General features: G+C 59.6%; 67 protein-coding genes and 1 other RNA gene (1 of these 68 cut by a window edge). 54 read left to right on the top strand and 14 right to left on the bottom strand.

Annotation, left to right across the window (positions count from 1 at the left end):
- Nucleotides 1-1,201, top strand: partial view of a glycosyl hydrolase family 18 protein gene (locus Q0Z71_RS11020; RefSeq protein ID WP_298022383.1) — the 3' portion only. 461 nt of this gene lie to the left of the window's left edge; 1,201 of the gene's 1,662 nt are visible here — the last part of the coding sequence; its start codon lies off the left edge, out of view; the stop codon is at nt 1,199-1,201.
- A 406-nt stretch (nt 1,202-1,607) separates the two neighbouring features.
- Nucleotides 1,608-2,321 carry a DUF554 domain-containing protein gene (locus Q0Z71_RS11015; RefSeq protein WP_298022381.1) on the top strand — a complete coding sequence of 238 codons (714 nt, stop codon included), beginning with the start codon at nt 1,608-1,610 and terminating at the stop codon, nt 2,319-2,321.
- A 356-nt stretch (nt 2,322-2,677) separates the two neighbouring features.
- Here Q0Z71_RS11015 and Q0Z71_RS11010 read toward each other — a convergent pair whose 3' ends face one another.
- Complete coding sequence (locus Q0Z71_RS11010; RefSeq protein ID WP_298022378.1) at nt 2,678-2,806, bottom strand: hypothetical protein; 129 nt, start codon at nt 2,804-2,806, stop codon at nt 2,678-2,680.
- A gap of 201 nt (nt 2,807-3,007) precedes the next feature.
- Here Q0Z71_RS11010 and ruvC point away from each other — a divergent pair, with 201 nt between their 5' ends.
- From ruvC to Q0Z71_RS10940, 14 genes are all read left to right on the top strand, one after another.
- On the top strand, nt 3,008-3,517 hold the full coding sequence (gene ruvC / locus Q0Z71_RS11005) for a crossover junction endodeoxyribonuclease RuvC (protein WP_298022376.1): 510 nt from the start codon (nt 3,008-3,010) through the stop codon (nt 3,515-3,517).
- A gap of 12 nt (nt 3,518-3,529) precedes the next feature.
- Nucleotides 3,530-4,135: a Holliday junction branch migration protein RuvA gene (gene ruvA / locus Q0Z71_RS11000; RefSeq protein WP_298022373.1), complete on the top strand. Its 606-nt coding sequence runs from the start codon at nt 3,530-3,532 to the stop codon at nt 4,133-4,135.
- Nucleotides 4,136-4,150: 15 nt separating this feature from the next.
- On the top strand, nt 4,151-4,801 hold the full coding sequence (locus tag Q0Z71_RS10995; protein WP_298022371.1) for a suppressor of fused domain protein: 651 nt from the start codon (nt 4,151-4,153) through the stop codon (nt 4,799-4,801).
- A 14-nt stretch (nt 4,802-4,815) separates the two neighbouring features.
- On the top strand, nt 4,816-5,121 hold the full coding sequence (locus Q0Z71_RS10990) for a hypothetical protein (RefSeq protein ID WP_298022368.1): 306 nt from the start codon (nt 4,816-4,818) through the stop codon (nt 5,119-5,121).
- 25 nt (nt 5,122-5,146) lie between these two features.
- Nucleotides 5,147-6,208: a Holliday junction branch migration DNA helicase RuvB gene (gene ruvB / locus Q0Z71_RS10985; protein WP_298022364.1), complete on the top strand. Its 1,062-nt coding sequence runs from the start codon at nt 5,147-5,149 to the stop codon at nt 6,206-6,208.
- A 1,005-nt stretch (nt 6,209-7,213) separates the two neighbouring features.
- On the top strand, nt 7,214-8,569 hold the full coding sequence (gene glmM, locus Q0Z71_RS10980; protein WP_298022362.1) for a phosphoglucosamine mutase: 1,356 nt from the start codon (nt 7,214-7,216) through the stop codon (nt 8,567-8,569).
- A 65-nt stretch (nt 8,570-8,634) separates the two neighbouring features.
- Nucleotides 8,635-9,276 (top strand): sigma-70 family RNA polymerase sigma factor, encoded by a 642-nt coding sequence (locus Q0Z71_RS10975; protein WP_298022359.1) that lies wholly within the window; start codon nt 8,635-8,637, stop codon nt 9,274-9,276.
- Between the two features lie 38 nt (nt 9,277-9,314).
- Nucleotides 9,315-9,596: a zinc-ribbon domain containing protein gene (locus tag Q0Z71_RS10970; protein ID WP_213038449.1), complete on the top strand. Its 282-nt coding sequence runs from the start codon at nt 9,315-9,317 to the stop codon at nt 9,594-9,596.
- 284 nt (nt 9,597-9,880) lie between these two features.
- Nucleotides 9,881-10,087, top strand: a complete 207-nt coding sequence (locus Q0Z71_RS10965; protein ID WP_298022353.1) for a DUF1858 domain-containing protein — start codon at nt 9,881-9,883, stop codon at nt 10,085-10,087.
- A 75-nt stretch (nt 10,088-10,162) separates the two neighbouring features.
- Nucleotides 10,163-10,870, top strand: a complete 708-nt coding sequence (locus Q0Z71_RS10960; protein WP_298022348.1) for a class I SAM-dependent methyltransferase — start codon at nt 10,163-10,165, stop codon at nt 10,868-10,870.
- Nucleotides 10,854-11,642: a Nif3-like dinuclear metal center hexameric protein gene (locus Q0Z71_RS10955; protein ID WP_298022345.1), complete on the top strand. Its 789-nt coding sequence runs from the start codon at nt 10,854-10,856 to the stop codon at nt 11,640-11,642. Before Q0Z71_RS10960 ends, Q0Z71_RS10955 begins: the two co-directional genes overlap by 17 nt.
- A 5-nt stretch (nt 11,643-11,647) precedes the next feature.
- A complete protein-coding gene (locus tag Q0Z71_RS10950) occupies nt 11,648-12,385 on the top strand; it encodes a YebC/PmpR family DNA-binding transcriptional regulator (protein ID WP_298022342.1) in 738 nt (245 codons plus the stop codon).
- Between the two features lie 357 nt (nt 12,386-12,742).
- Nucleotides 12,743-13,111: a DUF6291 domain-containing protein gene (locus Q0Z71_RS10945; protein WP_298022339.1), complete on the top strand. Its 369-nt coding sequence runs from the start codon at nt 12,743-12,745 to the stop codon at nt 13,109-13,111.
- 62 nt (nt 13,112-13,173) lie between these two features.
- The gene (locus Q0Z71_RS10940) at nt 13,174-14,220 is read left to right on the top strand and encodes a helix-turn-helix domain-containing protein (RefSeq protein ID WP_298022336.1); all 1,047 of its coding nucleotides are present in this window, start codon (nt 13,174-13,176) and stop codon (nt 14,218-14,220) included.
- A gap of 338 nt (nt 14,221-14,558) precedes the next feature.
- Here Q0Z71_RS10940 and Q0Z71_RS10935 read toward each other — a convergent pair whose 3' ends face one another.
- The 5 genes from Q0Z71_RS10935 to rnpB all read right to left on the bottom strand — a co-directional run bounded on the left by Q0Z71_RS10935 (nt 14,559) and on the right by rnpB (nt 17,383).
- On the bottom strand, nt 14,559-15,317 hold the full coding sequence (locus tag Q0Z71_RS10935) for a Shedu anti-phage system protein SduA domain-containing protein (protein WP_298022332.1): 759 nt from the start codon (nt 15,315-15,317) through the stop codon (nt 14,559-14,561).
- Nucleotides 15,318-15,347: 30 nt separating this feature from the next.
- Complete coding sequence (locus Q0Z71_RS10930) at nt 15,348-15,644, bottom strand: hypothetical protein (protein ID WP_298022329.1); 297 nt, start codon at nt 15,642-15,644, stop codon at nt 15,348-15,350.
- A 20-nt stretch (nt 15,645-15,664) separates the two neighbouring features.
- Nucleotides 15,665-16,183: a hypothetical protein gene (locus Q0Z71_RS10925; RefSeq protein ID WP_298022327.1), complete on the bottom strand. Its 519-nt coding sequence runs from the start codon at nt 16,181-16,183 to the stop codon at nt 15,665-15,667.
- Nucleotide 16,184: 1 nt separating this feature from the next.
- Nucleotides 16,185-16,622 (bottom strand): hypothetical protein, encoded by a 438-nt coding sequence (locus tag Q0Z71_RS10920; RefSeq protein ID WP_298022324.1) that lies wholly within the window; start codon nt 16,620-16,622, stop codon nt 16,185-16,187.
- A 222-nt stretch (nt 16,623-16,844) separates the two neighbouring features.
- An RNA gene (rnpB, locus tag Q0Z71_RS10915) (RNase P RNA component class A) lies at nt 16,845-17,383 on the bottom strand.
- A gap of 109 nt (nt 17,384-17,492) precedes the next feature.
- Here rnpB and Q0Z71_RS10910 point away from each other — a divergent pair.
- The 10 genes from Q0Z71_RS10910 to Q0Z71_RS10865 all read left to right on the top strand — a co-directional run bounded on the left by Q0Z71_RS10910 (nt 17,493) and on the right by Q0Z71_RS10865 (nt 26,305).
- A complete protein-coding gene (locus Q0Z71_RS10910; protein ID WP_298022320.1) occupies nt 17,493-18,383 on the top strand; it encodes a hypothetical protein in 891 nt (296 codons plus the stop codon).
- Nucleotides 18,384-18,561: 178 nt separating this feature from the next.
- Entirely contained in the window at nt 18,562-19,941 is a 1,380-nt protein-coding gene (gene murD, locus Q0Z71_RS10905) for a UDP-N-acetylmuramoyl-L-alanine--D-glutamate ligase (RefSeq protein WP_298022318.1), read from the top strand.
- A gap of 54 nt (nt 19,942-19,995) precedes the next feature.
- Nucleotides 19,996-20,700, top strand: coding sequence for a sporulation protein YunB (yunB, locus tag Q0Z71_RS10900; RefSeq protein WP_298022315.1), 705 nt, complete (start codon nt 19,996-19,998; stop codon nt 20,698-20,700).
- A 93-nt stretch (nt 20,701-20,793) separates the two neighbouring features.
- Nucleotides 20,794-22,770 (top strand): NAD-dependent DNA ligase LigA, encoded by a 1,977-nt coding sequence (gene ligA, locus Q0Z71_RS10895; RefSeq protein WP_298022312.1) that lies wholly within the window; start codon nt 20,794-20,796, stop codon nt 22,768-22,770.
- A 55-nt stretch (nt 22,771-22,825) separates the two neighbouring features.
- On the top strand, nt 22,826-23,398 hold the full coding sequence (locus Q0Z71_RS10890) for a 3'-5' exonuclease (protein ID WP_298022309.1): 573 nt from the start codon (nt 22,826-22,828) through the stop codon (nt 23,396-23,398).
- 188 nt (nt 23,399-23,586) lie between these two features.
- Nucleotides 23,587-24,660: a DUF5655 domain-containing protein gene (locus Q0Z71_RS10885; protein WP_298022306.1), complete on the top strand. Its 1,074-nt coding sequence runs from the start codon at nt 23,587-23,589 to the stop codon at nt 24,658-24,660.
- A gap of 11 nt (nt 24,661-24,671) precedes the next feature.
- Entirely contained in the window at nt 24,672-25,076 is a 405-nt protein-coding gene (locus tag Q0Z71_RS10880; RefSeq protein ID WP_298022303.1) for a (deoxy)nucleoside triphosphate pyrophosphohydrolase, read from the top strand.
- 35 nt (nt 25,077-25,111) lie between these two features.
- Complete coding sequence (locus Q0Z71_RS10875; protein WP_298022300.1) at nt 25,112-25,477, top strand: ACT domain-containing protein; 366 nt, start codon at nt 25,112-25,114, stop codon at nt 25,475-25,477.
- A complete protein-coding gene (locus Q0Z71_RS10870; RefSeq protein ID WP_298022297.1) occupies nt 25,467-25,616 on the top strand; it encodes a hypothetical protein in 150 nt (49 codons plus the stop codon). Before Q0Z71_RS10875 ends, Q0Z71_RS10870 begins: the two co-directional genes overlap by 11 nt.
- Nucleotides 25,613-26,305: a DNA alkylation repair protein gene (locus tag Q0Z71_RS10865; RefSeq protein ID WP_298022295.1), complete on the top strand. Its 693-nt coding sequence runs from the start codon at nt 25,613-25,615 to the stop codon at nt 26,303-26,305. Before Q0Z71_RS10870 ends, Q0Z71_RS10865 begins: the two co-directional genes overlap by 4 nt.
- 43 nt (nt 26,306-26,348) lie before the next feature.
- Here Q0Z71_RS10865 and Q0Z71_RS10860 read toward each other — a convergent pair whose 3' ends face one another.
- The gene (locus Q0Z71_RS10860) at nt 26,349-26,750 is read right to left on the bottom strand and encodes a manganese catalase family protein (protein ID WP_298022395.1); all 402 of its coding nucleotides are present in this window, start codon (nt 26,748-26,750) and stop codon (nt 26,349-26,351) included.
- A 36-nt stretch (nt 26,751-26,786) separates the two neighbouring features.
- Nucleotides 26,787-28,403: a recombinase family protein gene (locus Q0Z71_RS10855; protein WP_298022292.1), complete on the bottom strand. Its 1,617-nt coding sequence runs from the start codon at nt 28,401-28,403 to the stop codon at nt 26,787-26,789.
- Between the two features lie 331 nt (nt 28,404-28,734).
- On the opposite strand from Q0Z71_RS10855, the gene Q0Z71_RS10850 reads away from it, so the two are divergent.
- Entirely contained in the window at nt 28,735-29,229 is a 495-nt protein-coding gene (locus tag Q0Z71_RS10850; RefSeq protein WP_298022289.1) for a type III toxin-antitoxin system ToxN/AbiQ family toxin, read from the top strand.
- Nucleotides 29,230-29,292: 63 nt separating this feature from the next.
- On the opposite strand, the gene Q0Z71_RS10845 is transcribed toward Q0Z71_RS10850, so the two are convergent.
- A complete protein-coding gene (locus Q0Z71_RS10845) occupies nt 29,293-29,706 on the bottom strand; it encodes a helix-turn-helix domain-containing protein (RefSeq protein ID WP_298022286.1) in 414 nt (137 codons plus the stop codon).
- A 150-nt stretch (nt 29,707-29,856) separates the two neighbouring features.
- On the opposite strand from Q0Z71_RS10845, the gene Q0Z71_RS10840 reads away from it, so the two are divergent.
- Nucleotides 29,857-30,069, top strand: a complete 213-nt coding sequence (locus Q0Z71_RS10840; RefSeq protein ID WP_298022283.1) for a helix-turn-helix transcriptional regulator — start codon at nt 29,857-29,859, stop codon at nt 30,067-30,069.
- A gap of 85 nt (nt 30,070-30,154) precedes the next feature.
- On the opposite strand, the gene Q0Z71_RS10835 is transcribed toward Q0Z71_RS10840, so the two are convergent.
- Entirely contained in the window at nt 30,155-30,322 is a 168-nt protein-coding gene (locus tag Q0Z71_RS10835; protein ID WP_298022280.1) for a hypothetical protein, read from the bottom strand.
- A 435-nt stretch (nt 30,323-30,757) separates the two neighbouring features.
- The gene (locus tag Q0Z71_RS10830) at nt 30,758-31,198 is read right to left on the bottom strand and encodes a hypothetical protein (protein ID WP_298022277.1); all 441 of its coding nucleotides are present in this window, start codon (nt 31,196-31,198) and stop codon (nt 30,758-30,760) included.
- 106 nt (nt 31,199-31,304) lie between these two features.
- On the opposite strand from Q0Z71_RS10830, the gene Q0Z71_RS10825 reads away from it, so the two are divergent.
- From Q0Z71_RS10825 to Q0Z71_RS10765, 13 genes are all read left to right on the top strand, one after another.
- On the top strand, nt 31,305-31,502 hold the full coding sequence (locus tag Q0Z71_RS10825; RefSeq protein ID WP_298022275.1) for a helix-turn-helix transcriptional regulator: 198 nt from the start codon (nt 31,305-31,307) through the stop codon (nt 31,500-31,502).
- Between the two features lie 58 nt (nt 31,503-31,560).
- Nucleotides 31,561-31,791 (top strand): hypothetical protein, encoded by a 231-nt coding sequence (locus Q0Z71_RS10820; protein WP_298022272.1) that lies wholly within the window; start codon nt 31,561-31,563, stop codon nt 31,789-31,791.
- Nucleotides 31,760-32,008, top strand: a complete 249-nt coding sequence (locus Q0Z71_RS10815) for a hypothetical protein (RefSeq protein ID WP_298022269.1) — start codon at nt 31,760-31,762, stop codon at nt 32,006-32,008. Before Q0Z71_RS10820 ends, Q0Z71_RS10815 begins: the two co-directional genes overlap by 32 nt.
- Nucleotides 31,995-32,183: a hypothetical protein gene (locus Q0Z71_RS10810; RefSeq protein ID WP_298022266.1), complete on the top strand. Its 189-nt coding sequence runs from the start codon at nt 31,995-31,997 to the stop codon at nt 32,181-32,183. The genes Q0Z71_RS10815 and Q0Z71_RS10810 overlap by 14 nt, the downstream gene beginning before the upstream one ends.
- 18 nt (nt 32,184-32,201) lie before the next feature.
- Nucleotides 32,202-32,516 carry a hypothetical protein gene (locus Q0Z71_RS10805; protein WP_298022264.1) on the top strand — a complete coding sequence of 105 codons (315 nt, stop codon included), beginning with the start codon at nt 32,202-32,204 and terminating at the stop codon, nt 32,514-32,516.
- A gap of 147 nt (nt 32,517-32,663) precedes the next feature.
- Nucleotides 32,664-33,005, top strand: a complete 342-nt coding sequence (locus Q0Z71_RS10800) for a hypothetical protein (RefSeq protein WP_298022261.1) — start codon at nt 32,664-32,666, stop codon at nt 33,003-33,005.
- A gap of 9 nt (nt 33,006-33,014) precedes the next feature.
- Entirely contained in the window at nt 33,015-34,835 is a 1,821-nt protein-coding gene (locus Q0Z71_RS10795; protein WP_298022257.1) for a PcfJ domain-containing protein, read from the top strand.
- A gap of 63 nt (nt 34,836-34,898) precedes the next feature.
- Entirely contained in the window at nt 34,899-35,474 is a 576-nt protein-coding gene (locus Q0Z71_RS10790; protein WP_298022254.1) for a DUF3102 domain-containing protein, read from the top strand.
- Complete coding sequence (locus tag Q0Z71_RS10785; protein WP_298022252.1) at nt 35,471-36,010, top strand: hypothetical protein; 540 nt, start codon at nt 35,471-35,473, stop codon at nt 36,008-36,010. The genes Q0Z71_RS10790 and Q0Z71_RS10785 overlap by 4 nt, the downstream gene beginning before the upstream one ends.
- Nucleotides 36,007-36,471, top strand: coding sequence for a hypothetical protein (locus tag Q0Z71_RS10780; protein ID WP_298022249.1), 465 nt, complete (start codon nt 36,007-36,009; stop codon nt 36,469-36,471). The genes Q0Z71_RS10785 and Q0Z71_RS10780 overlap by 4 nt, the downstream gene beginning before the upstream one ends.
- A gap of 9 nt (nt 36,472-36,480) precedes the next feature.
- Nucleotides 36,481-36,738 carry a hypothetical protein gene (locus Q0Z71_RS10775; protein WP_298022245.1) on the top strand — a complete coding sequence of 86 codons (258 nt, stop codon included), beginning with the start codon at nt 36,481-36,483 and terminating at the stop codon, nt 36,736-36,738.
- Nucleotides 36,719-37,135 (top strand): hypothetical protein, encoded by a 417-nt coding sequence (locus Q0Z71_RS10770; RefSeq protein WP_298022241.1) that lies wholly within the window; start codon nt 36,719-36,721, stop codon nt 37,133-37,135. Before Q0Z71_RS10775 ends, Q0Z71_RS10770 begins: the two co-directional genes overlap by 20 nt.
- The gene (locus Q0Z71_RS10765) at nt 37,132-38,934 is read left to right on the top strand and encodes a hypothetical protein (RefSeq protein WP_298022238.1); all 1,803 of its coding nucleotides are present in this window, start codon (nt 37,132-37,134) and stop codon (nt 38,932-38,934) included. Before Q0Z71_RS10770 ends, Q0Z71_RS10765 begins: the two co-directional genes overlap by 4 nt.
- A gap of 51 nt (nt 38,935-38,985) precedes the next feature.
- Here Q0Z71_RS10765 and Q0Z71_RS10760 read toward each other — a convergent pair whose 3' ends face one another.
- From Q0Z71_RS10760 to Q0Z71_RS10750, 3 genes are all read right to left on the bottom strand, one after another.
- Nucleotides 38,986-39,705 carry a hypothetical protein gene (locus tag Q0Z71_RS10760; protein WP_298022235.1) on the bottom strand — a complete coding sequence of 240 codons (720 nt, stop codon included), beginning with the start codon at nt 39,703-39,705 and terminating at the stop codon, nt 38,986-38,988.
- A gap of 146 nt (nt 39,706-39,851) precedes the next feature.
- Complete coding sequence (locus Q0Z71_RS10755; RefSeq protein ID WP_298022232.1) at nt 39,852-40,205, bottom strand: toxin-antitoxin system HicB family antitoxin; 354 nt, start codon at nt 40,203-40,205, stop codon at nt 39,852-39,854.
- A gap of 28 nt (nt 40,206-40,233) precedes the next feature.
- On the bottom strand, nt 40,234-40,482 hold the full coding sequence (locus tag Q0Z71_RS10750; RefSeq protein ID WP_298022230.1) for a toxin HicA: 249 nt from the start codon (nt 40,480-40,482) through the stop codon (nt 40,234-40,236).
- 656 nt (nt 40,483-41,138) lie between these two features.
- On the opposite strand from Q0Z71_RS10750, the gene Q0Z71_RS10745 reads away from it, so the two are divergent.
- The 13 genes from Q0Z71_RS10745 to Q0Z71_RS10685 form a co-directional block, all read left to right on the top strand.
- Nucleotides 41,139-41,945, top strand: a complete 807-nt coding sequence (locus Q0Z71_RS10745) for a hypothetical protein (protein WP_298022225.1) — start codon at nt 41,139-41,141, stop codon at nt 41,943-41,945.
- Complete coding sequence (locus Q0Z71_RS10740) at nt 41,935-42,198, top strand: hypothetical protein (protein ID WP_298022222.1); 264 nt, start codon at nt 41,935-41,937, stop codon at nt 42,196-42,198. The genes Q0Z71_RS10745 and Q0Z71_RS10740 overlap by 11 nt, the downstream gene beginning before the upstream one ends.
- Nucleotides 42,199-42,376: 178 nt before the next feature.
- Complete coding sequence (locus tag Q0Z71_RS10735; RefSeq protein ID WP_298022219.1) at nt 42,377-42,853, top strand: terminase small subunit; 477 nt, start codon at nt 42,377-42,379, stop codon at nt 42,851-42,853.
- 18 nt (nt 42,854-42,871) lie between these two features.
- Complete coding sequence (locus tag Q0Z71_RS10730) at nt 42,872-45,028, top strand: hypothetical protein (RefSeq protein ID WP_298022216.1); 2,157 nt, start codon at nt 42,872-42,874, stop codon at nt 45,026-45,028.
- A complete protein-coding gene (locus Q0Z71_RS10725; RefSeq protein ID WP_298022213.1) occupies nt 45,025-45,183 on the top strand; it encodes a hypothetical protein in 159 nt (52 codons plus the stop codon). Before Q0Z71_RS10730 ends, Q0Z71_RS10725 begins: the two co-directional genes overlap by 4 nt.
- Nucleotides 45,184-45,394: 211 nt before the next feature.
- Entirely contained in the window at nt 45,395-45,550 is a 156-nt protein-coding gene (locus Q0Z71_RS10720; RefSeq protein ID WP_298022210.1) for a hypothetical protein, read from the top strand.
- A gap of 97 nt (nt 45,551-45,647) precedes the next feature.
- Nucleotides 45,648-46,556, top strand: a complete 909-nt coding sequence (locus tag Q0Z71_RS10715) for a hypothetical protein (RefSeq protein ID WP_298022207.1) — start codon at nt 45,648-45,650, stop codon at nt 46,554-46,556.
- A gap of 16 nt (nt 46,557-46,572) precedes the next feature.
- Nucleotides 46,573-46,950 (top strand): hypothetical protein, encoded by a 378-nt coding sequence (locus Q0Z71_RS10710; RefSeq protein WP_298022204.1) that lies wholly within the window; start codon nt 46,573-46,575, stop codon nt 46,948-46,950.
- Nucleotides 46,951-46,988: 38 nt separating this feature from the next.
- The gene (locus Q0Z71_RS10705) at nt 46,989-47,999 is read left to right on the top strand and encodes a hypothetical protein (RefSeq protein ID WP_298022201.1); all 1,011 of its coding nucleotides are present in this window, start codon (nt 46,989-46,991) and stop codon (nt 47,997-47,999) included.
- A gap of 425 nt (nt 48,000-48,424) precedes the next feature.
- Nucleotides 48,425-49,084, top strand: a complete 660-nt coding sequence (locus Q0Z71_RS10700) for a hypothetical protein (RefSeq protein WP_298022199.1) — start codon at nt 48,425-48,427, stop codon at nt 49,082-49,084.
- Between the two features lie 116 nt (nt 49,085-49,200).
- Nucleotides 49,201-51,069, top strand: a complete 1,869-nt coding sequence (locus tag Q0Z71_RS10695) for a hypothetical protein (protein WP_298022196.1) — start codon at nt 49,201-49,203, stop codon at nt 51,067-51,069.
- Between the two features lie 192 nt (nt 51,070-51,261).
- Nucleotides 51,262-53,205, top strand: coding sequence for a hypothetical protein (locus Q0Z71_RS10690; protein ID WP_298022193.1), 1,944 nt, complete (start codon nt 51,262-51,264; stop codon nt 53,203-53,205).
- 636 nt (nt 53,206-53,841) lie between these two features.
- Nucleotides 53,842-54,043, top strand: a 202-nt coding sequence (locus tag Q0Z71_RS10685; protein WP_298022190.1) for a hypothetical protein, incomplete at its 3' end; no start/stop codon positions are given.

Below are 54,043 nucleotides of genomic sequence, written 5' to 3'. Positions count from 1 at the left end.
CTTGCCATTTACGGACGTGACGTCCGGCAGGGGGTACATCTCCGTGGCCTATGCCATCGGCATGACCAACGGCATCTCCGCCACCGCCTTCGCGCCCGACAACCACGCCACCCGTGCCCAGGCGGCGGCCATGCTGGTGCGGATCTATGAAAAGCTGAAACAGCGGACCGATTGGGTCCACGGCTTTTACGCCATCTCGTCTTACAGCCAACTGTCCCTGACGGACTCCATGGACGCCGTCAGCGCCGGCTGGAGCCGGATGACCTGGGACGGCTCCGCGGCGAAGCTGGCCACCACCTCCGCCAACCAGAACGAGTACTATGTGCCCACCGGCTATCAGGAGGTGGCGGACCGCCTGCAAAGCCAGGGGAAGGCTCTGCATCTGGAGGTGTATATGGATACCTCCGGCGGTCTGCGGGACATGCTGGCCTCCACCGGGGGCCGCGCCCAGGCTGTGGAGGAGATCATGGCGGAGCTGACGGTCTCCTACAACGCCATTGGCCGCAATCCGTACAGCGGCGTTACCATCGACTTTGAGGGCCTGCGGGCCGCCCAGCGGGACGACTTCACCGCGTTTTTGCAGGAGCTGTCCGCCCGGCTCCGCCGGCAGGGCAAGTCCCTGTATGTCTGCGTGGCGCCGGTGCTGACCACAGGCGCCTACTACGACGGCTACGATTACCGGGCCATCGGCGATCTGGCGGACAAGGTCATCCTGATGGCCCACGACTACGACGCCAGAGACCTGTCCGGCTTCGAGGGGTCTGACTATCAAAAGACCACCGCCTCGGCGCCGCTGGGACAGGTGTACATGTCCATGCAGGCCATCACGGACAAAAACACCGGCGTCCGGGACCTCTCCAAGATCGCCCTGGGCTTCAGCTGCAAGAACATCGCCTGGCAGGTGGATGCCAACGGGAAGCTGCTGTCCGGCACGCCGATATATCCCATCAACGAGACAGTGTACCGCCGCCTGACCCAGGCGGACACGGTCCACGGCTGGTCCGGCACCTACCACAACCGCTACGCCATCTACACCACGGAGAACGGGGAGCGCTGGTATGTGCTGTATGAGGACGGCCGCAGCGTCCAGGCCAAGGTGAACGCCGCCAAGCTGCTGGGCATCACAGGCGTCTCCGTCTGGCGTCTGGGCACCATCCCGGCGTACAGCGATTGGAACTGGACGAATATTTTGAAGAAGTGAAAAGAATGAGCGCATGGAAAACCGGGATGCCATAGTGCCCGGCATCTGCGCCGTCTCCTGCGGTGACGCAAAAGCCCTGTTCAACACTTGGTTTTTCCAACGGCAAGGCTTCTCTGCTATGCGTTTTCTGTAAGCTTTTCAACAGATCGGACAGCGAGACCCAATGGCGGGGCCTCATGGTATATACGCTTGTTCATGAAGGATAGAGCCTCCCCTCGTCAGGCGGCTGTGTGGCAACGCAGCCGTAGCCGATGAGGCTCTGTCCTTCATCCTTTTCATTCAGCTGTCCAATATGTATTGTAATCTCACTGCACAGAGGAGCACAGAAATCGGGAATGTATTGTCAAATACGGAAGCGGCTGGTATAATGGTGGCGATTTTGTAAAGAGACAGAGGGGGCTTTTCTTTGACCGGCATCGTCATCAATGTGCTGGCCGTGGCACTGGGCGGCGTCTGCGGCACGCTGTTTGGGAGCAGGCTCTCCCAGGATTTCATCCACAAGCTGAATATCAGCTTCGGCGTGTGCTCCATGGGCATGGGCATCTCGTCCATCATTCTGATGGAGAACATGCCTCCGGTGATCTTGGCCGTGGTGGTGGGCACGGCCCTGGGCCTGGCCCTCCATGTGGGGGACCGGATCGCCAGGGGCGCGGGCCTGATGCAGCGGCCCGCGGCAAAACTCCTGGGCGCGCAGCGCGGCGGCGACCTGTCCCTGCTGGTGACGGCCATCGTGCTGTTCTGCTCCAGCGGCACCGGCATCTACGGATGCCTGGACGCTGGCATGACCGGCAGCGCCACCATCCTGATCTCCAAGTCCATCCTGGACTTTTTCACGGCCATGGTGTTCGCGTGCAGCCTGGGCATCGTGGTGTCCCTGGTGGCCGTGCCTCAGGCGGTGATCTTTTCCTGCCTGTTTCTGGCGGCAAAGGCCGTCTTTCCCCTGACCACCCCCGCCATGATCGGGGACTTCAAGGCCTGCGGCGGCTTTCTGCTGATCGCCACAGGCCTGCGCATCTCCAAAATTCAGGAATTTCCCATCGCGGACATGATCCCGGCCATGGTGCTGGTCATGCCCTTCAGCGCGCTGTGGACCAACTGCGTCGCTCCGCTGCTGGGATAGCATAAAACAGGGTCGGGGAGAGATCTCTCCCCGGCCCTGATATTTGGGGCGGGGATCGGGCAAAACGGCCCCTGCCGTCTGCGGGAGTCCCTGCGGGACCACCGGAGCGCCTGCACCCGCACAGCGCGGACGGGAACATCTGTTTTCTCCCTTTTACCTTTGGTGTCGCTACTGCTCTATTTTCCAAATTTTCTGTCAAAATGACCAAATGGGCAGTTACCCTCAATAGATAACTGCCCTGTAAACTGGAATTTGATATGTTAGTTCTTTTTCTCAAATATTCCCCATATTGCAATAGCAAATCCTATAATCGCAATACCAATAAAAGTGTAGAATACGGGTATAAGTCCATACTGCTACATATTCCAAAATGAAGAAAGTTGCCCGTTTATTGTCCAGTCGTTAGCCATAGTTCCTGCAAGAAGGACAGCAGCAGAGAGTAATCCAGCAAGAATCATTACAGAGCCTAAAATCACTTTTTTCATAAAAGATATTCTCCTTTCAAATTCCGATTTGTCATTCTGATTATATCACGGTCAATTTTGGATTTCAATCCATGGTTGGTGAAACTGCCGGAGTTATATTTCAGCAACACTTAGAGTAAAAGGGAGTCTGTTTTTTATCTGTTGCGCATCTTCCGGAGATTTGCTATACTGAGAGGGAATGCAGACCGGAAGGGGAGCGCCATGCGTATTTTGGGCATCGATCCCGGCTTCGCCACCATCGGCTTTGGATTGGTGGAGGCGGACCGGGGACAAGTGCATATGGAGACCTACGGGGCCATCACCACCCCGGCGGGCCTGCCCCTGTCCAGGCGCCTGTACCAGATCAGCTGCGATATGGAGGAGCTGATCGGCCAGCTGAAGCCGGATGTGATCTCCATCGAGGAGCTGTTCTTCAACACCAACATCACCACCGGCATCGCCGTGGCCCACGGGCGGGGGGTCATCCTCTGCGCCGCGGAGAAGTGCGGCGTGCCCCTGCATGAGTACACCCCCTCCCAGGTGAAGCTGGCGGTGACGGGCTACGGCAAGGCGGAAAAGCGGCAGGTGATGGACATGACGAAGCGGCTCTTGAAGCTGAAAGCCGTCCCCCGGCCGGATGACGCGGCGGACGCGCTGGCGCTGGCGATCTGCCATGCAAGGAGTTTTACTTCACGGCTCCCACAGACAGGGGCCGTGAAAGAGACGGTTTAAGGAGAGAGGTTCATGTTTTACTATTTGGACGGCACGGTGGCGGAGCTGCTGCCATACCTGGCGGTCATCGACTGCGGCGGTGTGGGCTACGCCTGCAAGACCACCAACAACACCCTGTCCGGCCTGAAAAAGGGCCAGCGGGGAAGGGTGTACACCTATTTGAATGTGGGGGAGGACGTGTTCGACCTCTACGGCTTCGCCACCCAGAACGAGCTGAACAGCTTCAAGCTGCTCCTCGGCGTGTCTGGCGTGGGACCCAAGGCGGCGCTTGCCATCCTGTCCTCCGCCACACCGGAAGCCCTGGCCATGGCCATCGTGACCGAGGACGCCAAGACTTTGACCATGGCGCCGGGCATCGGCAAGAAGATCGCCCAGCGGATCATTTTGGAGCTGAAGGACAAGATGGCCAAGGAGTCCGCCACCACCGGACTGGACTTCTCCGGCGGAGCGGCTGTGAATGTCCCTGCCTTTACAAATAAGGCCACAGAGGCCGCCCAGGCGCTGGCGGTGCTGGGCTACACCAGCCAGGAGGTCCAGATGGCCCTCAAGGGCGTGGATGTGGAGAACCTGCCCCTGGAGGAGATCATCCGGCAGAGCCTGAAGAAGATGGTGAAGTGATCAGGAGGAAACCAAATGGACACGCAGGAAAACATGACGGAAAAGAGAGATCACGAGGAGCTTCCGGACCCTGTGGGCTGGGATGCCATTACCGCCGCCTTTGAAAAGCTGTACCCCGGCCAGGAGAATCCCCGGCACTTCGGCTGCCTGATCCCCTGGCGGCTGGGCGGTCCCGACCCGCTCCAGGGCGTCAGCGTCTATGACGGCGGGGACTGCTTCCACTTCGTCACCTACGGCCTGTCCGACCTGTATGAGAAAGAGGGAAAGGACCCGGAGTACAGCGGCTACGGCCTGGAATTCACCCTGAAACTGCGCAAGGAGGGGCTTGGGGACGAGCTGCGGGAGCAGCAGAATATCGTGGGGATCTTCAACGCCCTGGCCCGGCTCACCTTTGAAAAGGGAGAGCAGTTTTTCCCCGATGAGTACATCTATACCGGCCAGACCACCGGCATGGACATCGGTCAGGAGTCCAAGCTCACCGGTTTTGTCACCGCGCTGGACGAGGCCGGGACCATCGACACCCCCAACGGCAAGGTGGACTTTGTCAAGCTGATCGGCGCCACGGACGCCGAGCTGAAAGCCATTATAGACAAGAAGCTCCGGGTCCGGGAGCTGGTGGAAATGATCGGGGATGTGACCGATTACACCCGGGAGAGCGTAAGGTAGGCGCACCGGGAGCAATGGAAGCAGGTGTGCGCCCAGTCCGGCCCAGAGCCGGAGGAGCCGCGCATCCGTCAGCCGCCGGAGGAAATGGTGGAGCTATGCTTTATGGCATTTATATTTTTATCTTTGTCCTTGTAAAAATATCGGATATTCAGGAATGGGAAAAATTGCGGCAGGAAGAAAGAGAGAATTTTCTATACGATTTTGAAAAAGAGCGAAAACAAGAATTGGGCAAGAATCTGCGTATATGGCTGATTGCCTCGCTCCTTCCCCTTACGATAGACTATGCTTTCTTATATTTCCTCTTCCACATTGGCGCATGATTCTATTGAGAAGGAAAGTGGATCCATGAGCATCGACTTTGGAAACGACATCTACGAGGAGCCTATCGTCGCCAAGACCTTTTTGGAGGAGGACAGCGGCGAGGTCTCCCTGCGCCCCAGGACCTTAAAGGAATACATCGGCCAGGAGAAGGCCAAGGGGAACCTCTCCATCTTTATCCAGGCCGCCCGGAAGCGGGAGGAGTCCCTGGACCACGTGCTGCTCCACGGCCCTCCGGGCCTGGGCAAAACCACGCTGGCGGGCATCATCGCCCAGGAGATGGGGGTCAACATCCGCATCACCTCCGGCCCCGCCATCGAAAAGCCCGGAGACCTGGCGGCTCTGCTGACCAACCTGAACGAGGGGGACATCCTCTTTGTGGACGAGATCCACCGGCTGAACCGCTCCGTGGAGGAGATCCTGTACCCCGCCATGGAGGACTACGCCCTGGACATCATCGTGGGCAAGGGCCCCAGCGCCAACTCCATCCGGCTGGACCTGCCCCGGTTCACCCTCATCGGCGCCACCACCCGGGCGGGGCAGCTGTCCGCACCCCTGCGGGACCGGTTCGGCGTGACGCTGCGGTTGGAGCTGTACACCCCCGAGGAGCTGGCGGAAATCGTCACCCGCAGCGCGGGCATTTTGAATGTGGACATCGTCCCCGAGGGCGCCTATGAGATCGCCCGCCGCAGCCGGGGCACCCCCCGGATCGCCAACCGGATGCTCCGGCGGGTGCGGGATTTCGCCCAGGTGAAGGCCGACGGCGTCATCACCAAGGACGTGGCGGACCGGGCCCTGTGCGCCCTGGAAATCGACTATCTGGGCCTGGACCCGGTGGACCGCCGGATGCTGGGTGCCATCATCGAGAACTACAACGGCGGCCCCGTGGGCCTGGAGACCTTGGCCGCCACCATCGGCGAGGAGGCGGTGACGCTGGAGGACGTGTACGAGCCGTACCTGATGCAGCTGGGCTTTTTGACCCGGACGCCCCGGGGGCGGTGCGTCACCCAGAAGGCGTACCAGCACCTGCACAAGCCCATCCCCGGCGGCGCGATGCCGGAGAGCCCCATGGACCAGCTGACGCTGTGAGGCTTACTGCGGCAGGCCCCGGCCGGTCCGCAGGCCCAGGAGGAAGGCGTGGATGGCGGAGACGGGGGATGTGCCGCTTTGCGGCACGGGAATGAACCCCCATTTTCTTTTCGGTTGCGCCGAAAAGAAAACGGCCGTTCACGGTCAAAAGAAAAGGCGCTTTTGTGTCCACAATTGGCCCATCGGGCCAATTGTGGACGAAACGTGGGGTCCCAGAAAGAGACCGATGGAGGTCGAGGCTGGATTCAGCGTTGGGCGCGGGCACAGTCTTGCTGAATCTTTTGGCCTTGCGCCACGCGAATGGGAATTGCGGGATCAGGCAAAGATTGAAAGGACCAGCGGCGCTTGTCGCTGCCGCTCTTTGATTCCTTGCGGAAATGCCTGCGGCGGCACAGTTCTAAACTTGCACCCGGTACAGCGCACCCGGCGAAAGCCAATTTAACCGCCCAGGCAGTGTGCAGCGAAGCGGAACACACGGGGCCAGCGGTAAAAGCCTTCCGATGACCACCCCAAATCTGCACCCACGCCCCCAAATGCGGGCACGTACTCCTTACCCTCGTATCCAGTCCGGCGCACCCGCCAGGGGCCGATTCACCCGCCCAGGCAGTGTGTAGCGAAGCGGAACACACGAGGCCAGCGGTAAAAGCCTTCCGATGACCACCCCCGAATCTGCACCCAAGCCCCCAAATGCGGCGATGCAGTTCAAAATTCGTACCCTGTATAGCGCACCCGGCAGAAGGCTTCCGGGACTTAGTGGCACATCTAAACCACCAACCCCCGTCCGTCCAACTTTACCCCAAAGGGGCAAAGTTGGACACCAAAAGCCCTTTTCTTTTGGACCGTGCACGGCCCGTTTTCTTTTCCTGCCGGAAAAGAAAACGGGGGGTGCATTGGAATATCCAGAGATCTTTGCGGAATATATGAAATAAACTGAGATCAACACCTGCGCGGCATCCGCCGCCTGGGTTTCAATAACAATATCAAACATAGAAGGGAAATCACACTATGGGCAAACTGTTTGGAACTGACGGCATCCGCGGCGTCGTGGGTGAGAATCTGACGGCGGACCTGGCCTTCCGCGTGGGGCAGGCCGTGGGCACCGTATTGATGGAGGAGAAGGGGAGCCGCCCCACCGTGGTCATCGGCAAGGACACCCGCATCTCCTCCGACATGCTGGAATCCGCCCTGATAGCGGGCATCTGCTCCGTGGGCGGCGACGTGAAGCCGGTGGGCGCCATCCCCACCCCCGCCGTGGCGTACCTGGCCCGGCAGGAGCGGGCCGACGCGGGCATCGTCATCTCCGCCAGCCACAACCCCTATGAGCACAATGGCATCAAGGTCTTCAGCGGCCAGGGCTATAAGCTCTCCGACGACGTGGAGGCCCGCATCGAGGAGAAGATCCTCTCGGACGCGCCCATGAAGCTCCGAACCCGGGGAGAGATCGGCGTGCGCCACCACGGCATGCGCCAGCTGAAGCGGCACTACATCGACTTTGTGGCCTCCACCATCGAGTCCGACCTGGCGGGCCTGAAGATCCTGGTGGACTGCGCCAACGGCGCCGCCAGCGCCACCGCACCGGAGTTGTTCGGCCGCTTCAAGGCCCACACCGACTTCCTCCACCGGGACCCGGACGGCGTGAACATCAACAGCCGCTGCGGCTCCACCCATCTGGAGGATCTGTCCGCCATGGTGGTGAAGGGCGGCTACGACATCGGCGTGGCCTTTGACGGCGACGCGGACCGCTGCCTGCTGGTGGATGAGCAGGGGAACACCATTGACGGCGACAAGGTGATGGCCGTCTGCGCCCTGGACATGAAGCGCCGGGGCCAGCTCAACGGCAACGCCGTTGTGGCCACGGTGATGAGCAACCTGGGCCTCCACGAGTTCTGCAAAAACAACGGCATCGACCTGATCTGCACCGCCGTGGGCGACCGCAACGTGCTGGAGGAGATGCTCCGCCGAGACTGCCGCATCGGCGGCGAGCAGTCCGGCCACACCATCTTCACCGCCCTGGAGACCACCGGCGACGGCGAGGTGACCGCCCTCCAGTTCCTCCAGGTCCTGGCCCGGTCCGGGGAACGGGCCAGCGCGCTCTCGTCCATCTGCGCCGCCTATCCCCAGGTGCTCGTCAATGTGGAGGTCCCCCACAGCGGCGGCGTGAAGGAGCAGATCATGGCCTCCCGGGAGCTGGCAGAGGCCGTGAAGCGGGAGGAGGAGGCCCTGGCGGGCGCGGGCCGGGTGCTGGTCCGGGCCTCCGGCACGGAGGCGCTGATCCGGGTCATGGTGGAGGCAAAAACCACCGAAATCGCGGAGAACGTGGCCGGCCGTCTGGCAGATTTTATAAAATCCCAAAATTTTTAAGGTTTTTTTCCGTTAATTTTTAACATTTACTTGACATTTCATGGAGTAGACAGGTATAATACCATATGAGCAAATCTTGTGAGAACCAAATCCTATCATTGGAGCATCTGCGGGACGAGGACCTATGCCGTCTGGCGGCCTCCGGAGACCGCACGGCGGAGGAGACGCTGGTCACCCGGTACATCCGGTTCGTCCGCACCTGCGCGAGCCCCTTCTTTTTGGTGGGGGGCGACAGCGAGGACCTGACCCAGGAGGGGATGGTGGGGCTCATCAAGGCGGTCCGTGAATACGATGCCGAAAAAGAGGCGTCCTTCCGGACCTTTGCAGAAATCTGCATTCGTAACCGGCTGTATTCCGTTCTCCGTGCCGCGGCGCGGGATAAGCACAAGGCGCTTAATCAGTCGGTTTCTCTGGATACTCCCGAATTTGACAGTCATTCCTACACCTCTGGTACCAATAACTTGGCGCAGCGAAACCCTGAAGATTTTCTGATCGACAGGGAGCACACAGCAGCCCTCTTATCCGGTGTCCGGAAACAGTTGTCCGAATTTGAAGCGAAGATTTTGGGGTACTATTTAGACGGTCTTTCATGCAGGGAAATTGCCAGAACGGTAGGCAAGCCCCCAAAGTCCGTGGACAACGCTGTGCAGCGCATTCGACGCAAGGTGGCACAGCAGCTACTTTCCGGCGATTTCAGCAGAAGCTGAACGCAATATATTTTTCTTTTCAAAGAGAGGGTAAAATCATGTACGAAGACAAGACTTTAGTGTGCAAAGAGTGCGGCCAGGAGTTCGTGTTTACCGCCGGTGAGCAGGAGTTCTATGCTGAGCGCGGCTTCCAGAACGAGCCTCAGCGCTGCAAGGCCTGCCGTGACGCCCGCAAGAACGCCGCCCGCGGCCCTCGCGAGTACTTCACCGCTGTCTGCGCTGCCTGCGGCGGCGAGGCCAAGGTTCCCTTCGAGCCCAAGTCTGACCGTCCCGTGTATTGCAGCGAGTGCTTCGCCAAGATGCGCGAGCAGCAGAGATAACAAACTGATTTCAGGTTTTGTTTCTTGCAGAGGAACGGCGTCCGCGAAAGCGGACGCTGTTTTTTTGCCTCCGCCTGGGTGGAGGGACGTTGTCCGCCGGTCATGGGCAGGGGAGGGGGCATCCGCGCCGCGGCTGCGGGCTTCTCCGCCCCCATGGAGGGCCGCGTTTTTTCAAAAAAATCTGCAGTTTTCTTGGATCTTCTATTGAATTCACGCCTATAATAGAGTATAATACCCGCGACACGGTTATTTCCCGTTGAAATTTGGAATGGAGGAACTTTCCCATGATCGAGATCACAAAAGACACCATCATTGGTGATATTCTGGACATTGCCCCCCACACCGCTCCCATCTTCCTGTCCATCGGCATGCACTGCCTGGGCTGCCCCTCTTCCCGGGGCGAGACTGTGGAGGAGGCCTGCATGGTCCACGGCGTGGACGTGGACAAGCTGCTGGCCCTGGTGAATGAGGAGGCCAACAAGGCCCAGTAAATGAGACTGCCTGCCGGGACGCATACGGGTGACCGTATGCGTCCTTCCGCGGAGTCCGCGACAGAGGGAATGCTGATGGCAAGACACTTGGAACTCACCCCGCGCCTGGCCCTGATCGCCGGCTGGGTGCCTCCCGGCGCAAAGCTCGCTGATGTTGGCACGGACCACGCCTACCTGCCTGTGTGGCTGACGCTCCATGGCCGCGTGACCTCTGCCATTGCCAGCGACCTGCGGAGGGGGCCTTTGGAACGGGCCAGAGAGACCGGCCGGACCTACGGGGCGGCGGGCATCGGCTTCCGCCTGGGGAACGGCCTGACCGGCATCCGGCCGGAGGAGGCCGACACCATCGTCATCGCCGGTATGGGCGGGGAGAACATCGCCGCCATCCTGGCCGCCGCGCCCTGGACGGCGGACGGGCAGCACACCCTGCTGCTCCAGCCCCAGAGCCGGGCGGAGGAGCTGCGGCGCTTCCTGATGGACCACGGATATGCCATCGTCCGGGAGGCCCTGGTGGAGGACCGGGGCACCATCTACCCGGTGATAGAGGCCGGGGCGGGGGAGATGACCCTCTCCCTGGGCCAGCTGTGGGGCGGCGCCAAGCTGCTGCGGGACCCCCTGGGGGACCGGTACATCATAGAAAAGATCATCCGTCTGCAGGGGGCCGTGGCGGGCCTGAACCGCTCCGCCGCCCCCGCGGACCGCGAAAAAGCCGACACGCTGCGGGACATTCTCACCGCGCTGCTGGCCATGCGAGAGGAGTGGCGCCATGCCAACTGTCCGTGAAATTGAACAGGCCCTGTTTGACGCGGCCCCTCGGGAGCTGGCCATGGACTGGGACAATGTGGGCCACCTGCTGGGGGACCCGGACCAGCCTGTCTCCCGGGTCTGCGTGGCCCTGGACATCACCGAGGCGGTGGCGGACGAGGCCATCGCCGCCGGGTGTGAGCTGATCGTGGCCCACCATCCCGTCATGAACTGCCGGTGGCTGCCGGTGCAGACCGTCCGGGACGACACGCCCCAGGGCCACCTGCTGCTGAAGCTGCTGCGCCATGGCGTATCCGCTATCTGTATGCACACCAATCTGGACGCCGCCGAGGGGGGAGTCAACGACGTTTTGGCCCAGACGCTGAAGCTCGTTGACCCTGGGCCCTTCACCGACAACCAGGTGGGCCGGTGCGGCCTGCTGCTGGAGCCTATGGCCCTGGCGGATTTCGTCCGCTTCGTCTCCCAGGCCCTCCACTGCAATGGCGTGCGCTACGCTGACGCCGGACGGCCTGTCCGCCAGGTGGCGGTGGGCGGCGGCGCCTGCGGCGAGTTTGAGGACGCCGCCATCGCCGCCGGATGCGACACCTTCGTCACCGCCGACCTGAGCTACCACCAGTTCCTGGACGCCCGCGGAAAGGGCATCAACCTCATCGACGCGGGGCATTTCCCCACGGAGGACCCCATCTGCGCGGAGCTCGTCTCGTATCTGTCCGGCCGGTTCCCTGAACTGACCGTTGAAAAAGCCGCTTCCCACCGGGAAGTCATTCAGTACTATGTTGAAGGAGAATAACACCCATGTCTGGACATTCTAAATGGCATAATATCCAAAAGACCAAGGGCGCGCAGGACGCCAAGCGCTCCGCCGCGTTCACCAAGATCGCCAAGGAGATCATCGTGGCCGTGAAAGAGGGCGGCGGCTCCGGCGACCCCAACAACAACTCCCGCCTGGCCACGGTCATCGCCAAGGCCAAGGCCGTGAACATGCCCAACGACAACATCAAGCGCACCATCGACAAGGCGCTGGGCGCCGGCAGCACCGAGAACTATGAGGCCGTCACCTACGAGGGCTACGGCCCCGGCGGCGTGGCCGTCATCGTGGAGGCCCTGACCGACAACCGCCAGCGCACCGCTCCCGAGGTCCGCCACGCCTTCGACAAGTGCAACGGCAACATGGGTGCCCAGGGCTGCGTCTCCTGGTCCTTTGACCGCAAGGGCGTCATCGTCATCGACAACGAGGAGGGCGAGCTGGACGAGGACACCGTGATGATGGACGCCCTGGACTCCGGCGCCGAGGACTTCGAGGCCGACGGCCCCGCCCTGGAGATCACCTGCGACCCCGACGCCTTCAACGACGTGGTGAAGGCCCTGGAGGGGAAGGGGTATGTCTTTGCCAGCGCGGAGATCGAGATGGTGCCCCAGAACTACATCACGCTCTCCGACGAGGGCGACGTGAAGAACATGGAGAAGCTCATCGACATGCTGGAGGACAGCGACGATGTGCAGAACGTGTGGCACAACTGGAACAACGACTGATTCTTTGGATACCAAAAAGGGGAGCGGCGAAAGCCGTTCCCCTTTCTCTTGCCCAAAACTGAACAAAAGTTTTGTTTTGTTTTATCTTGCTCGTTTGCCGCGCCCTTCACCATGCCCGCCGCCCTTCCCAAAACGATCACCATTCCCTTTACCATAACCATAACCATTACCTTAACCGGAGAATTCTCCTAATTTTTCAGAAACCTCCTAGTTTTTCAGAAACCTCTTAATTTTTGAAAAACCTCCTGGTTTCTCACAAACCTCCTGATTTTTGAAAAACTTCTTAATTTTTCAAAAAGTTGCACGAAACTATGCGAATCACAGGGGAGGGGACGGAAGCTGTGAGGAGGAATCAATATGGAGAATCTGAAAAAGAGCTTTGTGGTATATCTGGACGCCTACCCCCATGTCCTGACGCTGACCCCGGAGGAGCGGGGCCAGCTGTTCACCTGCCTGTTCTGGTACGCCGGCAACGCCGCCGGGCGGGAGCACCCCATGGACGTCACCGCGGCGGGGGCCCAGTGCAGGGAGCTGTCCCCCAGGGCGCTGATGTGCTTTTACTTCATGGCGGACGCCATCGCCCGGGACACGGAGAAATGGGGGGAGAAGCGGAAGAGCTACCAGCGCTCCGCCGCCAAGCGGCTGGAGCGGCGGCAGGCCTTTCAGGGGCCGGGCGTGGACGTCTACCCCACGAAGGCGGAGGAAAAAGCCCTGCTGGGGGACTGATTCTACCGCTGGTCGGTTGCCTTTCGGCGGCTCCGGCGGTACACTGGAGGCGAGGTGAGCACATGAACAAAGAAAAACTGGGCGCGTTCATCGCGGAAAACCGGAAGGCCCTGGGCCTGACCCAGCGGGACCTGGCGGAAAGGCTCCACATCACGGACAAGGCCGTCAGCAAGTGGGAGCGGGGCCTGAGCTATCCGGACGTGACGCTGCTGGACCCTCTGGCGGCGGCCCTGGACATGGGCGTGGAGGAATTGATGGCCTGCCGCAGGCAGGCGGTGAAAGAAGAGGATGAGACCATGCGGACACTGCTTGATATTTCCCGGGACAGCGTAAACACGGAAAAACGGCGGGGGTGGAGGCGCCTCATCGCGGCGCTGGCCCTGCTGCTGGCAGCGGCGCTGGTGATCCTGCATACGGCCGCATACCAGACCGTTGAGGAGACCAGTTCGATCAAACTGAAGGAGACCGTGGACGGGGTGAACTACCTCTATGTGGAGGAGTCCTGGAACAGGGACCATCTGCTGCGGCTGAAGTGCGGGGACGGCGTGGACTTCGCCGCCGTCCAGCTGACCAATGAATGGGGAGATGAGAACACCTTCCAGCTGTCCTACCGCTGGAACCGCTGGACCCGGCAGGGCGTGGTCACGTCCTGTCAGCCCTTCGGCCATGTGGTGGGCAGAATCATGGACGCGAGCTATGAGGTGGAGTGCCAGCCGCTGTTCGGCTATCCCCAGGTGTTTTTCACCGTTGAGAACTTCTACCCCAACCCTTACAGCGAACCCCGGGGCAGGGTCTTCCTCTGCGACGCCCGCTTCTGGGTGGAGAAGGACGGCCAGCCCCTGGATACGGATCTGCTCAATGAGGTAGTGGACGGCAGCTCCCCCTATCCGGAGACGGTGAAGGAGACCATCCTGCAGGTGGAGGACTGCCTGAACGCCGCCATCGCGGACGCGGACGGCGACGGCGAGAACGAGGCCGTCATCCGCACCCGCTGGGCGGAGAAGCCCTACATCGTCTATGACATGGTGGACGGGGAGCTCCTGGAGACCTGGCCGGACACGGTGCCGGAGGAGGTCCGGCAGCGGCTGGCCTGCGCGTGGGAGGGGTGAGAGCCTTTTCGGGCCGCTCGCGCCGCGCTGCGGAGCGGTATCCAGGGAAGCGGTTCCGGCATCCATAAAATATGCCTCTCACCCCACAGCGTTTTCTTGCAGGCTGTGGGGTGAGAGGCAATATAGCCGGCACAGTTGAAAGGGAGCACAGGCTCCTTTTTATAATCAAATCACTTTTCAAGTGTCACAGCGCGCGTGCGCTGTGACAGGCCACGGACCGCGGCCTTGATTTGCATTTCATAGTCAATCACTGTGCGCTTTACGCACAGCGGGTATCGTCCGCTTGAAAAATCCCATGCGATTTTTCAAGTGAATGGACGATAATTGCGTTGACGATCTCATGCCCGTGCCAGCTTTCTGATCCAGCTGTCCCAGGTCTCGGTCTCCATGTGGAACCGGGCGGCCTGATCCTCCCGGTGGCGGGCCTGGCTGTCCTCCAGCTCCCGGCTTGTCCTGCCGCCGATGAGGATCAGATGGAGCTTGATATCCTTCTCCGGATCCACCAGAAGCCGGTGTTTGGGGCCGGGAAAGGCACGGTAGGGGCGCTGGCCCGCCTCCACGGCCCGGCGGACCTGGTGGACAAACCGGCAGAATTCCTCATAGTGGCGCTCCACCCAGGAGGCCCGGCGGACCAGCTGATCCCGTCCCTCCTGGACAGCGGCCCGGAAGGAGCCGTAGTGGTCGGTTCGGCGCAGGGCGTGCTTCCCGCCCTTCAGCTCGATCAAATAGACGTCCATGCGGGACCTGCCTGTCAGCAGAGCGAAATCCACGCGCCCCGTATCCCCCACAGGGAACTCGGAAAAACAGATGTATTCGTCAGCGGGACGGGCGTACCGCTCCGCAAGCAGGGAGGGGTCCTCCTTCAAAAAGGCGGCCAGCGCCTGTTCTGTGGGCCGTGCGTCCAAAAGGGCCGTCAGCTCCGCCCTGGTATGCCGCGCCGCCGCGATCTCCAGGCGGCGTTCCGAAACCTCCGGCGGCTCTGTAAATCGAAGGACCTGCAGGGCGGGCGTTCCCTCCAGCGCCTGCCGGATCTCCGCCTGTAAACGGGGGTCCTCCGGGCCGTCTTCGGAAAACTCCTCCGGTCCGCAGTCCAGCAAAGTCTCCGCAGCTTTGCGGGAGATGCTCTGTCAGTCCGGCCGGCCGGTGCCGTGGAGCGTCACCAGGTCAAAGCTCTGCGGAAAAAATTTGGCAGGGGGGTAGTGCTCGATGATCCGCGCCTGTGCCGGTATTTTTTGGGCGTCCACCAGCTGTTCGCAGATCCGCTCCACCGCGTTGGTCACAGAGACGGACGGATTTTCATCCAGCTCTGACAAGACCGCATACACCTCCGCCTGTTGATTGACAAACAGACGCACCCGGCAGATGCCGTATGCAGACAGCACTCCCTTGCAGCGGAACCGGAAAATAAAATCATTGATCTTCAAAAAAGCCTCCCATCGGTCGCTCAGATGCGCAGGTATTTCCACATGTCCGCCTGCAGCTCCCATTTCAGCTGGTAGAATTCCGGGGCGGCCATGTGCAGGTCCGTCATGATCTCCTGATCGCTGTCCCTGCGGCAAAAGCCCCGGACCATGTTATATTTGGGACTGCCAAGACGCTCCATATAGTCCCAGAAATCGATGCCCCGTGTAAAATCGCCCTGCATGGGAAAGAGCACATCGATGGCGGGCCTTTGGGACCGGCCCACCGGTTGATTCAAAGAAAATCTGCTCTCCACCGACATGCGGCGGTTCCGCTCACACTTTAAAGCCTCAATGGCTTCATTCAGCCGGGTGTGCAGGTAGGCGTCCCAGTCGCAGCAGCCCTCAAACAGATGATAGGAGCTGTCGGCCTCATAGTAGGCCAGCCAGACGGCGCTGGTAAATTCCTCCTTGTCCAGTGCGGCGGCGGACCGGCGGCGCAGCGTTTCGATCATGGCGTCGATTTGTTCCTGTTCCCCGCTGCGAAATGGGGGCCTCCTCATATCACTGCCCCTTTTTCTGCTTGACGGTTGACTTTAAACTCTTCTCCAGAGCACGGGCCATGGAGCTTTGCACGGTGTTTTCCAGCGTGCCGACCCAGGCGTTGGCCGCTGGATCCCATGTCATGGCGTACCGGGCGGGCAGGGAGATCCCGGCGGACACCAGCCGGCGGGAGAAAGCCGCGTCTTTTATGCGGCCGCCCTTTGGGAATTTGTAGGTGGGGGAATCGGAGATACGGAGGGCCAGGAGCGTACAGTCCGCGCGGATGCGGAATTCCAGATCCAGGGAGGGCACCCGCTTGACCACCTGTTCATACAGGCGCTGGTTCATGGCAACGTGGCCGCTGGCACTGACATTCAGCGACATGCTGTTCAGCGATGCGGAGGGGTGGGGCACGAGTTCCATTGCGGAGAAGTCGATAGATGCGGCGGCAGGCGTCATGATCAATACCTCCATTTCAAGTATGGGGCAATTTTAAGCCGCCTTTCCACAAATATCAATTGATAAGAATGCTAAAATATTGGAAAAAGTTCATGTACTATTTTGAGTTGAAAATACGATAAAAGACAACAAATATATGATAATATAAAAGTTTTTCAAGGATTGCATCCCTGGGAAAAAGAGAAGAGCCCCGGTCTCGTGTTCCGAGACCGGGGCCATATCAACGCGAGCAAAACTGTAAGCCGGGTTCTGTATTTGACAGTCATCTATCTAGACGCACCGTTGCCGGTACGCTCAAGCCACCCCGGGAGCGGCCGGGCCAGCCCTGGGGTCTCCCCCTGCTCCCATACCGGTGTTGCTCCGGATAGAGTTTACAGCGACGGACAGTTCCCAGCCGTCGGGTGCGCTCTTACCGCACCTTTCCACCCTTACCGGTGCGGCTAAACCGCACCGGTAAGGGTGGAAACCTTCCGATCCCTGCGGGATCGGCCGCTGCGGCGGAGTTGATTGAAATCGTGAAAGGCGGGCCTCGCCGGCCCCCTTTCACACTATCCCCCGCTTTTTGCCTGCCTGCATACGCAGGAGCGGCAAATTTCCATGTTCCTTATCAGCACAGTTTAACCGCACTGGCGGTATATCTCTGTTGCACTTTTCCTGAAGTCGCCTTCGGCGGGCGTTACCCGTTATCCTTGCCCTGTGGAGCCCGGACTTTCCTCATGGACGGCCTTTCGGCCTGCCCACGCGACTGTCTGTTTTCCTCGCGGTGTCTATTGTACAGGATGGACGGGGGATTGTCAACCAGAAAGCGGCGCTTGCCCTGGCCGGAAAATACAGGTATAATAGATTATCACCAATCAAGGAGGCGATCTTATGAGACGACCCATGGCGTACCTTCTGGCGCTTTGGCTGCTGGCCCTGACCGGCTGCGCAGAGACCCCTGAAACCAAACCGGAGGACACCCCGCCCACAGAGACAGCGCCCGTTGTCGAAGATGCCCGTCCGCCGGTGGCCCAGCCCGAGACGCTGGACGGCTTTCTGGCGGGCCTGACAGGGGCGGACATCATGGAGGTGTGGTTTGCGGATGAAGAGGCCGCGCCCTCCAACAGCGAGATCGCCGCCATACTGAATGCCGCTGCGGCCAACACCGTGGCGCATAAGACCAGCAATGACCCGTATATGGAGAGCATCTGGTGGCTGGACATCTATCTGGGCGATTCCGGCGACGACGCGCTGTACCTGTACGCCGGACTGGAGGAGGATGTGGTGGAGATCCTGGGCGGTGCGAATGTGCTGGGAAACCGCATCTGCGTGAAGGACAGGCCGCTGTACTGGCTGGTGCGGACCGCCCAGGATCCCCCCGACGGCGAGATCGATCAGGCGGCCTACGAATCATACAGGGAAGCGGTGGACGGGTATCTGGCCGGTCTGCCCCAGTATCCCAACGTCCGGCGGGAGCTGACGGCGTTTTCCCAGGTGGCGGAAAGCCAGCGCCTGAACGCCCAGGTGTATGCCATCGGCTGCGTGTGCATCGCGGACCCGCCGGAGGAGCCTCCTGCAGGCATTCTGGCGGGCGGCGCGTTCATCGACAGTCAGCTGCGCGTCCACGAGGATGGCAACAGCGCCCTCAACATGCTGGTGATCGTGGACGGCCGGGTGGTGGGCTTCACCGGGTGGGAGAGCCTGGAATATGGCTCGCTGGAGCAGTTTGAAACCAAGGAGGAGCTGATCAGGACCGTGGAGAGCGGCATGCTGTGGTTCTGACCAGACCCGTCGCACCATCACCATATCCGGCAGGCCCTGGGGCGGAAACGCCCTGGGGTCTGTTTCTCCTTCCAGAGCGGTAAAATCCGCATCCGGCGTTGTAATTTTCCAGTCCTTGCGGTATAATTTCTTCATGTGCAATTTCCCGCCCTCGGGCGGAGACATAAGGAGCGAGACCATGACATTTGAGGAATATCTGCGTGCCCTGCAAGGCAAGACCGTGGCCGTCATCGGCATCGGCGTCTCCAACCGGCCCCTCATCCAGCTGCTGTGCCAACGGGGCGTGGCCGTCACTGCCTGCGACCGGAAGAGCCGGGAGGCCCTGGGAGCCATCGGAGACCAGCTGGAGGCCATGGGCGCCAGGCTGCGCCTGGGGCCGGACTATTTGAAGGACCTGACGGAGGACGTGATTTTCCGCACCCCCGGCATGCGCCCGGACCTGCCGGAGCTGACCGCCGCCGTGGCGCGGGGGAGCCTGCTGACCAGCGAGATGGAGGTCTTTTTTGAGGTCTGTCCCTGCCCGAAGATCGCCGTCACCGGCAGCGACGGCAAGACCACCACCACCACCATCATCGCGGAGCTTTTGAAACGGGCGGGGAGGACCGTCCACCTGGGGGGCAACATCGGCCACCCGCTGCTGGCGGAGACCGGGGAGATGGACCCCGGCGACGTGGCGGTGCTGGAGCTGAGTTCCTTCCAGCTGATGACCATGACCCACAGCCCCCATATCGCCGTGGTCACCAATCTGGCCCCCAACCACCTGGATGTGCACAGGGACTTTGCGGAGTATATCGCCGCAAAGGAGAATATCTTTACACACCAGACGGGGGAGGATATTGCCGTGTTCAATGCCGACAATGACCTGACGGCGGAGGAGGCCGCCCGGGCCATCGGCCGGGCGCGGCTCTTCTCCCGGAGGCGGGAGCTGGCGGACGGCGTGTTCCTAAGAGGAGAAGCCGTCATCGCCCGCCGCGGGGACCAGGAGCGGGAGGTCCTGCGGACCTCGGACATCAGGCTCCCCGGGGTCCACAATATCGAGAACTACCTGGCGGCCATCGCTGCCGTGGACGGTCTGGTGCCGGACGGCGTCATTCGGGACTTCGCCCGGGAATTCGGCGGCGTGGAGCACCGCATTGAGCTGATCCGCACCCGGCGGGGCGTCCGGTGGTACAACGACTCCATCGCCTCCAGCCCCAGCCGCACCATCGCGGGGCTGAACTCCTTTGACCGGAAGGTCATCCTCATCGCCGGAGGCAAGGACAAGGGCATCTCCTATGAGAGCCTCGGCCCGGTGGTCAACGAGCACGTCAAGCTGCTGATCCTCTGCGGCGCCACCGCCGGGGTCATCCGCCGGTCCGCGGAGCAGGCCCCCAACTACGCGGGGCTGGAGATCGTGGACGTGGCGGACTACCACCAGGCCGTGGCCCTGGCCGACAGCCGGGCAGGGGAGGGGGACGTGGTGATCCTGTCCCCCGCCAGCACCTCCTTTGACCGTTTCGCCAACTTTATGGAGCGGGGCCGGGTATTCAAGGAGATCGTGAACGCCCTGCCGGAGTAAGGACATAGGGCCAAGCCGCTCCCGCATAGGATGCCGGGAGGGGAGGCGGCCGATATGAGACCGGGTTTTTTCCACTACCGGCGGCGGATGGACCGCCGCTTTCTGGCGCGGGCGCTCCTGTTTGCGTTGACGGCCCTGGTGCTGGCGCTGGTGATCTTCGCCACGTCCCAGCTCCGCCCGCTGCTGGAGAGCCTTGCCACCACGCGGGTGAGCAACACCGTGAACCGCATCGTGTTCGAGGCTGTGAACGAGGCCATCGCCAACGGCGAGATCAGCTACGAGCAGCTGATCTCCTTTGAAAAGGACAACGAGGGCAAGATCACCGCCGTCCACAGCAACATGGCGGCCTGCAACCGCCTGCAATCGGAGATCCTGGACATCATTCTGGCCCGCATCGACCAGGTCTCCGCCCGGGAGCTGTCCATCCCCATCGGGACCCTCTCCGGCTCCACGCTGCTGGCAGGCCGGGGACCGCGGATCTCGGTGCGGATGGAGTCCGTCGGCTCCTCCACGGCCAAGTTTGAGAACGAGTTCATCGACGCGGGCATCAACCAGACCAAGCACCAGATCGTGCTGAACATCGACGTGTACGTCAGCATCCTGCTGCCGGGCTTTACCACCGTCACCCAGGTCTCCAACGCCGTCACCGTGGCGGAGACCGTCATCGTCGGCACCGTGCCGGACACCTACACCTATTTTTCCTCCGCACCGGAGACCTACACGGAGGATGCGAAGGACCATATTTTGAATGGGAATTGAGACAATTGGAAATGTGGGGATTTGGCGGGGACCGGCCCCGGTCATTCCGCCCCAGGCGGAATACAGCGATCCCGCATTCCCGGGAGGTATGAAATGGACTACCGTGAGGAAATGAAACAGCTGCGGGACACCCTGAACGAAAATGGCTACCGCTATTACGTGCTGGACGCCCCCACCATGAGCGACTATGAATACGACATGCTGAACCGCCGCCTGGAGGAGCTGGAGGCGGAGCACCCGGAGGAGATCACCCCGGATTCTCCCACCCAGCGCGTCGGCGGCAAGATCTTAGAGGGCTTTTCCCCTTACACCCATGAGGTGCCCCTGGAGAGCCTCCAGGACGTGTTCAACGCCGAGGAGGTGGCGGAGTTCTGCCAGCGCATGGACGAGGCCCTGGGCGCCCCCGTGGAGTATTCCGTGGAGCCGAAGGTGGACGGCCTGTCCGTGGCCCTGGAGTACCGGGACGGCGTGTTTGTCCGGGGCGCCACCCGGGGCGACGGCCGGGTGGGGGAGGACGTGACGGAGAATCTGAAGACCGTCCGCTCCATCCCCATGACCCTTCCGGAAAAGCTGCCCCGGCTCATCGTCCGGGGAGAGGTCTACATGTCCCGGGCGGTGTTCGAGGAGATCAACGCCCTGCGGGAATTGCAGGGAAAGCCCCTGATGGCCAACCCCCGCAACGCCGCCGCCGGGTCCCTGCGGCAGCTGGACTCCAAGATCTGCGCCCAGCGGAAGCTGGACATCCAGGTGTTCAACCTGCAATTGGCGGAGGGCCGGACCTTTGCCTCTCACGCCGAGACGCTGGACTATCTGGCCTCCCAGCGGTTCAAGGTCATCCCCCACAAGACCCTCCACGGCACCTCCGCCGTCCAGACGGAGATCGACCGCATCAACGACGGGCGGATGGACTACCCCTTTGATATCGACGGCGCAGTCGTTAAGGTGAATTCCTTGTCAGACCGCACCACTCTTGGCTCCACCGCCAAATTTCCCAAGTGGGCGGTGGCCTTCAAGTACCCGCCGGAGAAGAAGCCCTCCAAGGTGCTGGACATCGTGGTGCAGGTGGGCCGCACCGGCGTGCTGACCCCCAAGGCGGTGCTGGAGCCGGTCCGCCTGGCGGGCACCACCGTCACCAACGCCACCCTCCACAACCAGGACTATATCACAGAAAAGGATATCCGCATCGGGGATACGGTCATCGTCCAGAAGGCGGGGGAGATCATCCCGGAGATCGTGGAGGTGGTTTTGGACAAGCGCCCCGACGACACCCAGCCCTACACCCTGCCGGAGGTCTGCCCGGTCTGCGGCGCTCCCGTCCGGCGGGACGAGGACGGCGCGGCCCTGCGCTGCACCGGCGCGGAGTGCCCCGCCCAGCTGCTGCGGAACATCACCCACTTCGCCAGCCGGGACGCCATGGACATCGACGGCTGCGGCCCCGCTGTCATCCAGCAGCTGGTGGAGAACGGCTTGATTTGTAATGCCGCCGACCTTTATAATCTCCATGCCGCAGAGGTTGCCAAGCTGGACCGCATGGGCGCCAAGTCTGCGGAGAACCTGATCCGGGCCATTGAGAAGTCCAAGGCCAACGACCTCTCCAAGCTGATCTACGGTCTGGGCATCCGGCAGGTGGGGGAAAAGGCCGCCAAGGTGCTGGCCATGCACTTCAAGACCCTGGACGCCCTGTCCGCCGCCTCCGTGGAGGAGCTGACGGAGATCAACGACGTGGGGGCCGTCACCGCCCAGTGCATCGTGGACTATCTGGCCCAGTCCCAGTCCCGGGACCTGCTCCGCCGCCTGAAGGAGGCGGGGGTGAACATGGAGAGCACCGCCCAATTGGTGGACGAGCGCTTTGCCGGGATGACCTTCGTCCTCACCGGCACCCTGACCCGCTTTGACCGCAAGACCGCCCAGGCCCTCATCGAGGAGCGGGGCGGCAAGGCGGCCGGCTCCGTCTCCAAGCGCACCACCTACGTGGTGGCGGGGGAGGCCGCCGGCAGCAAGCTGAAAAAGGCCCAGGAGCTGGACATCCCCGTCCTGACGGAGGACGACTTCGCAAAAATGCTGGAGTGACGGCGGCTCCGGAGCCTGCCGCCGCATCAGTGATTCAGGAAAGGGAGCTTGTATGATGCCGGAGAGATTTATCGCCTTTGATGTGGAGACGCCCAACGCCGCCAACGACCGCATGAGCGCCATCGGCGTGGCGGTGGTGGAGGGCGGGGCTGTGGTGCGGGAGTTCGCCACCCTGGTGAACCCCGAGACCTATTTCAACGCTTTCAACGTCCAGCTCACCGGCATCACCCCGGCCATGGCGGCGGAGGCCCCCACGTTCCAGGAGCTGTGGCCCATTCTGGGCCCCATCCTGGACAGCGGCCTGCTGGTGGCCCACAACGCGCCCTTTGACATGAGCGTGCTGTCCAAATGCCTGCGGGCCTACGGCATCTGCTGGCGGCCCGTGGCGGACTACGCCTGCACCTGCCGGATGGGGCGGCGGTGTTTTCCCCAGCTGGAGAACCACCGTCTGAACACCCTCTGTACATACCTGAACATCCCCCTGGACCACCACCGGGCAGGGAGCGACAGCCGTGCCTGCGGGGAGATTTTGCTCCGGTGCCTGGAACAGGGCGCGGACGTGGAGAAGTTCCGCCGCCATTACGACCTGCTCTGTGCCCGCACCATCTCCTATCGTCAATGGACTTGAAAAATCCCAAGTGATCTTTCAAGGGGCCTTCGCCCGTGGTCTGCAATAGGCAAACAGTGATTGGCTATGAAATCTAAATACAGGCCGCACGCCGCGGCCTGACACCGTGTATACCCACCGATAAGCTTGGAAAGCAGTTTTGCTTTACTGCCTTTCAAATTATTTGATTACAGCATGGAGAAGCACCTATGAAGGAAACTGCGTTTCAGATCGGACACATCCCCGCCCTCCTGTACGGCGGCGACGCGGAGTCGGTCTATCTGTTCGTCCACGGCAAACACGGCAGCAAGGAGGGGGCAAGGCCCTTTGCCGAGACCGTCTGCCCCAAGGGGTGGCAGGTGCTGGCCGTGGACCTGCCGGAGCACGGCGCCCGCCGGGGCGGGGCGGAGCCCCTGGACCCCTGGCACGCGGTGCCGGAGCTGCAAGCCGTCTGGACGGATCTCCAGGCCCGCTGGCCCCATGCGGCCCTGCGGGCCGACAGCATCGGCGCCTGGTTCAGCATGCTGGCCCTGGGAGACGCGCCGCCGGAGCGGAGCCTGTTCGTCTCGCCCGTGCTGGACATGGCTGCCCTCATCCGGCGCATGATGCAGTGGGCAGGGGTGACGGAGGCGGACCTGGAGGCCCGGGAGACCATCGGGACCGCCTTTGGGGAGACCCTGTCCTGGCGGTACTACCAGTACGCCCTTTCCCATCCCATCCGGCACTGGCCCAGTCCCACCGCCATTTTGTACGCCGGACAGGACAACCTGACGCCCCGCCCGGAGGCGGAGGACTTTGCCGCCCGCTTCCACTGCGGCCTGACGGTCATGGAGGACGGGGAGCACTGGTTCCACACCCCGGAGCAGCTGGCGGTCCTGGACCGCTGGACCGGCGTCCAGACCGGGCCTGCCGCCCCGCCGCTGACGGCGGAGGAGTGTTTGTTTTTCACCGGAAGGCCGGAGGCGCTGGCCCTCTATGAGCGCCTCCGGAGCCAGATCCTGGGGGAGTTTCCAGGCGTTGGGATCAAGGTCCAAAAGACCCAGATCACCTTTGCGGAGCGGTACGGCTTTGCCTTTGTGTCCCATCCCCGGCGGAAGAAGGAGACGGGCATCCTGGTGTCCTTCGGCCTCTCCCACCGGCAGGAGTCCCCTCGTATCCCATACGCCTCGGAGCCGTACCCCGGCCGCTGGACCCATCACACGCCGGTCCGGACGGCGGGGGAGACCGACGGAGAGCTGCTGGATTGGCTCCGGGAGGCCCGTTGGTTCGCCGGTCAGAAATAGGAGGGAGACGCATGTTGGAAGTGGTGGCCGCCCTGATCCGGGACGGCGAACGGTTTTTGGCCTGCCAGCGTCCGCCCCACAAGGCCCGGGGGCTTCTCTGGGAGTTCGTGGGCGGCAAGGTGGAGCCGGGGGAGAGCGGGGAGCAGGCCCTGGTCCGGGAGTGCCGGGAGGAGCTGGATGTCACGGTGGCAGTGGAGGGCGTCCGCATGGAGGTCGTCCACGAATATCCGGACCTGACCGTCTGCCTGACGCTGTTTGACGCCTCCATCGCCCAGGGTACGCCCCAGAAGCTGGAGCACAGCGACATCCGCTGGATCACCCTGGAGGAGGCGGAGGAGTACCCCTTCTGTCCCGCGGACCGGGTGATTTTGGACAGGCTGAAAGAGAGCGGAGCCTGCCGCAGCAATCTTGGCTAACCGCACCAAAAAATCGAATTTGAAGAGGGGTCCATGTGGAAATTCAGATACTTGATTATCCGTTTTCAGTATGTAAAGTAACCGACTATTCACTGGTCAATCTTGAAAGCGAGTATTGTTTTATCGGCAAAACGGATGAAGAAAATTCACTGGTATGTATTACAAAGGATGTTCCGGCAAATTCAACGGAACGCGATGATGGCTGGAGAGCTTTTAGAATACAGGGGATCCTGGATTTTTCGCTGATAGGGATCTTGTCTAACATATCGACGCTGTTAGCAGAAAATGAAATTGGAATTTTTGCGATTTCTACTTACAATACGGACTATATTTTGACCAAAGAGGAGCACTATGATAAGGCGGTAGATATCTTAGTGAAAGCGGGATATCATGTCGTTTAACGTGACAGCTTCCGGTTTGCAGGGCCGTTGCCTATTATGGCATCAAACCAAGCGGTTCCAGGTCCGTTTCAAGACCTTCACCGGCCGGACGGCCCGGACCATCCACAAGACCGACCACTGTAAGGAGACGCTGATATGAACATCGAACAGAGCGTGCAGGCCCAGCTGCTTGCCATGCAGGACCTGAAATACCGGGATTTCCAGTGCAGGCTCATGCCCACGGTGCCGCCGGAGACGGTCATCGGCGTCCGGACGCCGGCGCTGCGGAAATACGCAAAGGCCTTTGCCAAGACCCCGGAGGCGGCGGAATTCCTGAAAATCCTGCCCCACCCATACTATGAGGAGAACAACCTCCACGGCTTTCTGATCGAGTCCATGAAGGACTACGGCCAGGCCGTGGCGGCGCTGGACGCGTTTCTCCCCTATGTGGACAACTGGGCCACCTGCGACCTCATGCGCCCCAGGGTCTTTCAAAAGCACCTGCCGGAGCTGCTGGCCGACATCCGCCGCTGGATGGCCTCGGACCACCCCTACACCGTCCGGTTCGGCATCGAGATGCTGATGACCTTCTATCTGGACGAGCACTTCCGCCCGGAGTACCTGGACTGGGTGGCCGCCGTGGAGAGCGGGGAGTATTATGTAAACATGATGGTGGCTTGGTGCTTTGCCACGGCCCTGGCCAAGCAGTACGCCGCGGCCCTGCCGTACATCGAAGGACGCCGCCTGGAGCTGTGGACCCACAATAAGGCCATTCAGAAGGCCATTGAGAGCTATCGCGTCACCGATGAGCAAAAGGCGTATCTGCGCACATGCAAGATCCCGAAGTAGAGGAACGGACGCAGCGGCTGTGTGCCGCTGCGTCCGTTTTCGCTTATTTGTCAAAAGCGGGGTTCATATAGTAGACATTTTTCTCGTTCATCTTGTCCTTCGCCAGACGCAGGCCCTCGCCGAAGCGCTGGAAGTGGACGATCTCCCGGGCCCGCAGGAACCGGATGGCGTCGTTCACGTCCGGGTCGTCGGACAGGCGCAGGATATTGTCGTAGGTGAGGCGGGCCTTCTGTTCCGCCGCCAGGTCCTCCGTCAGGTCGGCGATGACGTCGCCGGTGACCTGCATGGTGGAGGCGGACCAGGGGTAACCGGAGGCGAACTGGGGATACACGCCGGTGGTGTGGTCCACAAAGTAGGTGTCGAATCCGGCGGTGCGGATCTGCTCCTCCGTGAGATTCCGGGTCAGCTGGTGGACGATGGTGCCAACCATCTCCAGATGGCCCAGCTCTTTAGCACCATAAAAATAGAGATGAAAGACAAACTAAAAAGGGAGACGGGGGTGGATGGTGATGGTCATATCGCTTGCTTTGTATCGGCCGCCGGTGGTTTTGGTGTAGATGACATCCTTCAGCACGCTGTGCAGGAGGGTGTTTTTTTCTTCCGGCGTTTCGGCCAATGTGTAGCTGTCCAGCACATGGCGGACGGCGGGGGCGATGAGGCTCTTAGCCTGGATCTGCTGTTCCAGGGTGGTCATTGCGGAGGTAACGGACTGGATGCGTTGTTCCAAATCGAGCCGGCGGCGGGATAGCTCCTGGCAGCGGGAGGTAAAGAGGTCAATGCTGTACACGCCCTGTTCCACCAGATCATAGGCCCGCTGTTCCTGCTGGGAGATCTGTTCCATTTCCCGCTGCAGCACAGAAATGGAACGCTCCAGAGATGCTTGCTCGGCGGCCTCTGCCGCTGTGGTGTCATCAGGCGGAGTCTGTTCAAAGTCCGCCAGCCAGCTGCGAAGAGCTTGAAGAATGGCGGCCTCCACAGTATCCAGGTCAGACCCCATGGTGGGGCAGGAGGGATAGGGACAGATCAAGCCGTCCTTATGGCCGTTCCGGTAAGGGCGGCGGACCATCTTTCGCCCGCAGCATCCGCAGGTCACTAGCCCTGCCAGCGGGCTTTTGATGCCCAGCTGTTTTGGGCCGGGACGGCTGGGATTGCTTTTCAGCAGCGCGGCGGCCTTATCGAAGGTCTCCTGGGAGATGACCGGTTCATGGAGGCCGCGGCACAGCTTCATGGTCTCGCTGTCCTCCTTGGTCCGGGGACGGGTCTTAACGACGGCTCCGTCCCGCAGCACCTTCACTTGGGGACGGTTTCCCCAGCGGACCCATCCGGCATAAGCGGGGTTCCGCAGGATATCCTTGACGCTATTCGGCGTCCAGTCACGGCCGCCGGGGGAGGGGATTCCCGCTTTGTTCAGGAGCGTCACGATCCTGCTGGCACCGAGCCGCCGCAGGGAGCCGCTGGGCGTGGGCTGCCCCTCGGTATACCAGCGGAAAATATCCGCTACCACCTGTGCGTTCTCATTTGGCCGCAGAGTCCATCCCTTTTGTCCCTCCAGCTTGATCCGGTCATATCCGTATGGGGCGCGGTTGGAGGGCCATTTCCCCTCATTCACAGAGGCGAGGCGGCCCAGCTGCTGGCGGCGGTTGATGGTCTTATACTCCCGGCGGCTCATAAACAGGCCGAACTCGAAATACTCCTGGTCAAATTCGCTTTGGGGATCATAGGTCTTGACGGGTGTGATGATGCGGGTGCCGCTGAACTGGAAGGCCCGGGAGACCAGGCCCTGGTCGATGGTATCGCCGCGGGCAAGGCGCTCCACCTCCATCACCAGGACGCCCGCCCACTGTCCGGCCTCCACATCGTGGAGCAGCTCCTGCATGACCGGGCGGGAGGTGATGGTTTCGCCGGATTTGACACCCTCTTCATAAATGCGGCCAATGTTCAGGTGCATGGCCTTGGCGAGAGACAGCAGCTTTGTCCGGTGGCGGAGCAGGGTATCCCCCTGGCCGTGGGCCTCGGCCTCCAGGTCGCTGCGGGATTTGCGGAGGTAGATGCAGTAATCCCGCCCGAAGGGGACGATTCTGGAATTTTCAGAGAGCATGGGATCACCGGCCTTTCAAAAGAAATAAATGATAATAAATTATAAAAAATTAGAAAATTTTGATTGCATTTTTCAAAAAGCCGCATATAATAAAGATACAGGTTTATGCTTTTTAGCATAATCTGTGTTGACAAGAATTACCCCCCGGCCTATTCTTGTCCGCCCGACCCCAAAGAGGAAAGCCCCTGCCTGATAAGTGGGGAGCCAAAAAAGAGGAGAGCCTCTGCCTTGAGTGAGGAGCCAAAAAAGAGGAGACCCCCTGCCTTGAGTGGGGAGCTAAAAAGCGGGGTAACGCAAGTTGCCCCGCTTTTTCACAGCGGGAGGGAATCGCTTGGAAAAACTAAAGATATACAGGATACGAGAAGGATACATAGAGTATCTGCACAATATAGACAAACGGGTGCAGTACAATAAGGGGGAACGGAGGCCGTATCTGGGCGTTGTATTGGAGATAGGACAGCATAAGTATTTTGTACCGATGGAATCCCCAAAGCCGAACCATAAAAACATCAAAAACAATGTCCATATTATGCGGATCGACGGCGGGAAGTACGGCCTTCTGGGATTCAACAATATGGTCCCTGCCAAGGATTTCTTTCTGGTCTCCTTTGATATCGCCAAAGAACCGGATGCGCGTTATAGAAATCTGCTGTGGAATCAGTTGAATTTCTGCAACGCCCACAAGGAAGAGATTTGGAAACACGCCAGAAAGACCTATGAGGGCGTTACAGTGAAGCAGATTCCATTTTTGGTGAAGAATTGCTGCGATTTTAAGTTGCTGGAACAGGAATACGTGAAATATTACTTCAAAACAACAATTCAGTGAGAGGCAAGCCGCTGGGGAGACCCGGCGGCTTTTATTTTTTGAAGTCTATGTAGATAATCCGGCCTATTCGCCGGATGCGGAGGGGGAGGGCTTTTGGTATTCTTTCTGTACAAATGCGAATTCTGCCTGTTTCATAATATAGTTTTGCCCAGCAGTATTGACTTGTCGATAAATACTTAATAGTAATCGTTCATCAGTCGGTAATAAATCATCTGAATTATTGCAAAGTGAAACATTGGTATAATAGGAATTTCTCTGGTTGGTTTTATTGAGAAGCCAGCTTGGGTCAACATCTAAAATTTTTGCAATAGAATCAATTACAGGTAGTTTAGGGCGCTTTATAGTACCTGCTTCATAACGTTGAACGGTAGAGCGGGCAATTCCGATGGAAATCGCAATATTGTCTAAAGTAAGCCCACGTTCTTCACGACATAGTTTAATGCGCTTTCCGGTTAAAATAGGATTATATTCATTCATAAGTATCAGCTCCTTGACAGTGACTATACCACATTAAATTGCACAATGCAATACAAAAAACGAAAAAGTTGCATAGAGCTATTGACAAACTGAACTATATGTTGTATATTGTAGAAAATTGCATAGTGCAACACCGAGAGGAGGATAAACATGAACACAAAAGCTATCAAGCAGTTGATGAAAGAAAAGAAGATTACTCAAAGTGAAGCAGCAAAAAGGCTAGGAATGTCACAATGTGTTCTGTCTCAAAAAATTAACAATAAACGCCCTGTAACAGTTTATGAAGCAGAGAGGCTTCAGGAAATTCTTGAAATAGAAGATAAAGAATTTAGGTTCTATTTTTTATCGCGCGATGTTGCGTAACGCAACATCAGAACGTCCTCACAAGAGGACAACAAAAAAACAGCCGAGGGGGGAAATCCCTCGACTGTTTGAGAATTGATATGGATCAGCTCTTCACCTGGCGGTCGTATTCCTGAATCGCGGAAACAACGATATCAGAAAACACCTGCGCCAGCTGCTGGGGAGATGCCTGCTTGCCGCTGTTGGCGGCGCGGGTAACCTTTTCCAGCGCAGCCTTTTGAGTTGTAGCGGAAAGCATCTCAAAATCAACCATGATCTCACCTCCTTACCTGCGACGGTAAAAAACGGTGAATATGGCCAACACAGATTTTTCCGCGTTCAGTGCGCAGGCAAGGGGGCGAGGCTTGCCGCGTTTACGCCCGTTTTGTTGGTCGTTCCAGATTCAATTCGTTTTGTTGTCCTCTTGCGAGGATGTTTATGAACATAGTTTATTGCAGAGAAGAATGAAAGTCAACATACGAACAAATGTTTTACAAATTATTCATATATCTGAGAAAACAGCGAGAGCAAGTGAGGAGGACGAAAATGACTATGGAACGAACGATATTGTGCCTGCTCTGCGGGATCATGGCCGGGCTTTTAATTGGCTGGGGGATATGGAAATACACGGAAAAGCGCAGAAGAAAGCGCCTTCCGGCGTGCGAGGTGCGGAAGGCGCCCAAAGTGCTCTATGTACCGGAAAAGGACGTCAGGGGAGATGGTCCAGCAACAGACGGGACAGCAGCGCCGCCGGAACAGAAAGAGCCTGTTCCATCGCGGAGCCAGGAAACTTTTGAAGAAGCCTATTCCACAGAGTGTTTTTTCGGAGTTCGGCGCAGTAATCCAAACCAGCGGCGGTCACCTGCTTTACAACATACGCCTTCGGCGCAGGGTCAGCGGAAGCAGGAACAGCAAAGTGTTGCTTGGGAGAGCGGCTTGGTATGGAAATGCCGTCTGTGGTTAGCTGTATCAATTTTTTGCTGCGGAGGTATTGTGCTGCTTCAAACAGGTCTTCACGGGCGTAATCGGAAAACTCCGGGAGATCAGGGAGGCTCCTGATCTTAACGGGACGGGGCATCTTGCCAGAGGCTGTCGGCCGCAAATGTTCCGACAGGTAAAGCAATAAGTCTCGGGCGCAATTCTGGTTCATACATTCCATCCTTTCCCATTCTGATAGGGATACACACAGTTTAATCCAAAATTTAGAAAATTGCAATTTGTGATTTTTCTACGAGAACACAAAGGGAGGTGTGCCCATGCTGAATTGGCTGGTTGAGATCAGAGGCAAGCGGTCACAGTACGAAGTTGCGAAAGAAATCGGCATTGCGCAGAGCACCTACGCTTCTATTGAAGTAGGGAGCAGAAATCCATCAGTCCAGATGGCAAAGCGTATCGCTACGGAGTTGGGGTTTGAGTGGACACGGTTCTTTGAGGAAAACAGCGAGAGCGCGTGAGGACTGGAAGAAATAGGACAATCTGACAGCCGCATAGGCTGACTGGGGGGTGGATGCGTTGTATCAGGAAAAAGGGAATATCGTGGCGGAGTACAACATCAACGGCGTCCGCGTCCTGGTCTCCGACGCCGCCTATGCGGGGAAATCAGCAGAGGAATTGGACGCCATCCGCAAGGAGGCCAGGCGGATCGCCTGGGATATCGCCGTCCGCTATGAGGCGCGGCGGCAGGCGGCGGAGCAGAAAAAGGAGGGCCAGCGTGAAGAATTTGAGCAAGAAAGCATTAAATGAGCTGTTCCGGCGGTTGCTGGAAGATGCAAAGGGCGATATCAGGCGTTTTGCAAAAGAAAATAATAGGACCTCCGCAATGCTGTGCTACGGCAAGATCTGCGGCTATACGGACGTGATGCGGAAACTGGAGCTGATCGACTGGGAGCAGAGCCGCTTTATCCAGGACGAGGCGTTTGCACTGGCTCAGGGGAAGGAACCGGAATATGAGGCGTGTTAAACGTTATAGAGGGAAGAAGCCTCGGGGTGGGCTGTCACCGGAGACCGTGATGCTGATCGCCGTTTTGGCAATGATGGCAATTTTGACCATGACCATGCGGATCAACCGGCAGTGGACAGGCCGGAGCGTCCGGGGGCAGCTTTATCAGGCGGTTTTTGTGACGCCTGACGGGTAATAGAAAGGGGGGCGGCAAATGGCAAAAAGCAAGGATATCCTCTGGGAGGTGGGCTGTGAGGGCCACACGGACGCCTGGGTGGTGGCGGACAGCTGGGAGCTTGCCACCGTGGCGGCAGCGCGGTTTTGGGGCGTGCCCTGGAGGGAGGTGGCCTCCCAGTGCGAGATGAAGAGTAAGATCATAGGGGCGCCGCGGAATATCTGCTGCCGGTGCGGCCGGACCTATTTCGGCGGACCGCCTATGTGCGAGGTGTGCAAAAAGGACGTGAAGCTGGAGGAGGAGCATCTTCGGCGGAGGCTTCATAGGGCATACCGGATGGGAAAGGTCATGTGACGCCCTGGCGGGGGCGCGGGAGTTAAGGGTTCCCGCAAAAGCCGCAGCTTTTGTGGGAAGAGGAGGAAGAACGGAGCGGGCGGATATCCGGCGAACAGCCGGATGAAGCAGAGCGGAGCTTCTTTTGACGAAAATGGAGTGAAACAGATGATCGAACAGGCTATTGAAAAGCTTCGGGAGCAGCAGAGCGGAGTGAAGGAGCGGTCGGCTCCATGGATGGTCGCGGAGCAGCTGATGGACATCTGCCGGAGAGAGCCGGCCAGCGCGGAGCTGATCGCCCAGGACCTGGAAAATGCGTCCATGTCCATCGTGGAGGCAGAGAAGAAGATCAAGGCTTTTGCGGACAAGCACAAAACCGGTAATTTCGCCTGTGTGACACCGGCGGAAGCAGAGGATATCCTGCGGGAATTCTATGGACTTGGCACCAGCGAAAAGACCGGTCTGGGGGATCGCCGTCCAAAGCTCATTGATCTGGCGGACTTCCTGTGAGGTGGCGGCATGGATCGAACATGGAAATCAATGGCACAGAAGTTGCCTGTGGAACCCTGCGGCGATCTGGTCGAGGATGTGCTGAAAGGCATCTATATGGAGGAGGGCGATCTTGGTGATGCCATGCTGCTGTACCACCGGGAGGCCGTCACGCTGATGGAGGAAATCAAGCAGACGATGTCCCCCGAGGACTGGGAGCGCCGGGAGCGGACGGCAAAGCCACGCTGGGGCGCTCGCTGTACCTGCACGGCCTGCGGAGAGGATTTTATTGCCGGTTATACCAAAGGCGGTATCGTGCTGAGGGAGGGCCCGGACGGCGTGATCTATGACGGCTATGCAGAACCAGGCGCGGACGCCAATGTGTACCTGGATGGGGAAACAGTCCTGTGTCCGTACTGCTGGACATCTCTTGAGGTGACACGCCGGGCGGAACTGCGCAGCGGGCGCACCTACCAGGCCCTTCAGGCGGAGGTGGTCAATGTGGAGGCATACACCGTGGTCATGTACTGGCTGGTGAGCCGTCATTTTGATGATACCGGTGGCGACTACACGGTGTTCTGTCCCCATGCCGCGCTGCTGATCGACCTTGACGGAAAGCTTCGCCGGTTCCGTGCCGAGCGCGTCGGACGCGAGGTGCGGGACGTGATTTGGCACCCCTGCGCCTACACCCGGGACCCGATGCAGATCCCCTATTATTCCTGGGAGGCGAATATGCATCGAAAAATAGGGGGATGGACGTTGACTTACGGCCCGGATCTGGGCGGACACACCGGAGAAAAGAGCGCTCTGGATGAATATATCGGGGAAGGCGGAACCTGGCCGGGGGCATACCTCCATGTGTGGGCAAAGCACCCGCAGGTGGAAAACCTGGTTCGTCAGGGGTTTGCGGCCGCGGTCTGTGAAGCAATAGACGACTTTCTGGATCGTGCCGCGCAGTTACAGGATCTATGCGACGCGCCCCCCATCAACTGGGTGGACTGGAATGAGGTCAAGCCTCACCGGATGCTGCATATGAGCAAGTCCGCGTTCCGGGAGATCAAAGAGAAGCGGTGGCGCGAAGGGGACGCGAAATGCTGGGACAGATACCGGCGTCAGATCCAAAAAGCGGACGCCATGGATTTTGAGTATTGCCGGGAACGCATTGGTAGTAAAGCCGTCGGGCAGCTTCTGGAGATGATCGCCGCCGGGTGGGAGGACCTTCTTCCTCTGCGTGCGGTGCGGTATCTGGAGAAACGCCGGATGCTGGAGGATGGGGTGCAGCTGTTGATTGACTACCGGAAAATGCTGCACGACGCGCATATGGCGGAGACCGAGGAAACGCTCTGGCCCCGTGACCTGATGGCAGCCCATGAGCGGATCACCCAGTACTGGGCCAATCACTTTAAGACGGCGTATCAGCTGGGCTTCACCAGCACGTTTATCCGGTACAGAGACCTGGAGTGGACAGATGGAGATCTGTGCATTGTCCTTCCGCGGGTGGAGGCGGACCTCGTATCTGAAGGGAAGATCCTGCGCCACTGTGTCGGCACGTATGGAAAGGACCACTGTTCCGGGAAACCGGTGTTCTTCGTCCGGCACCACCGACGCCCAGAGCGCAGCTATTATACGCTTCAAATCGATATGACCAGAGGGATACCCAAAGAGATCCAGCTCCATGGTTACGGAAATGAGCATCACGGAGAGCACAAGCAGTACAAGCATAAAATCCCGCAGAAGGTCCGTGATTTCTGCGACCGTTGGGAGCGTGAGGTTTTGACACCCTGGTTTAAGGAAAAGCATGTTGATCCGAATCAGAAAAAGAGGTCCAGAAAGGGGAGAAAGACGGCTTGATATAGATGGTCAAGGTCCTCTCCTGTACATACTTGAAAAGAATCAAATGGAGGTAAAAAGCGCATGAGCGATTTGAAAGGGGCAAAGAAAGTGGCGGTGGAGCTGGGGATCGACGAGCCGGATGACGGGGAAGGCCGCCTGCTTGCGGAGGAGTACGGCATGAACGGGATTCCGCCGAAGAGTGCAGAGAGGGACCTGCCTATCATTGAGGCGGAGATCCTGTTTTATAAGCGGCAGGCCGGGGCGTCCATCATTGAGATCGGCAAGCGGCTGAACGAGGCGAAGGCCCAGCTTTCCCACGGGGAATGGCTGCCGTGGCTGCGGGAGAAGGTGGACATTTCGGAGCGGTCCGCAACCAACTTTATGCGGATCGCGCGGGAGTATCCTGAATCGGTAAACATTGCTGATTTAGGAACCTGCAAAGCCTTGGCGCTCTTGGATTTGCCGGATTCTGAGCGGGAGCGGTTCGCCGCCGAAAAACATGTGGTGAACGGTGTGGAAAAGGGCATCTCGGAGATGACCGGGAAGGAGCTGAAACAGGCTATCCGGGAGCGGGACGCGGCCCTTCGGGCGGCGAAGAGGCAAAAGCCGCCGTGGAGGCTGCGGCGGAGAACCAGGCGAAGATGGAAGCGGATATGAAGCTGATGAAAGAGCTTCAGCAGAGGGCGAAGGAGGCCGAAGAGGCAAAGACGGCGGAGATCCGACGGCTGGAGAGTGAGCTGGCGGCAATCAAGTCCCAGCCCGTTGAAGTGGCTGTGGAGGTTAAAGACGCCTCCCCGGAGCAGCTTGCCCAGGCCCGGGCCGAGGCGGCCAAGGAGGCCCACGCATCCATGAAGCAAGCGCTCCAGGCGGAGCTGGACGCCAAAGAGTCCCAGTTAAAAAAGGCCCGTGAAGAGCTGAAAAGCGCCCGTGAGGAATCCAAGGCCGCGAATATCAACCTGCGGCAGGCGGAGAAGGAGGCCCGGGAAGCCAAGGCGGCTGCCGAAAAGGCCCAGAAGATGGCCCAGGTGAACAGCAACCAGAACATGGTGCGCTTTACGGTGCTGTTCAACCAGGTGCAGGAGACAGTGAACCTGATGGCTGACGCTGTGGAAAAGGAGACTCCGGAAAACCAGAAGAAGATGCGGGCGGCCATGAAAGCCCTGTCCGCCGCCGTCGGAAAGGCGGCGGAATGAGGATCGAAGCGCCATGCCGTCTCCGGGAGCGGTTCCACTGCGAGCAGTCTTACCACAGGGGGCGTTTTGTGCTGACAGGGCTGAACTTCTTTTATTGGGGCAGTCGGTCCATGTCAGGTGTGACGCTGTGCGGCAAGAGAAATCCCGGTAATCGCCAGGAGAACACATCGTTTTTTGATCCAGAGGACGCAGCGGAGGGTGTCCGCATTGCCTTTGAGATCCCGGACGCCCTTGTGATCCCCGGCTATCCTCTGCGGGAGCTGGGGATGGATACAGATGCGGTTGGGCACCTTCAGGGGCTGAATCTGACAAAAGACGGGTGGGAGTTTCACATCTATTTTGGAAAGGACTATGGCGGCCCGCGAAAATCGGTGCGGACCGCAGTCCTGGACAAGCTGTTCAAGCCGCTGCTGCCGCTGCACGCGGTGGAGGTCCGGCTGGACGATTTTTTGATTCTGTGAGGTGATCGTATGAGCAAAGGGAAAATCAGGGCGGCCATTGGGATGGCCGCCTGCGCCCTTTTCGTGATGACCGGCGAAGTGCTGCGGCATCGGCGGGGGACTGCCCAGAACTTGCGCGGCGACCGGATGAAGGCGGCCGGCGGGGCGCCGGCGCATTGCAGGAACTGCGGATGTCCGGAGTTCTCGCAAATTGCCGGGCGGAGGATCTGCATCTGCTGTGGGGCTGTGTTGGACGAAGATGAAGCAGATGAAACGGGCGAAATGTGATACCTGCGCTTTCCGCGCAGAGAAGCACCGGATCTTCCGGTGCAATTATGCCTATCTGACCGGGCACACGAGGAGAGCGGAGCCTCCGGAGAAGTGTACATACTTCCGGAAAGGAGAGCGTTTGGAGTCTCCCAGAGAAGCGGAGCGGTTTTTTGCGAGTGGAGCAGAGTTTGCAAGAACGAGGAAGCCTGGGGCAGGGGCAAAGACGAAGTACGACTGGAGCATTGCCCGGACGCTCTATGGGCAGGGGAAGAATGACGGGGAGATCGGCCGGGTGATGGGGGTGGCGTCCAACACCGTGACCAGCTGGCGGAGGCGGGAGGGACTGCCCGCCAACGCCGCGGCGGGCGGCCGCAGGAGGGAGGAGGGGACAGCCTCCGGGAGAGGCGCGCCATGATAAATCTGAGAAATCCCAGGGAATACTGCGAGAACTTTTTGATGATCCGGGATAAAAAACAGCGGATGGTCTCGCTGAGATTCAAACCCGCCCAGGAGAACCTGTACCGGATCATCAAGGAGGAGCACCAGGCGGGACGGCCTGTCCGCCTGATCGTGCTGAAAGGGCGGCAGGAGGGCATCTCCACGGTGACGGAGGCTCTGATGTTCCAGGACGCCGCCACAAGGCCGCTGGTGCGGACCCTGATCGTGGCCCACCGGGACGACGCCACAGCCAACCTGTTCAACATGAACAAGCTGTTTTACGACTGTCTGCCGCGCTCTGTTCAGCCTATGCGGAAGAACAGCAACGCAAAAGAGCTGGTGTTTGAGAATCCCACACGGGATGAAAATGAGAAGCGGCGGCGGCCTGGACTGCGGTCCCGGATCAAGTGCGTCACCGCCGGCGGCAAGGGAGCAGGCCGGTCGGATACCCTGACCAATGTACATCTGTCGGAGTACGCCTTTTGGCCGGGGGACAAGAAGGGCCTGCTGGCGGGCATCATGCAGGCCGTGCCGGACGATCCCAACACCATGGTCATCATCGAGAGCACTGCCAACGGCTTCAACGAGTTCAAGGAGCTGTGGGACGGCGCTGTGGACGGGACCAACGGCTGGCGGCCTGTATTCCTGCCCTGGTACATGGAGCCGGAGTACCGGCGGCCTATGGAAAAGGGAGCTCCGCGCGGCCGGCCGCGTGGGGAGAGGAGCCGCAGAGGAACGAGTGAGGAACCGGCGGGGGACGGTTCCGAGGGATGCGCAGTTTGCGGCGACGAGGGGACCGTTTGGACCGCCGAGGAGGAGAAGCTGCGGGCGGCGTATCACCTGGACGACGAGCAATTGTCCTGGCGGCGGTGGTGCATCCGGGTGAATCTGGGCGGAGACGAACAGCTGTTCCGGCAGGAGTACCCCAACACGCCGGACGAGGCGTTCCTGCTGTCCGGTGATCCCTACTTTGACAATGACACCATCATGGCCCGGCGGCGGGCGGCAAAGGAGCCGCTGCGGGTGGGCCTGTTCGAATATCCGGAGCCGGAGATCGAGGGGGGAGCGCCCAGAGAGTGGACCTTTACAGACCGGGAAAAAGGCCTTATCCGCATTTTTGAGGAGCCGAAGCCGGGCGTCCCCTATGTTCTGGGCGGCGACACCGCCGGAGAGGGCAGCGACTGCTTCACCGCCCATGTGCTGGACAACACCGACGGCCATCAGGTGGCGGAGCTTCAGCAGCCCCTCTCCGAGGTCCTGTATGCCCGGCAGATCTTTTGCCTGGGGCACTACTACAACACGGCGCTGATCGGCGTGGAGGTGAATTTCTCGACGTATCCGGAGATGAAGCTGGAGGAGTGGCACTATCCAAAGCTCTATCAGCGTGAAAGGTTTGATACCTTTACAGGGAAGATGGTGGAGGCGTTTGGATGGTTGACGAGCTCTAAGACCCGGCCTGTGATCCTGGCGGGACTGCACACGGTCATGGAGGAAGCGCCGGAGCTGGTGGTGAGCTTCCAGACCCTGGGGGAAATGCTGACCTTTGTCTACGGCAAGGACCGCAAGCCCCAGGCGGCGGAGGGGGAGCATGACGACCTGGTGCTGGCGGCGGCTATCGCCCACAGCATCCGGGGACAGCAGCGGTACACCGTGGACCGGCCCGACGGAGAGAAAAAGCGGTGGACGGCGGACATGTGGGAGGACTATAACGCTGCCGACGAGGAGACCCGGAAATTGCTGGTGAAGCGGTGGGGGTCCCATCGTGACCCGGCTTGAAGCATGAAAAGCCCGCCGGGGAGGTCCGGCGGGCGGTGTGGGTTATAGCGGTTACTGCTTGTCAACAAGCTGGGGAGTGGTCCAGTCAGAGGTAAGGATCCCTTCAGCGTCCACTGTGACAGACAGCTTGCTTTTATATCTGTTTTGAAATACATCTAAGTATTCAATGTCAAAGTCAAGAGTCCTTTTAAAGTCTCGGGGCACCGGTATTGCTTCAAAAATCAAGTGGAGATCCAGGGCGGGAGAGACGTCACCTGTAAATAGTTCTCTGTATTTTCCATGACGGTCGGGAAGAGAGACTGTTGCCTGAAGCGCAGGGCCAGGCCCGATGTTCCTCACATAAAAATCAAAGAAACGGTGCGGATTTATATCATAGGCGTCTTTTGTAAATTCCTCCGGGATGACCGTGGAACAGGAGGCATCGATCTCCTTCAGGTAGGCGGAATATTTTGAACGCGCTTTGCCGTCTGGGTATTCCCGAAGGTCAAAGAGCGTCAGATCCACGATCGGGATCAAGGAGCAGCGGCGGGCCTCCATGGATTCCTCGTGCTGCTGCCTGCCTTGCCGCCGGCTTTCGTGGAGAGCAAGAAGCGCGGGGATGCAGCCGAGAAAGCTGCCGAGGTAGCTGCCCCAAAAGTCCAGCCAATCAGGGGCTTTCAGCGCATTTTGCGTGGGAAGCGGGACGTACATGAAAAGATTTACGACAGCAGGAAACAAAAGCGCAGTCAGAATGCACAGGAGAATCGCGTGTTTTTTGATCCACTGAAGCATACAGGGACTCCTTTCAATATTTGTGCTGGCAACAATATATTCCAAATTTTTCAAATTGTAAATAGAAGAGCGTTTTCAGGAGGAAATGAACATAGAAAAGCCAGCCGGGGAGACCCGGCTGGCACAAACGCATGATAAAGGGCGCATCAGGAAAGGCCTTTGCTGAGGAGATACAGACAGAGCTGGTTCATGCTGATCCCCTCGTCAGCAGAACGCTGGGCCAGCAGCTTGTGGAGGCTTTTGGGAATACGGAGCTTGAACTGGCCGCTGAAATCCTCCAGTCTGGCAGGCTCCAGGATGGGGATGCCGTCCTCCAGGCAGGCGGTGAACCAGGTTTTTTTCGCGTCCTCGAGCATCCGAAAGCCCTCTTCCACGGTATTCGCGGAGGTAATGCAGCCGGGAAGCTCCGGGCAGTGAAAGGCATAGCCGCCCTCTTCCTCGTCGGGGATCACCTCCACCCGGTAGGGCAGAGACATGTAGTAGTGCAGATCCTTCTCCATAACAAACCGCCTCCAACGGCCAGACGCGTCATTCCTCCGATTCCAAATACTGCTGGACAGCCTCCGCCACCAACTTGATATACGCACGGTTCATGGGCGATTGCTTTGGGAGCGTGATGGGCATACACCCGGATTTTCGGAATGTATAGTGACTGCTGTCTCCGCGGGGCTGTTCACGCTGGTAGCCGATGCTTTCCAGGGCCTTACATAGATCGTCAAATCGGAGATTGGGGCTTTTTTCCAAAATGGCTGTAACAAGTTTATCCCACTTACTCATTTTTTATTCCTCCTGCATGTGAGAGATAAGTAAAAATCAAAAGATTTGTGATTCGGGAAGCGTTAAAAGTTGAGAAATAAAAATAAGTTTTGAGATTTGAATGTTAGATGTTTGAAAGTTAAGTTTTGAATTTTAAAAATGAAGTTTGATCATGTTGATTTCTTCCCGATATCTGGATTATACCATGGTGTCATATATGGTGTCAAGAGGAAGTTTCGCTTTTGAAAACTGCCCAGGCGGGGCCTGAGCAATTTTGAAAAGCGGGTATACATATTAAAGAACGCGCGCGTGCGTTCTTTGCGGGACCTTTAAACGCCTATGTTTGAGCTGAAAGAGATTTTCCGGGACGGGGCGGGCGGAACGGCGGCTTCCGGCCATGGGTAGAAAGCAGAGTGTGAGACCGCTTTGCAAGATTTGTCAAGGGCACTCCTGCGCGGGGGCGTGGGAACTTATGCTTTTATACACGGGGGAGAGAGGATCATGATTGGGAAGGTATGTTTTTGGGGCCCCTGCCGGAGCCCAGCGTAGCGGACAAGGTAAGCCGCGAGAGCGGCGAGAAGGCCCTCTGGAGGGGTCCGGTGGGGAGAGGACGAACGCCGAAATGAGTGAGTTCTCGGCTTTAGACGAGAACGAGGGATATGGAGGAAGTGAGGACGATGTATATGGTGACAAAGATCGTTAGCGGCAATGTGGTGGAGCGGAGAAAAACCAGGATCACCCGGCGGCCGGCCAAGCGGGGGGGCCGTGTCCGGGGGAACAGCAGCGAGCGGAAGCTGGTGGGGAACCGGGAGTATGCCAAGCTGGCCCTGGCCCGGACCATCAACTGCAACATGACGCCGGGGGACCTGTGGCTGACGGCCAAGTTTGACGCTGAGGGCCTGGAGACTGTGGGCGGGAGTTTTGAGGGGGCCAGGAAGGCAGGGAGGAAGTTCATCGACCGGCTGGTGTACCGCATGAAGAAACTGGGGCTGGTGTGCAAGTGGTTTTTGGCCGCGTCGGAGATCGACGGGGAGACAGGAGAGCTGGTGCGGCCCCATGTGCATATCATCATCACCGGCGAGGGCTTTGAGATCCGGGATAAGCGGCTGTACTTCGGGGCGGAGCTGGTGGACGATATCTGGGGCCTTGGCACCGTGGACTGGCAGCCTCTGCGGCACCAACAGGACTATTACCCCTTGGCGGCCTACCTGGTGAACCAGGCCCGGGGTGTGGCGGACGAGAAGAAATGGACCTGTTCCCGGAACATGAAAAAGCCCAAGGTCACCCGGGAGATCGTCACCAGCGGCGGGCAGCTGCGTGTCCCGGCCGGGGCCGTGGAGCTGCCGGGGACCCGGTATGACCCAGAGAAGGGGCAGAATTTTGTGCGGTACATACCCAAGGCAAAGGACCCCCGGCGGAAGGTGGGCGGACATAAGGAGATGGCGCTGGCTTTGGACGACAGGAGGGATTCTGGTGGGCTTTAAGAAGCTGCGGGGGATCGCCCTGCCGGAGGAGAAGCAGGGGCTGATCCGTTATACCTGCCTGACCTATCGGGAGCAGCCGGGACATGTCCAGCGGAAGATCCTGCGGCTGTGCCGGGAGCAGGGCGGGGACTATGCCGCCGCCCTGTGGGAGGTCGTGTGTACCTGGGAGAGCGTCACCAGCATTTCAGGACGGCATCATGTGGATGCATCTGTGCTGTATGATGCCCGAAAACGCTTTTTTGAGGCCTGGTAGGGGCATGATACCTACGATGTTCACAATTTGTTCAAACAACTTTTTTAAACTAAAGCGACCGTCAAGCCCTTGCGCCGCTAAGGCGCAGGGGCATTTTTAAGTTCCCGATAACTGAAGCCCTCTGTGTGCTACGCTATTAGCATGGATCAAGAATGAGCGCGGCGGGGGAGGTGTCGGCGTGGCGGAGAGGACAGAGGCGGAGAAGCTGGGCGAGGTTTTGAAGCCCAGGGAACGGACGTTCGTGCGGGAGTACCTGGTGGACCTGTGCGGCACCAAGGCGGCCGTCCGGGCAGGCTACTCCGAGAAGTCCGCCGCCAGTCAGGCCAGCCGCCTGCTGCGGAAGCCGGAGGTCCGGGCCTACCGGGACGCATTGCTTCAGGAGCAGTTTGACGCCATCGGCGTGACAAAGCACTCTATCGCGGCGGAGGTATGGAAACTGTATGAGCGATGCACCCAGCAGAGGCCGGTGAGGATCTGGGACAGCCAGAAGCACGAATATGTGTTCGCCGGACTGTGGGAATTCGATGTGAAGGGCGCTTTGAAGGCCCTGGATATGCTGCGGCAGATGCTGCCGGAGATGGGAAAGGACGAGGGCGGCGGAGCCGGGCCAAGCCTGGAGGATATGGTCATGGGCGGTGGCGGCCGGGAGTTTTGACGGAACATGGAGGTATTTATGGCGAAACGGTACGATGAAAAAACACTGGACAGGGGCCCCCGCGAAAGCAGCCATTATGGGGCCCCCGCGCGGCCTGCCGCGTGGGGAGAGGAAGCGCAAGGGAGCGGTTCGAGACCTGGCCGAAAGGCCGGGGCGAGAGGAGCGGACTTTGCGCTGACGATGTGGAAAGAGCGATTTCGCCTGGCGAATGACGCCTATACCGCCGAACAGGGACGGATGAAGCGGCGGGAGGCGCTGCTGAACGGCAGTCATGAGATCGTGACTCCCGATGGCAAGCGGGCAAAGAAGCAGGCCTCCCATGTGCGGAACGTGTGCTTTGAGCTGGTGGAGACCCAGGTGGACAGCAACATCCCCCAGCCAAAGGTGACGGCGGTGCGGCAGGAGGACGAGGAGCAGGCGAAGCTGATCGAGGACTTGCTGCGGAATCTGCTGGACCGGCTGCCCATGGAACGGATCAATGACGAGGCGGAGCGGATCAGTCCCACCCAGGGCGGCTACGGCCTGCTGGTGGATTGGGACAGCTCGGCCGCCGGCCGGGGATGGATGGGGGCGCTGAAGGTGACGCTGCTGCATCCCCGGAAGATCATTCCCCAGGACGGCGTTTACCAGGTGGCGGATATGGATTACCTCTTTGTGGAGGACGCCCAGACGAAACGGCAGATCCGGGAGCGGTTCGGCGTGGATGTGTCCGCCGAGAACGAGGAGGAGCCGGAGGCCAGGGCATTGAACGCGCCTGTCAGCGCCGCCGACGAGCTGGTGACGCTGCGGACCGCCTATTACAAGAACCGGCGGGGCGGCATCGGGCGGTTTCGCTGGGTGAACGACGTGGTGCTGGAGGACCTGGAGGACTATCAGGCCCGGCGGGTGCAGGTGTGCAGGGGATGCGGAGTGCCGGGGGACGGCGTGAGGTGCCGCTTCTGCGGCAGCACCCGCTTTCGGGAGGAATTGCAGGAGGATGAGACCCTGACCGACGATCTGGAGACCGCGTCGGGGCTGGCGATCCCAGCGGAGAGCCCGGCCAGAGACGAGTATGGACAGGTGGTCATGCGGGATGTGGAAGCCCCCAGTCTGATGGAACCGCTGATGGGCGGGACGGCGCTGATGCCGGGCATGGAGCCGCCGGGTGTGGCGGGCGTATACAGTGTGCGGCAGGAAGCGGTGATGGAGGCCACCAGGATCCCCTTCTACAAGCCCTGCGTGTTCCCGGTGGTGCTGCGGAAAAACGTCAGCGCCAGCGGGCGCTTCCTGGGCGGGAGCGACATCGACGCCATCGAGGACCAGCAGAACACCCTGAACAAGATCGGCACCAAGGTCAATGAGAAGGTGCTGGGCGGCGGGAGCTTTGTGACGATGCCGAAGGGCATGGGACGGTTCCAGACCGATCAGGACAACCGGGTGCTGGAGGTGGAGAACCCGGCGGCGCTGAACTGCATCCGGTCCTACAACACACAGGTGGATATCAGCCAGGACATGGCGAGGGGCCAGGAGGTCTATGAGGAGGCCAGGCAGACCATCGGCATTACGGACAGCTTGCAGGGGCGGCGGGACCCCACCGCCACCAGCAAGGTGGCAAAGGAGTTCGCCGCCAGTCAGGCGGCCGGCCGCCTGGAGAGCAAACGGGTGATGAAAAACGCCCTGTTCCAGGATCTGTTCGAGGTGCTGTTCAAGTTCATGCTGGCCTACGCCGACGAGCCCCGGCCGGTCATCTCCTACAATGAGCGGGGGGAGAAGGTCTACAAGGTCTTTGACCGCCACGATTTCCTGTATCAGGACGAGGCGGGGGCCTGGAAGTACAACACAGATTTCCTGTTCAGCTGTGACAGCTCCGCGCCGCTGGCGGCCAACCGGGAGGCCATGTGGCAGGAGTGCCGCATGAACTTTGAGAGCGGCGCCCTGGGGGATCCCACGGCGTTGACGACGCTGGTGCGGTTTTGGGCCCAGATGGAGGTGCTCCACTATCCCATGGCAGAGAGCATCCACAAGGAGCTCCAGGAGGAGTTGGAGCAGCAGAGAGAGGCGCAGCGGACGATGGACGCCATGGGCGGCGCAGCCGGCGGCGTACCGGGCATGGGGGCGGTATCCGCTCCGGCAGAGGACATGGGCGGCGGGGACTTCCCGTCGGACGGGACCATACAGGAGGCGATGATGCTGTGAGATGCCCGGAATGTGGATTGGAAATGATCGTGTATCAGGTGACGGAGGAAGGGCCGGAATTTGTGTGCCGCAATCAGCGGTGCGGGGCCTTTGACCAGCGGCTGCGAAAGAGATCCGACGCGGCGGAAGAGGAGCCGGAGCAGACCGCAGAGTGAGCGCTCCGGACTTTCACGGACTGCGCCGGGCAGATGCGGCGGCAGCTGCCTGATCCCATCCACCGTCCGCCATACGGTGGATGCGGCATCTGTTTTTCCTCCTGCTGTGACAGGTGGGGCACCACCTGTCCGGCGGAGTCCGTGAGAGGAACTGAAATTGGCTCTTGGGCGGAGTAAAAAGCCTAGTTTTGAAGAGAGAGGAGGAACGGCTGTGAAGAAGAACGGCGGTTATGCCGGAAAGATCAAGAACAGCGGGACCCAGGCCGTTAAGGCACCCTTTGGCACCGGCGGCGGCACCAAGGGCACCGTGCGGATCACGGGCAATGACCTGCGGACCGGAAACGGCGGCAAAAAGAGCGGCAAATAAAAGCCGCTGACAACGTGAGCCGGTTTACCGGCAGAGTCCCCCGACAGGGGGCATATCGCACAGAACGCGGAAAAATCTGAAAAGGAGACGATACATCATGGAAGATATCACCCAGCAGGAGATCAATGAGGTCTTTGGCGTTGAGGGCACAGAGAGCCAGCAGGAGGGCTCTGAAAGCGTCCGGGAGACAGAGGCCCAGGAGCCCGTTCAGGAGGGGGCGGAGGCCCCCCAGGAAGCGAAAGAGAGCCTGGAAGCCAGCGAGACAGACGTCCGGCAGGTCCGACAGGAGATGCCGGCTGAGGAGCGGCACCGTCAGGCGGCGGCGAGGAGAGCCCGGGAGGAACAGGCCCGGGCCGAGGCGGAGCAGGCCCGCAGAGATCAGATCTACGCGGACCTGTTCGCTGGGCAGGCGGACCCCTATACAGGGAAGCCCATCCTGACAGAGGCGGATTTCCGCGCCTACCAGAGCGAGCGGGACCGCCGCCGGCAGACGGCGCAGCTGGAAAAGGCGGGGATCGATCCCGGCGCCATCAAGGGGATCGTGAGCCAGGAGCTGGCCCCCATCCAGGAAAGGCTTCAGCGGGCGGAGATGGCCGCCATGCAGGAAAAAGCCCGGGCTGTGAACGCACGGGCGGAGGAGTCCATCCGGGTGTCTCTGAAAAACATCAGCGCCATGGACCCCAGTGTGAAGAGCCTGGAGGATATCGCGGCGCTGCCTACGGCGGCACGGTTCAACGAGCTGGTGCAGAAGGGCGTGGGCCTGGAGGACGCCTTTTATCTGGCGAACCGGAAGGCCATTGACGAGCGCAAGGCGGCGGCGGTCAAGGCGGCGGCCCTGAACGGCGCGGTGAGCCGGAAACACCTGGATCCGGTGGGCGCGGGCGGCAGCCAGGAGGCGGTAGAAGTGCCTGCGGAACAGCGGGCGGCCTACCGGGAGATGTTCCCGGACGCCACGGATGCGGAGATCGACGCCGCATACAGGAAGTTTTTGAAAGATCTGAAATAAAAAAGGAGATTTGGCTATGGGTTTGAAACTGTCGAAAATGGATGTGGGACTGACCCCGCCCATTGAATACCTTCCCGGCAAGGAGGGTGAAACGTATACGCTGGGGGAGGCCCTGGCCCTGGACGCAGGAGCTGCCACGAAGTGCGGCGCCGCCGCACGGCCCGACTATGTGGCCGTCGGTCCCGCAGACGAAAAGGGGGAGGTCCCCGCGGTGAAGGTCCAGGACTACATGACCTTTGAGGCCACGCTGTCCGCCGCTGCGGCAGGTCTGGCGGTGGGCGGCAAGGTGAGCCTGTCCGCCGACGGCTTGCAGGTGACGGCAGGCGAGGGCGCAGGCATCGTGACGGCCCTGGAAGGCACCGCGGCGGGGGACGCCGTGACGGTGCGGTTTTAAGATGAAGCAACCGAGGATATGAAGAAAGTGAGGAAGATATGAGCGGTTATGTGACGGTATCCATCGGCTCCGGCCTGGTGGATTCTGTGTATGGCAAATGCCAGTTTCCCATTAAGAGCTATCTGGAGAAGAAGGGCGAGGCCTTTGAGCAGGCAAGCCTTTTGAAAATGCTGTTCCGCATGGAGAACTCCAAGCATTGGGCGGAGCAGTACGGCGGCGAGACGGGCATGGATGATTTCGAGGCTGTGGGCGAGGGCGGCAACTATCCCAGCACCGGCTTCCAGGAGGATTTCCAGAAGACCATCGTCAACGAGACGTGGAAGAAGAAGTTCAGCGTTACCCAGGAGCTGGTGGAGGACGGCCGCCTGGGCACCATGAAGAAGCGGGCCAACAAGCTGATCACCAGCTATGACCGCACCCGTGAGAAGTTCGCACGGGCTATGTATGCCGGCGGCCTGGTGGGAAAAAAGGTGAAGTTCGGCGCAAAGACCTTTGACTGTTCCTCCGCCGACGACAAGGCGCTGTTTGCCAAGGACCACCCCTGCAAGGTAAAGGGCGGAGACCAGTGCAATCTCTTCAGCGACGACCTGACAGCGGAGAACCTGGGCAAGCTGGAGACCCGGATGCAGAACATCAGAGGCGCCAATGGCGAGCTGCTGGCGGTGGCCCCGAAAACCATCTGGATCCCCAACGATGCAGTGATGAAGCAGAAGGCCTTTGAGGCTGTGGGTTCCGACAAGAACCCTATGGACAACACCAATGCCTTCAACTATCAGTACGGCCGGTGGAACATCCTGGTGGACCCCTATCTGACCATGATGCTGGAGGACCTGAAAATTCAGGAAAAGCCCTGGTTCCTGCTGGACAGCGATTACATCCAGGAGAACGACGGCCCGATCTTTCAGGACCGTGTGAAGCTGTTGGTCCGTTCTGTGCTAGATGACAACAACGACAACAACCTTTGGTTGGGCCGCGGCCGGTTCAGCGCGGGTTTTGCCGATTGGCGGTTCGTGGCGGCTGGCGGCGTGACCGGCGGCGAGGCGCTGTAAGGGTATTCGTTGACAAAATGCGGCGCACTGTGTAGAATAAACACAGGCGCTGCCAAAACGGCAGGCGGTCGGCCACCCCCAAAGAGTTCCCGCAAAACCGCAAGGTTTTGTGGGAAGAGGAGGGGCAAGGAAGCGGATGGAGTTTTCGCCAAAGGCGGAAACAAAATCAAGCGGACTTTGCCCCGACGAGAAAGGGGGTGAGGCTCATGCGGATTACGTTACATATCGGAGCCTTCACGGTGACGATCATCGTAAAAAGCAGGAACCGCCACCCCGGCAGGTGACGGTTCCTTTTTTAGGCACTCAAACCTAATGGGCTGACCGCTTATCGGCAGCGCCCTTTTCTATGTTTATTATACCGCTCCCGTCCGCATTGTCAAGTGGATGGGAGCGGTATTTTATTTACAAAAAAGGGGAGGAACCCAATGAACTGGCGGGAATGTAAGCTGATCGCCTTGCAGACGATGTTTTCCAATGAGGGCGCTGACATCAACGCCGACGACAGCAATCAGGACTATATCGACGCCATGCCCGGCAAGGCCAATGAGGCGATGCAGCAGCTGGCAACGGTGGGCAGGCCCATCCTGAAGCAGTTTCAGATCGCCATTGAGACAGGCGCGGAGGAAGCGGTGACGGAGGAGAAGGTAACACTGCCGGCGGCGGAGGTGCGGTATAAGCTCAAACTGACGGCATACTGCCCCAGATTCCGGTGCCTGGAGCCCCAGAGGCTGATGCTGGACAGCGGAGGCGTCTATGACCAGGCGGATGACTGGGATCTGGAGGGCGACGATGTATTGGTTCTGCCGGGGAACATCACCGGGACGTATACCATCTGGTATGCGGCGTATCCCCAGGTCATCGACGCCGGTACGCCGGATGACACGGTGATCGAACTGGCGCCTGAAGCAGCCGCCCTGATCCCGCTATATATCGCGGCGGAGCTTTATAAAGAGGACGAGCTTGCCATGGCGACCATGTTCCGGAATGAGTTCGAGGATGGGCTTGCGAAGCTCCAGCTGTCTTATGCGGCCTCCGGCGGCGCGTTCCGCTGCGGGCGGACCAGAAACACGACAGGATGGTGGTAGAGCCTGGAGGATCGCCGGAAAAACCAGCGGAGCGGATTTCTGGCGAAAAGAACGAGCACCGCAATGATTGAGCTTTCGCTGAAAGCGGAAGTGAAAGATATGGAGGTTGTGAGGACGTGGCGCAATTCGACATTCCCAGCGAGTCCCGGAAGTATTCCACGATCATTGAGACCTTTCGGGGCGTGGATCTGAACAACAGTCCGTCCAATGTGGATATATCCCGGTCTCCGGCGGCACCCAACATGGTCCGGGACCAGGTGGGCAAGGTCCGCAAGCGGATGGGGTACCGCACCATTGCCGCAGTTCCCGGCGGAGCGGCTGTCAACGGCGTCCACCGCCTGGGGGACCAGATCCTGGTCCATGCGGGCAGCAGACTGTACAAGTGGGACGGGGCGGCCGGGTTTACGGAAGCCGGTCCCATGGCGGACGCCCGGAGCCGGGGGTTTGTGTTCGACAAGAAGCTGTATCTGCTGGATGGGGCCAAGTATCAGGTATACGACGGAACGGAACTGAAGGCGGTGTCCGAAACGGCCAAGGTGCCCACCATCATCATCTCCAGAAATCCAACCGGCGGCGGGACCGCCTACGAGGCGCTGAACCTGCTGAGCCGGGCGTGGACGGAGAGCTTTTTGGGGACTGCGGAGGCCACGGTATACCAGCTGACTACCACGGAGCTGGGGCCGGAGGCTGTGACGGCGGAGGTGCTGAACAGCGACGGCACCTGGGTGAAAAAAGAGGAGAACACGGATTTTACCGTGGACCGGGAAAAAGGGACCGTGACCTTTAAAACCGCGCCGGGGGCCTCGCCTGTCAGGGGGCAGGACAATGTGAAGATCACGGCCTCCAAGGAACGGGAGGGCTATCTGGATCAGGTGGACCACTGTACAGTATTTGCCGTTTACGGCGTTGGCGGTGCGGCGGACCGGGTGTTTTTATCCGGGAATCCGGACAAGCCCGGTTTTGACTATTACAGCGGATTTGAGGACCCCGCCTTCTTCCCGGATACCGCTTATACCAAAATCAGCCGGGACGGGAGCCGGGTGGTGGGGTATGCCATTTTGAACAACGCCCTGGCGGCGTTTCTGGACGGTTCCACCGACGGGCGCAGCGTGGTGATCCGCACCGGCGCCCTGGATGCCAACGGAGAGGCGCTGTTTCGGATCAGCAATACCCTGATCGGAGAAAACGCGGTGGCGCGGGACACCTTCGCACTGTCCGGCAAGGAGCCGCTGTTTCTGACGGAGCGCGGCGTATACGCTATCACGGCGGAGGAACTGACCGGAGAGAAATACAGTCAGGAGCGGAGCTACTACATCGGCAGCGCACTTCAGGAGGCTGTGGGGAAGCGCGAGGCCGTGGGCATCATCTACCGGGACTTCTACGTGCTGTCGCTGTCCGGGACGCTGTATCTGCTGGACCTTCAGCAAAAGACCTATGAGAAGAACAGCCCATACAGCAGCTTTCAGTATGAGTGCTACTATTGGCCGAATATCCCGGCACGGGTACTGTGGACGGATGGAGACGCGCTGTGCTTCGGCACGGCGGATGGGAGGCTGTGCCGCTTTGCCGTCCATGTGGACGATCCGGAGAGCTACAACGACGACGGAGCGGCCATTGACGCCTACTGGGAGACCAGCGATTTTGACGGTAACGCCTTCTTCAAAAGCAAGACCTTCACCGGGATCGCGGTCCGCCTGGCGGCAGCGGTACTGACCGGCGTGAAGATCTTCGCCCAGAAGCGGGGCATCTGGTCCCAGGTGTTCGACGCCAAGGAGCGGGCCCGGTATCTGGACTGGAATTACATCGATTTTTCCAAATTCGTGTTTTCGGCGGACCGGACGCCCCGGACGCTGTATGGGAAGATCAAAATCAAGAAGGTGGACAAGGTGCGCTTCCGGCTCCAAAACAAGGAACTGAACGAGCCGTTTGGCCTCTATGCTTTCGGCCTGGTTTGGAAAGAACCGGGCAGCAATTATAAACGGTAAAAAGCCGTCCACGAATCCAGAGGAGTGAAGAAGCTTTTGGCATTTATGGGGCCCCGCGCGGCCTGCCATTATAGGGCCCCCGCGAAACCTGTTTCGTGGGGAGAGGAGGAGCAAGGAAGCGGCATGAGCTTTTGGCAAAGCCGGAAGCGAATAAAGCGGACTTTGCGACGACGAGTGTAAGGGAGTGAGCGAATGGCTTTGGAAAAAATCACAGAACAGCAGATGAATGAAAAGGGCGTCTGCGCGGCGCCGGATATCCTGAGCGGAACAGCGGCGCAGAACAAGGCTGTGTTTGACCGGCTGATCCGGCAGGTGGTCGTGACGGCCTATAATTCGCTGGTGGACCAGCTGAACGGCATGGGGGTTGAAAAGGCGATCCTGGCCCCAGAGGGGGCGGGGTTCAAGTACATCCGCCTGAACCGGGACCTGGTGCTGGAGACCAGCATGGACGGGGAGGCCTGGCAGGCCACCGGCAGCAGCGGCCATGTGGTGCTGGACCCGGCCGGGAACGCGCTGCCCCAGCGGAGCCGGATGCAGTTTGTCAACGGCACGGTGGAGGACGCGGACGGCGTGACCGTTGTCACCGGCGTGCAGGGTGAGAAGGGCGAGAAGGGAGACAAAGGCGACAAGGGCGACACCGGCGAGACGGGTCCACGGGGCCTCACCGGCCCCTCTGTGGTGCCCAACGTGGACGCCAACGGCGTGATGTCCTTCAACGTCCAGGATGTGGCCTCCGCGCCCCAGAGCGTATCCGTCCGTGGCCCCCAGGGACCCCAGGGCGTACAGGGGGCCCAAGGCGCCCAGGGAGAGCGGGGGCCCGCAGGTATCCAGGGCATCCAGGGCATCCAGGGGCCAAAGGGGGAGCAGGGAGAGCAGGGCGTGGCCGGTCCCCAGGGGATCCAGGGCGCGGCGGGAAAGCAGGGCCCCACAGGCCCTCAAGGCCCCGCCGGAGCCGACGGCAGGGATGGCAGGAGCCTGTTCATTGAGGATACCTACACCACGCTGGCGGCGCTGCGGAAGGCGCTGCCCACCGGCAACGACAGGATGTACATGGTGGAGGAGGATGGCGAGTGCTACATCTGGTCTGAAAATCATCAGGACTGGGTGAGCTGCGGCAAGCTGCAAGGCCCCGCCGGCCCCCAGGGACCGGCAGGCCCCCAGGGTGAGCAGGGGCCCCAGGGCCTTCAGGGCGTCCAGGGCATCCCCGGCCAGGACGGCGCCCAGGGCGTGCAGGGCCCCCAGGGCGTTATCGGCCCGGAGGGTCCACAGGGTCCCGCCGGTGTGTCCGGCCAGGACGGCAAGAGCGCCTTCACCACAGCGGTGGAGGGGGGATACACCGGCACGGAGACGGCCTTTAACACGGCGCTGGCAAAGACGCCGGAGCACATGGCGGACAAGAATAATCCCCATGAGGTGACGGCGAAGCAGATCGGCGCGGCGGAAGCGAGCCACAAACACGCGGCGGGGGATATCGATTCAGGCACTTTTGCGGCGGACCGTATCCCGAATCTGCCCGCCGACAGGATTAGCAGCGGGGTCTTTGGCGTGCCCAGAGGCGGCACCGGAAAGGGCAGCGTGACTGCCGGAAACTTTCTGGTGGGCAATGGCACCGGCGCACTGGTGGAAAAGACCTCCGCCCAGGTGCTGGCGGCCATCGGCGCAGCGGCAAAGAAACATACCCATGACGCGAGCGATATCGTCAGCGGGATCCTCGCCGAAGCCCGGGGCGGCACCGGGAAGGCAAGCCTGGAGGAGCTGGCGGCAGCCCTGGGCGGGTGCAAGATCCAGACCGGCAGCTATGTGGGAACGGGCACCTATGGGGCGTCAAATCCGTGCAGTTTAACGTTCGATTTTGTGCCGCAGATCGTAGCTATAACAGCAATCCGGGATGGCACTAGGGGCTTTGGTAGTTCACGATCATTTGCATTATTTTTTCCAGCGGCACTTCTGCCTGATTTTAAAGCTGCAGGATATGATTTATTCTATGAAGGATCAGCTATCAGCGGTGAATATCTTTATAGTAAATACCTTCCTGAATCTAGGCAACTTGCATGGTATGTTTCAAAAGGATCATACGAGAAGATGGGACAATTAAATTTAGCGTCAACTATGTATTTTTGGATTTCTATTGGCTAAAGGTTCGATTTTTCACCTGCCTTGGTAATAATCCAGGGTGTCGGATATATGCGTGAAGCAACTGGAATTGGCATAAGGGAAAGTGGATTTATAATCCGCACAGAATCAGGGCAAGGCAACTCCACCTGTAAAGTCACATCATGGGATAAAACCATAACTTGGTATACCACATCAAATGGGGGCGCTCAATTTAATGATTTGGACGAGGTATACAGTTTTCTATCCATCGGCTAAAGGTTCGATTTTGTGCCTAAGATAATGGCATTTATCGATCAGCAGAATATTTCGGCCGAGGAGTCCTTAGTTACACTCAATCAGGAAATATTAGCGGTTGATAGACTGACAGCCGAATATCAAGAAAATATTGGCTTTGGAGCTACCTCAACCAAATACGCCAAAATAATTGGAAAGACCATTTACTGGTATACTGCACCTAGCTATACATGGAAATACGGGGCCAACTGCCAGAATAATTTAAAGGGTGTTCGATATCGATACTTTGCGATAGGCTAATCGTTCGATTTTTCGCCTGAATTAGTGATCGTAATCAACACAAAAGATAATTCAAAATTTGCCGGTATCGACGGTCTCATTTGGATGGGACAACCTGGAAGCACAGACGCAGATAAAGGAGGCTTGAAGTTTACGATTCGCGGAAGGACACTCAGCTGGTACACGGAGATCTATTATGGCACCGCCCCCTATGCCAGTTACAAAGCCCAGTGTAACTCTAAAGATGCCCAATATAATTTTATTGCCTTTGCATTGTTAGAGTCGGGAGAAATTAGCCATTTTCTGCCGGGAGAAAACAGCCAATTTCGGCCGGACGAAAATCGCC

The sequence above is a fragment of the uncultured Dysosmobacter sp. genome (genome assembly GCF_947631635.1).
Classification (GTDB): Bacteria; Bacillota; Clostridia; order Oscillospirales; family Oscillospiraceae; genus Oscillibacter.
Note: the sequence above shows the minus strand (reverse complement) of the source record. Positions and strands in the feature narration are given on the sequence as shown.

Coding starts and splice junctions, on each gene's coding strand:
- Q0Z71_RS11010 (WP_298022378.1), bottom strand. CDS start 2,806: ATGAAAAAAGTGATTTTAGGCTCTGTAATGATTCTTGCTGGATTACTC.
- ruvC (WP_298022376.1), top strand. CDS start 3,008: ATGCGTATTTTGGGCATCGATCCCGGCTTCGCCACCATCGGCTTTGGA.
- ruvA (WP_298022373.1), top strand. CDS start 3,530: ATGTTTTACTATTTGGACGGCACGGTGGCGGAGCTGCTGCCATACCTG.
- Q0Z71_RS10995 (WP_298022371.1), top strand. CDS start 4,151: ATGGACACGCAGGAAAACATGACGGAAAAGAGAGATCACGAGGAGCTT.
- Q0Z71_RS10990 (WP_298022368.1), top strand. CDS start 4,816: ATGGAAGCAGGTGTGCGCCCAGTCCGGCCCAGAGCCGGAGGAGCCGCG.
- ruvB (WP_298022364.1), top strand. CDS start 5,147: ATGAGCATCGACTTTGGAAACGACATCTACGAGGAGCCTATCGTCGCC.
- glmM (WP_298022362.1), top strand. CDS start 7,214: ATGGGCAAACTGTTTGGAACTGACGGCATCCGCGGCGTCGTGGGTGAG.
- Q0Z71_RS10975 (WP_298022359.1), top strand. CDS start 8,635: ATGAGCAAATCTTGTGAGAACCAAATCCTATCATTGGAGCATCTGCGG.
- Q0Z71_RS10970 (WP_213038449.1), top strand. CDS start 9,315: ATGTACGAAGACAAGACTTTAGTGTGCAAAGAGTGCGGCCAGGAGTTC.
- Q0Z71_RS10965 (WP_298022353.1), top strand. CDS start 9,881: ATGATCGAGATCACAAAAGACACCATCATTGGTGATATTCTGGACATT.
- Q0Z71_RS10960 (WP_298022348.1), top strand. CDS start 10,163: ATGGCAAGACACTTGGAACTCACCCCGCGCCTGGCCCTGATCGCCGGC.
- Q0Z71_RS10955 (WP_298022345.1), top strand. CDS start 10,854: ATGCCAACTGTCCGTGAAATTGAACAGGCCCTGTTTGACGCGGCCCCT.
- Q0Z71_RS10950 (WP_298022342.1), top strand. CDS start 11,648: ATGTCTGGACATTCTAAATGGCATAATATCCAAAAGACCAAGGGCGCG.
- Q0Z71_RS10945 (WP_298022339.1), top strand. CDS start 12,743: ATGGAGAATCTGAAAAAGAGCTTTGTGGTATATCTGGACGCCTACCCC.
- Q0Z71_RS10940 (WP_298022336.1), top strand. CDS start 13,174: ATGAACAAAGAAAAACTGGGCGCGTTCATCGCGGAAAACCGGAAGGCC.
- Q0Z71_RS10925 (WP_298022327.1), bottom strand. CDS start 16,183: ATGAGGAGGCCCCCATTTCGCAGCGGGGAACAGGAACAAATCGACGCC.
- Q0Z71_RS10920 (WP_298022324.1), bottom strand. CDS start 16,622: ATGACGCCTGCCGCCGCATCTATCGACTTCTCCGCAATGGAACTCGTG.
- Q0Z71_RS10910 (WP_298022320.1), top strand. CDS start 17,493: ATGAGACGACCCATGGCGTACCTTCTGGCGCTTTGGCTGCTGGCCCTG.
- murD (WP_298022318.1), top strand. CDS start 18,562: ATGACATTTGAGGAATATCTGCGTGCCCTGCAAGGCAAGACCGTGGCC.
- yunB (WP_298022315.1), top strand. CDS start 19,996: ATGAGACCGGGTTTTTTCCACTACCGGCGGCGGATGGACCGCCGCTTT.
- ligA (WP_298022312.1), top strand. CDS start 20,794: ATGGACTACCGTGAGGAAATGAAACAGCTGCGGGACACCCTGAACGAA.
- Q0Z71_RS10890 (WP_298022309.1), top strand. CDS start 22,826: ATGCCGGAGAGATTTATCGCCTTTGATGTGGAGACGCCCAACGCCGCC.
- Q0Z71_RS10885 (WP_298022306.1), top strand. CDS start 23,587: ATGAAGGAAACTGCGTTTCAGATCGGACACATCCCCGCCCTCCTGTAC.
- Q0Z71_RS10880 (WP_298022303.1), top strand. CDS start 24,672: ATGTTGGAAGTGGTGGCCGCCCTGATCCGGGACGGCGAACGGTTTTTG.
- Q0Z71_RS10870 (WP_298022297.1), top strand. CDS start 25,467: ATGTCGTTTAACGTGACAGCTTCCGGTTTGCAGGGCCGTTGCCTATTA.
- Q0Z71_RS10865 (WP_298022295.1), top strand. CDS start 25,613: ATGAACATCGAACAGAGCGTGCAGGCCCAGCTGCTTGCCATGCAGGAC.
- Q0Z71_RS10855 (WP_298022292.1), bottom strand. CDS start 28,403: ATGCTCTCTGAAAATTCCAGAATCGTCCCCTTCGGGCGGGATTACTGC.
- Q0Z71_RS10845 (WP_298022286.1), bottom strand. CDS start 29,706: ATGAATGAATATAATCCTATTTTAACCGGAAAGCGCATTAAACTATGT.
- Q0Z71_RS10840 (WP_298022283.1), top strand. CDS start 29,857: ATGAACACAAAAGCTATCAAGCAGTTGATGAAAGAAAAGAAGATTACT.
- Q0Z71_RS10835 (WP_298022280.1), bottom strand. CDS start 30,322: ATGGTTGATTTTGAGATGCTTTCCGCTACAACTCAAAAGGCTGCGCTG.
- Q0Z71_RS10830 (WP_298022277.1), bottom strand. CDS start 31,198: ATGAACCAGAATTGCGCCCGAGACTTATTGCTTTACCTGTCGGAACAT.
- Q0Z71_RS10825 (WP_298022275.1), top strand. CDS start 31,305: ATGCTGAATTGGCTGGTTGAGATCAGAGGCAAGCGGTCACAGTACGAA.
- Q0Z71_RS10810 (WP_298022266.1), top strand. CDS start 31,995: ATGAGGCGTGTTAAACGTTATAGAGGGAAGAAGCCTCGGGGTGGGCTG.
- Q0Z71_RS10805 (WP_298022264.1), top strand. CDS start 32,202: ATGGCAAAAAGCAAGGATATCCTCTGGGAGGTGGGCTGTGAGGGCCAC.
- Q0Z71_RS10800 (WP_298022261.1), top strand. CDS start 32,664: ATGATCGAACAGGCTATTGAAAAGCTTCGGGAGCAGCAGAGCGGAGTG.
- Q0Z71_RS10795 (WP_298022257.1), top strand. CDS start 33,015: ATGGATCGAACATGGAAATCAATGGCACAGAAGTTGCCTGTGGAACCC.
- Q0Z71_RS10790 (WP_298022254.1), top strand. CDS start 34,899: ATGAGCGATTTGAAAGGGGCAAAGAAAGTGGCGGTGGAGCTGGGGATC.
- Q0Z71_RS10785 (WP_298022252.1), top strand. CDS start 35,471: ATGAAGCTGATGAAAGAGCTTCAGCAGAGGGCGAAGGAGGCCGAAGAG.
- Q0Z71_RS10780 (WP_298022249.1), top strand. CDS start 36,007: ATGAGGATCGAAGCGCCATGCCGTCTCCGGGAGCGGTTCCACTGCGAG.
- Q0Z71_RS10775 (WP_298022245.1), top strand. CDS start 36,481: ATGAGCAAAGGGAAAATCAGGGCGGCCATTGGGATGGCCGCCTGCGCC.
- Q0Z71_RS10770 (WP_298022241.1), top strand. CDS start 36,719: ATGAAACGGGCGAAATGTGATACCTGCGCTTTCCGCGCAGAGAAGCAC.
- Q0Z71_RS10765 (WP_298022238.1), top strand. CDS start 37,132: ATGATAAATCTGAGAAATCCCAGGGAATACTGCGAGAACTTTTTGATG.
- Q0Z71_RS10760 (WP_298022235.1), bottom strand. CDS start 39,705: ATGCTTCAGTGGATCAAAAAACACGCGATTCTCCTGTGCATTCTGACT.
- Q0Z71_RS10755 (WP_298022232.1), bottom strand. CDS start 40,205: ATGGAGAAGGATCTGCACTACTACATGTCTCTGCCCTACCGGGTGGAG.
- Q0Z71_RS10750 (WP_298022230.1), bottom strand. CDS start 40,482: ATGAGTAAGTGGGATAAACTTGTTACAGCCATTTTGGAAAAAAGCCCC.
- Q0Z71_RS10745 (WP_298022225.1), top strand. CDS start 41,139: ATGTATATGGTGACAAAGATCGTTAGCGGCAATGTGGTGGAGCGGAGA.
- Q0Z71_RS10730 (WP_298022216.1), top strand. CDS start 42,872: ATGGCGAAACGGTACGATGAAAAAACACTGGACAGGGGCCCCCGCGAA.
- Q0Z71_RS10715 (WP_298022207.1), top strand. CDS start 45,648: ATGGAAGATATCACCCAGCAGGAGATCAATGAGGTCTTTGGCGTTGAG.
- Q0Z71_RS10710 (WP_298022204.1), top strand. CDS start 46,573: ATGGGTTTGAAACTGTCGAAAATGGATGTGGGACTGACCCCGCCCATT.
- Q0Z71_RS10705 (WP_298022201.1), top strand. CDS start 46,989: ATGAGCGGTTATGTGACGGTATCCATCGGCTCCGGCCTGGTGGATTCT.
- Q0Z71_RS10700 (WP_298022199.1), top strand. CDS start 48,425: ATGAACTGGCGGGAATGTAAGCTGATCGCCTTGCAGACGATGTTTTCC.
- Q0Z71_RS10690 (WP_298022193.1), top strand. CDS start 51,262: ATGGCTTTGGAAAAAATCACAGAACAGCAGATGAATGAAAAGGGCGTC.